This is a genomic window from Pseudoalteromonas sp. Z1A8 (assembly GCF_011378855.1).
Taxonomy (GTDB): Bacteria; Pseudomonadota; Gammaproteobacteria; order Enterobacterales; family Alteromonadaceae; genus Pseudoalteromonas.
In genome coordinates this window covers 1-54116 of record NZ_WTLB01000031.1, presented here as the reverse complement: position 1 = coordinate 54116, position 54116 = coordinate 1, and the positions used below count along the sequence as shown (strand labels likewise).

Annotated in this window: 48 protein-coding genes; 31 read left to right on the top strand and 17 right to left on the bottom strand. The window is 39.8% G+C overall.

Annotated elements, in window-relative coordinates:
• Positions 1–194: 194 nt before the first annotated feature.
• The 4 genes from lpdA to pdhR form a co-directional block, all read right to left on the bottom strand.
• The gene (gene lpdA / locus GQR55_RS13050; RefSeq protein ID WP_166420949.1) at positions 195–1619 is read right to left on the bottom strand and encodes a dihydrolipoyl dehydrogenase; all 1425 of its coding nucleotides are present in this window, start codon (positions 1617–1619) and stop codon (positions 195–197) included.
• A 184-nt stretch (positions 1620–1803) separates the two neighbouring features.
• Complete coding sequence (aceF, locus tag GQR55_RS13045) at positions 1804–3723, bottom strand: pyruvate dehydrogenase complex dihydrolipoyllysine-residue acetyltransferase (RefSeq protein ID WP_166420948.1); 1920 nt, start codon at positions 3721–3723, stop codon at positions 1804–1806.
• 10 nt (positions 3724–3733) lie between these two features.
• Positions 3734–6400: a pyruvate dehydrogenase (acetyl-transferring), homodimeric type gene (gene aceE / locus GQR55_RS13040; protein WP_166420947.1), complete on the bottom strand. Its 2667-nt coding sequence runs from the start codon at positions 6398–6400 to the stop codon at positions 3734–3736.
• Between the two features lie 90 nt (positions 6401–6490).
• Positions 6491–7240, bottom strand: a complete 750-nt coding sequence (gene pdhR, locus GQR55_RS13035) for a pyruvate dehydrogenase complex transcriptional repressor PdhR (protein ID WP_007586129.1) — start codon at positions 7238–7240, stop codon at positions 6491–6493.
• 686 nt (positions 7241–7926) lie between these two features.
• Between pdhR and GQR55_RS13030 the strand changes: the two genes are divergently transcribed.
• Positions 7927–8196 carry a transposase gene (locus GQR55_RS13030; RefSeq protein WP_206012093.1) on the top strand — a complete coding sequence of 90 codons (270 nt, stop codon included), beginning with the start codon at positions 7927–7929 and terminating at the stop codon, positions 8194–8196.
• 827 nt (positions 8197–9023) lie between these two features.
• Here GQR55_RS13030 and ampE read toward each other — a convergent pair.
• Together ampE and ampD are read right to left on the bottom strand one after the other, a co-directional pair.
• Positions 9024–9875, bottom strand: a complete 852-nt coding sequence (gene ampE / locus GQR55_RS13025) for a beta-lactamase regulator AmpE (protein WP_165740943.1) — start codon at positions 9873–9875, stop codon at positions 9024–9026.
• Between the two features lie 13 nt (positions 9876–9888).
• Positions 9889–10443 carry a 1,6-anhydro-N-acetylmuramyl-L-alanine amidase AmpD gene (gene ampD, locus GQR55_RS13020; protein ID WP_166420945.1) on the bottom strand — a complete coding sequence of 185 codons (555 nt, stop codon included), beginning with the start codon at positions 10441–10443 and terminating at the stop codon, positions 9889–9891.
• Positions 10444–10685: 242 nt separating this feature from the next.
• On the opposite strand from ampD, the gene nadC reads away from it, so the two are divergent.
• From nadC to yacG, 8 genes are all read left to right on the top strand, one after another.
• Positions 10686–11537: a carboxylating nicotinate-nucleotide diphosphorylase gene (nadC, locus tag GQR55_RS13015; protein ID WP_166420944.1), complete on the top strand. Its 852-nt coding sequence runs from the start codon at positions 10686–10688 to the stop codon at positions 11535–11537.
• Between the two features lie 492 nt (positions 11538–12029).
• The gene (locus tag GQR55_RS13010) at positions 12030–12464 is read left to right on the top strand and encodes a pilin (protein WP_206012092.1); all 435 of its coding nucleotides are present in this window, start codon (positions 12030–12032) and stop codon (positions 12462–12464) included.
• 414 nt (positions 12465–12878) lie between these two features.
• The gene (locus GQR55_RS13005) at positions 12879–13814 is read left to right on the top strand and encodes an O-antigen ligase family protein (RefSeq protein ID WP_166420943.1); all 936 of its coding nucleotides are present in this window, start codon (positions 12879–12881) and stop codon (positions 13812–13814) included.
• Positions 13798–15027 carry a type II secretion system F family protein gene (locus GQR55_RS13000; protein ID WP_166420942.1) on the top strand — a complete coding sequence of 410 codons (1230 nt, stop codon included), beginning with the start codon at positions 13798–13800 and terminating at the stop codon, positions 15025–15027. The genes GQR55_RS13005 and GQR55_RS13000 overlap by 17 nt, the downstream gene beginning before the upstream one ends.
• Before the next feature lie 294 nt (positions 15028–15321).
• Positions 15322–16215, top strand: a complete 894-nt coding sequence (locus tag GQR55_RS12995) for an A24 family peptidase (protein WP_166420941.1) — start codon at positions 15322–15324, stop codon at positions 16213–16215.
• Between the two features lies 1 nt (position 16216).
• Positions 16217–16858, top strand: a complete 642-nt coding sequence (coaE, locus tag GQR55_RS12990) for a dephospho-CoA kinase (protein ID WP_166420940.1) — start codon at positions 16217–16219, stop codon at positions 16856–16858.
• A 126-nt stretch (positions 16859–16984) separates the two neighbouring features.
• Positions 16985–18661, top strand: a complete 1677-nt coding sequence (pilB, locus tag GQR55_RS12985; protein ID WP_166420939.1) for a type IV-A pilus assembly ATPase PilB — start codon at positions 16985–16987, stop codon at positions 18659–18661.
• Positions 18662–18720: 59 nt separating this feature from the next.
• Positions 18721–18951 carry a DNA gyrase inhibitor YacG gene (yacG, locus tag GQR55_RS12980; protein ID WP_076925028.1) on the top strand — a complete coding sequence of 77 codons (231 nt, stop codon included), beginning with the start codon at positions 18721–18723 and terminating at the stop codon, positions 18949–18951.
• Positions 18952–19026: 75 nt separating this feature from the next.
• On the opposite strand, the gene GQR55_RS12975 is transcribed toward yacG, so the two are convergent.
• Positions 19027–19518, bottom strand: a complete 492-nt coding sequence (locus GQR55_RS12975) for a Spy/CpxP family protein refolding chaperone (protein ID WP_166420938.1) — start codon at positions 19516–19518, stop codon at positions 19027–19029.
• Between the two features lie 177 nt (positions 19519–19695).
• On the opposite strand from GQR55_RS12975, the gene GQR55_RS12970 reads away from it, so the two are divergent.
• Genes GQR55_RS12970 through GQR55_RS12960 form a run of 3 tightly spaced genes read left to right on the top strand, consistent with a single transcriptional unit; the run spans position 19696 to position 22729 of the window.
• Positions 19696–20385 carry a response regulator gene (locus GQR55_RS12970; RefSeq protein WP_166420937.1) on the top strand — a complete coding sequence of 230 codons (690 nt, stop codon included), beginning with the start codon at positions 19696–19698 and terminating at the stop codon, positions 20383–20385.
• A complete protein-coding gene (locus tag GQR55_RS12965) occupies positions 20363–21778 on the top strand; it encodes an ATP-binding protein (RefSeq protein ID WP_166420936.1) in 1416 nt (471 codons plus the stop codon). The genes GQR55_RS12970 and GQR55_RS12965 overlap by 23 nt, the downstream gene beginning before the upstream one ends.
• 3 nt (positions 21779–21781) lie before the next feature.
• Positions 21782–22729 carry an alpha/beta fold hydrolase gene (locus GQR55_RS12960; protein ID WP_166420935.1) on the top strand — a complete coding sequence of 316 codons (948 nt, stop codon included), beginning with the start codon at positions 21782–21784 and terminating at the stop codon, positions 22727–22729.
• Here GQR55_RS12960 and GQR55_RS12955 read toward each other — a convergent pair.
• Positions 22689–23555 carry a cation diffusion facilitator family transporter gene (locus GQR55_RS12955; protein ID WP_166376526.1) on the bottom strand — a complete coding sequence of 289 codons (867 nt, stop codon included), beginning with the start codon at positions 23553–23555 and terminating at the stop codon, positions 22689–22691. The two genes, GQR55_RS12960 and GQR55_RS12955, sit on opposite strands and share 41 nt — an antisense overlap.
• Before the next feature lie 160 nt (positions 23556–23715).
• Between GQR55_RS12955 and trmL the strand changes: the two genes are divergently transcribed.
• The gene (trmL, locus tag GQR55_RS12950; RefSeq protein WP_007582820.1) at positions 23716–24180 is read left to right on the top strand and encodes a tRNA (uridine(34)/cytosine(34)/5-carboxymethylaminomethyluridine(34)-2'-O)-methyltransferase TrmL; all 465 of its coding nucleotides are present in this window, start codon (positions 23716–23718) and stop codon (positions 24178–24180) included.
• A 70-nt stretch (positions 24181–24250) separates the two neighbouring features.
• Here trmL and gpsA read toward each other — a convergent pair whose 3' ends face one another.
• From gpsA to GQR55_RS12930, 4 genes are read right to left on the bottom strand one after another with little or no spacing between them, the layout of a single operon-like run.
• Positions 24251–25258: an NAD(P)H-dependent glycerol-3-phosphate dehydrogenase gene (gene gpsA / locus GQR55_RS12945; protein WP_166420934.1), complete on the bottom strand. Its 1008-nt coding sequence runs from the start codon at positions 25256–25258 to the stop codon at positions 24251–24253.
• Between the two features lie 3 nt (positions 25259–25261).
• Positions 25262–25747, bottom strand: a complete 486-nt coding sequence (secB, locus tag GQR55_RS12940; protein ID WP_166420933.1) for a protein-export chaperone SecB — start codon at positions 25745–25747, stop codon at positions 25262–25264.
• A gap of 34 nt (positions 25748–25781) precedes the next feature.
• Positions 25782–26039, bottom strand: coding sequence for a glutaredoxin 3 (grxC, locus tag GQR55_RS12935; protein WP_165740928.1), 258 nt, complete (start codon positions 26037–26039; stop codon positions 25782–25784).
• A gap of 31 nt (positions 26040–26070) precedes the next feature.
• Positions 26071–26502: a rhodanese-like domain-containing protein gene (locus GQR55_RS12930; RefSeq protein WP_007376037.1), complete on the bottom strand. Its 432-nt coding sequence runs from the start codon at positions 26500–26502 to the stop codon at positions 26071–26073.
• A 280-nt stretch (positions 26503–26782) separates the two neighbouring features.
• Between GQR55_RS12930 and gpmM the strand changes: the two genes are divergently transcribed.
• From gpmM to GQR55_RS12910, 4 genes are read left to right on the top strand one after another with little or no spacing between them, the layout of a single operon-like run.
• Positions 26783–28327, top strand: a complete 1545-nt coding sequence (gene gpmM, locus GQR55_RS12925) for a 2,3-bisphosphoglycerate-independent phosphoglycerate mutase (RefSeq protein ID WP_166420932.1) — start codon at positions 26783–26785, stop codon at positions 28325–28327.
• 3 nt (positions 28328–28330) lie between these two features.
• The gene (locus GQR55_RS12920) at positions 28331–29470 is read left to right on the top strand and encodes a peptidoglycan DD-metalloendopeptidase family protein (protein ID WP_166420931.1); all 1140 of its coding nucleotides are present in this window, start codon (positions 28331–28333) and stop codon (positions 29468–29470) included.
• Positions 29471–29505: 35 nt separating this feature from the next.
• A complete protein-coding gene (locus GQR55_RS12915) occupies positions 29506–30771 on the top strand; it encodes a S41 family peptidase (RefSeq protein ID WP_166420930.1) in 1266 nt (421 codons plus the stop codon).
• Positions 30772–30821: 50 nt separating this feature from the next.
• Positions 30822–31583, top strand: a complete 762-nt coding sequence (locus GQR55_RS12910; protein ID WP_166420929.1) for a divergent polysaccharide deacetylase family protein — start codon at positions 30822–30824, stop codon at positions 31581–31583.
• 181 nt (positions 31584–31764) lie between these two features.
• Here the strand turns inward: GQR55_RS12910 and rpoH are convergent, their stop codons facing one another.
• From rpoH to ftsY, 4 genes are all read right to left on the bottom strand, one after another.
• Positions 31765–32628, bottom strand: a complete 864-nt coding sequence (gene rpoH / locus GQR55_RS12905; protein ID WP_149593817.1) for an RNA polymerase sigma factor RpoH — start codon at positions 32626–32628, stop codon at positions 31765–31767.
• Positions 32629–32924: 296 nt separating this feature from the next.
• On the bottom strand, positions 32925–33911 hold the full coding sequence (gene ftsX / locus GQR55_RS12900; RefSeq protein WP_166420928.1) for a permease-like cell division protein FtsX: 987 nt from the start codon (positions 33909–33911) through the stop codon (positions 32925–32927).
• Positions 33908–34585, bottom strand: coding sequence for a cell division ATP-binding protein FtsE (gene ftsE / locus GQR55_RS12895; RefSeq protein WP_166420927.1), 678 nt, complete (start codon positions 34583–34585; stop codon positions 33908–33910). Before ftsE ends, ftsX begins: the two co-directional genes overlap by 4 nt.
• 87 nt (positions 34586–34672) lie before the next feature.
• A complete protein-coding gene (ftsY, locus tag GQR55_RS12890; protein WP_166420926.1) occupies positions 34673–36742 on the bottom strand; it encodes a signal recognition particle-docking protein FtsY in 2070 nt (689 codons plus the stop codon).
• A gap of 207 nt (positions 36743–36949) precedes the next feature.
• Between ftsY and rsmD the strand changes: the two genes are divergently transcribed.
• The 14 genes from rsmD (at position 36950) to GQR55_RS12820 (ending at position 53056) form a co-directional block, all read left to right on the top strand.
• Positions 36950–37555, top strand: a complete 606-nt coding sequence (gene rsmD / locus GQR55_RS12885) for a 16S rRNA (guanine(966)-N(2))-methyltransferase RsmD (protein WP_166420925.1) — start codon at positions 36950–36952, stop codon at positions 37553–37555.
• A 145-nt stretch (positions 37556–37700) separates the two neighbouring features.
• A complete protein-coding gene (rpsU, locus tag GQR55_RS12880) occupies positions 37701–37916 on the top strand; it encodes a 30S ribosomal protein S21 (RefSeq protein ID WP_002957797.1) in 216 nt (71 codons plus the stop codon).
• Positions 37917–37935: 19 nt separating this feature from the next.
• Positions 37936–38382 carry a GatB/YqeY domain-containing protein gene (locus GQR55_RS12875; protein ID WP_165741272.1) on the top strand — a complete coding sequence of 149 codons (447 nt, stop codon included), beginning with the start codon at positions 37936–37938 and terminating at the stop codon, positions 38380–38382.
• A gap of 243 nt (positions 38383–38625) precedes the next feature.
• Positions 38626–40377 (top strand): DNA primase, encoded by a 1752-nt coding sequence (gene dnaG, locus GQR55_RS12870; protein WP_166420924.1) that lies wholly within the window; start codon positions 38626–38628, stop codon positions 40375–40377.
• A gap of 390 nt (positions 40378–40767) precedes the next feature.
• Entirely contained in the window at positions 40768–42618 is a 1851-nt protein-coding gene (gene rpoD, locus GQR55_RS12865) for an RNA polymerase sigma factor RpoD (protein ID WP_166420923.1), read from the top strand.
• Between the two features lie 67 nt (positions 42619–42685).
• Positions 42686–43567, top strand: a complete 882-nt coding sequence (prmA, locus tag GQR55_RS12860) for a 50S ribosomal protein L11 methyltransferase (protein ID WP_024600157.1) — start codon at positions 42686–42688, stop codon at positions 43565–43567.
• Between the two features lie 282 nt (positions 43568–43849).
• Positions 43850–44821, top strand: a complete 972-nt coding sequence (dusB, locus tag GQR55_RS12855) for a tRNA dihydrouridine synthase DusB (RefSeq protein WP_024603689.1) — start codon at positions 43850–43852, stop codon at positions 44819–44821.
• Between the two features lie 19 nt (positions 44822–44840).
• The gene (gene fis / locus GQR55_RS12850; protein ID WP_002957804.1) at positions 44841–45131 is read left to right on the top strand and encodes a DNA-binding transcriptional regulator Fis; all 291 of its coding nucleotides are present in this window, start codon (positions 44841–44843) and stop codon (positions 45129–45131) included.
• 325 nt (positions 45132–45456) lie between these two features.
• Positions 45457–47043 (top strand): bifunctional phosphoribosylaminoimidazolecarboxamide formyltransferase/IMP cyclohydrolase, encoded by a 1587-nt coding sequence (gene purH, locus GQR55_RS12845; protein ID WP_166420922.1) that lies wholly within the window; start codon positions 45457–45459, stop codon positions 47041–47043.
• A 106-nt stretch (positions 47044–47149) separates the two neighbouring features.
• Positions 47150–47971 (top strand): class I SAM-dependent methyltransferase, encoded by an 822-nt coding sequence (locus tag GQR55_RS12840; RefSeq protein WP_007586523.1) that lies wholly within the window; start codon positions 47150–47152, stop codon positions 47969–47971.
• A gap of 15 nt (positions 47972–47986) precedes the next feature.
• Positions 47987–49270, top strand: a complete 1284-nt coding sequence (purD, locus tag GQR55_RS12835; protein ID WP_166420921.1) for a phosphoribosylamine--glycine ligase — start codon at positions 47987–47989, stop codon at positions 49268–49270.
• 112 nt (positions 49271–49382) lie between these two features.
• On the top strand, positions 49383–51923 hold the full coding sequence (locus GQR55_RS12830; protein WP_166420920.1) for an EAL domain-containing protein: 2541 nt from the start codon (positions 49383–49385) through the stop codon (positions 51921–51923).
• A gap of 22 nt (positions 51924–51945) precedes the next feature.
• Complete coding sequence (locus GQR55_RS12825; protein WP_166420919.1) at positions 51946–52755, top strand: DUF2797 domain-containing protein; 810 nt, start codon at positions 51946–51948, stop codon at positions 52753–52755.
• Positions 52756–52762: 7 nt separating this feature from the next.
• A complete protein-coding gene (locus tag GQR55_RS12820; RefSeq protein ID WP_166420918.1) occupies positions 52763–53056 on the top strand; it encodes a hypothetical protein in 294 nt (97 codons plus the stop codon).
• 8 nt (positions 53057–53064) lie between these two features.
• On the opposite strand, the gene GQR55_RS12815 is transcribed toward GQR55_RS12820, so the two are convergent.
• Entirely contained in the window at positions 53065–53982 is a 918-nt protein-coding gene (locus GQR55_RS12815; RefSeq protein ID WP_166420917.1) for a histone deacetylase family protein, read from the bottom strand.
• Between the last annotated feature and the right edge of the window lie 134 nt (positions 53983–54116).

Sequence of the window (54116 nt, the reverse complement as noted above, 5' to 3'; positions counted from 1 at the left end):
TGTTTCAACTTCATTAGGTTTGATGTTGTTGATAATATCGAGAGCATTAGAAAGTTGCATAAAAAAATCCGAATTCTACAAAATAATTCGGATTCTTACATACCTAGAAGATCGTTCAAGTGCTATTAACTATTTCTTAAATGATCGGCATTACAGCCAAAGCTGGGTTTTCAAACAAATGCTAAAAAGTTAAATTACTTCTTTTTAACTGCTTTTTTGTTTGGTAAGTCAGTGATTGAACCTTCAAAAATTTCAGCTGCAAGGCCGATTGATTCGTTCAATGTAGGGTGAGCATGAATAGTAAGCGCTAAGTCTTCACCATCTGCACCCATTTCAATACCTAAACCGATTTCGCCAAGCATTTCGCCCGCGTTAATACCGATCATAGCACCACCGATTATACGACCACTTTCTTTATCAAAAATAAGTTTTGTAGAACCTTCAGTACGAGCAGATGCAATAGCACGGCCAGATGCTGCCCACGGGAATACCGCAGTTTCAATTTTTAAGCCTTGCTCTTTTGCTTCTTTCTCAGTAACACCTACCCAAGCGATTTCTGGGTCAGTGTACGCAATCGAAGGAATACATTTAGGGTCGAAGAAATGCTTCTGACCAGAAATAACTTCTGCAGCAACATGACCTTCATGAACCGCTTTATGCGCAAGCATAGGTTGGCCAACTAAGTCACCAATTGCAAAAATATGGCTTACGTTAGTACGTAATTGCTTATCAACATTAATAAAGCCACGCTCATCAACGTTTACGCCTGCTTTATCAGCATCAAGTAAGTTACCGTTTGGAGTACGGCCAACTGCAACAAGCACTTTGTCGTAACGTACAGGTTCTGCTGGTGCGTTTTTACCTTCAAACGTTACGTATAAGCCGTCTTTTTTAGCTTCAACGCCAACAACTTTAGTTGAAAGCATTACGTTGAATTTTTTGCTTACGTATTTTTGGTAAATTTTGATAATGTCTTTATCAGCTGCTGGCACTAATTGGTCAGCAAATTCTACAACATCAATTGCAGAACCAAGAGCACGGTAAACAGTACCCATTTCAAGACCGATAATACCACCACCAAGTACAAGTAGTTTTTCTGGTACATCTTTAAGCTCTAGCGCGCCAGTTGAATCAATTACACGGTCATCTTGTGGGATAAAAGGTAAGTTAACTGGTTTAGAACCTGCTGCAATAATCGCGTTATCAAACGTGATAGTTGTTGCGCCATCTGCGCCTTCAACTACTAAAGTATTACTGCCAGTGAATTTGCCGTAACCAGATACAACTTTCACTTTACGCATTTTAGCCATGCCCTCTAGTCCACCAGTTAACTGGCCAACTACAGAATCTTTCCAAGTACGAACTTGGTCAAGATCGATCTTTGGTGCGCCAAAAGTAACACCATGAGATGACATTTCAGCTGCATCATCAATCACTTTAGCTACGTGTAAAAGTGCTTTTGAAGGAATACAACCAACATTAAGACATACGCCGCCTAATGTTTCACGAGATTCTACCAATGTAACTTCTAAGCCCAAGTCAGCAGCACGGAAAGCCGCAGAATAACCACCAGGACCACCGCCTAGTATAACAACTTGAGTTTTTAATTCGTTGCTCATGCTTTTACCTTAATTGTTTGAACGGGACACTGCCCTAAAATTTAACTGCCATGTTTCTGCAAGGCAGAAAGAGTAAGCAGCGCACAAAGTGATGCAATTCGTACAAAGATTGTATCATTGCAAATGGTAAAAATCCCAGCTAAAAACAACTGGCTGGGATTTGATTCTATTTATTATCTAACGATTACATCACCAATTGGCGAATATCGCTCATGTAACTTGCAAGAGTCACAGTAAAGCGTGCAGCTAAGGCTCCGTCAATAACCCTATGGTCGTATGACATAGACAGCGGAACCATTAACTTAGGTTCAAATTCTTTGCCATTCCATTTAGGTTTCATTTCAGATTTAGAGACACCTAAAATAGCCACTTCTGGTGCATTAACAATCGGCGTAAATGCCGTACCGCCAATACCGCCAAGGCTAGAAATAGTAAAACAACCACCTTGCATATCAGACGATGTAAGCTTCCCGTCACGTGCTTTAACAGATACTTCCATTAATTCGCGTGATAGTTCAATAATGCCTTTTTTATCAACATCTTTAAACACTGGTACAACTAAACCGTTTGGCGTATCAACCGCAACACCAATGTTAATATACTTCTTAAGAATTAAGCTTTCGCCATCTTCAGAAAGCGACGAGTTGAATTTTGGAAATTCAGCAAGTGCTTTCGCAGCTGCTTTCATTACAAACACAAGTGGCGTAATTTTAACACCCAGCTTTTTCTTCTCGCTAAGCACATTTTGCTCTTTACGGAATACTTCAAGGCTTGTGATATCAGCTTCGTCAAACTGTGTAACATGTGGAATTTGTACCCAGTTACGGTGTAAGTTTTTACCCGACAGTTTTTGAATACGAGAAAGCTTTTGCTCTTCAATTTCACCAAACTTAGCAAAATCTACTTTAGGCCATGGAATAAGACCCAGCTCACCGCCACCAGTATTACCTTTGCTAGCCGATAACTGACCAGACTCAACTTGCTTAACTAAGTTTTTAACATAGTTTTGCACGTCTTCTTTAACTATACGGGCTTTGCGACCAGTGCCTTTAACGTTAGCTAGGTTAATACCAAACTCACGCGCTAAGCGGCGAACAACTGGCGATGCATGAGCATACGCGCTGTTTTCTGTGAAGCTTTCGTTACTTGCTTTTCCAGGTGCTGCTTGAGCCGGTTTAGACTCTGCTTTTGGTGCCGCTGCAGGTGCTGATTTTTCAGCGGGTGCAGATGCTGCTGGCGCACTGCCTGCAACTTCAAATACAAAAATTAATGAGCCTGTCGATACTTTATCGCCAGCGGCTACTTTAATTTCTTTAACTGTACCTGCAAATGGAGCTGGTACTTCCATTGCAGCTTTGTCGCCTTCAACGTTTAAGATTGATTGATCTTCTTCAACCGTATCGCCAACTGCAACCATAATTTCAGTTACTTCAACTTCATCGCCACCAATATCAGGTACATTCACTTCTTTAGTACTTGGAGCTGCGTTTTCAGTTGAACTAGCTGCTGGCGCTTCTACAGGAGCCGACTTTTTGGCCGGTGCTGCAGATTCGCTGCCTGCTACTTCAAAAACAAACACTAATGAGCCTGTTTTAACGGTATCGCCAGCGGCTACTTTAATTTCTTTAACTGTACCGGCAAATGGAGCAGGTACTTCCATTGCCGCTTTGTCGCCTTCAACGTTTAAGATAGATTGCTCTTCTTCAACGGTGTCGCCAACAGCAACCATAATTTCAGTTACTTCAACTTCATCATCGCCAATATCTGGAACTGTTACTTCTTTAGTCGAAGAACCTGTAGAAGCAGCGGGTGCTGCCTCTTCAGATTTAGCAGGAGCAGCGGCTGATGTATTTTCCTCACCAGTGCTTTCACTCTCGCCTTCAAACAAAAATACTAAAGAGCCCGTTGTAACGGTATCGCCAACGTTTACTTTAATTTCTTTCACTGTACCCGCTTGCGAAGCCGGTATTTCCATTGATGCTTTGTCGCCTTCAACATTCAGTAAGGATTGGTCAACATCTACTTTGTCGCCAACGCTTACTAATATTTCGGTTACTTCTACTTCATCGTCACCAATATCTGGTACTTTAATTTCAATACTCATTGCAAACCTCTTATGCGTACAGTGGGTTAAGTTTGTTAGTGTCGATGTTGAACTTTTTAAGAGCTTCAACAACTACTGACTTCTCAACTTCACCGCGTTTAGCAAGTTCAGATAATGTAGCAACTACAACGTAGCCCGCGTTAACTTCAAAGTGACGACGTAGGTTTTCACGGCTATCAGAGCGACCGTAACCATCTGTACCTAGCACTTTGTAGTTGCTGCTTGGAATGAATGAACGCGCTTGTTCTGCGTAGTTTTTCATGTAATCCGTTGCTGCAACAGTCACAGAGTCGTTTAATACGCTTGTGATATATGCTGTTTTTTGCTCGCCTTCAGGATTAAGCATGTTGAAACGTTCAACATCTTGACCTTCACGCGTTAATTCGTTGAAAGACGTTACAGAGAACACGTCAGACGCAATGCCATACTCTTCGCTTAGAATCGTAGCGGCTTTACGTACTTCAGTCATAATAGTACCTGAGCTTAATAACTGTACGTTGGCTTTTTTACCTTCGTAACTTTCAAGCTTGTAAATACCCTTACGAATACCTTCTTCAGCGCCTTCTGGCATAGCTGGCTGATGGTAGTTTTCGTTCATAAGCGTTAGGTAATAGTAAATATTTTCTTGGTCATCACCGTACATACGACGAATACCGTCTTGTACAATAACAGCTACTTCAAACGCGTAAGTTGGGTCATAAGAAATACAGTTAGGAACCGTATTAGCAAGAATATGACTGTGACCATCTTCGTGTTGCAAGCCTTCACCATTTAACGTTGTACGACCCGCAGTAGCACCTAATAAGAAACCACGTGCTTGTTGATCGCCCGCCATCCATGCCATGTCACCAACGCGTTGGAAACCAAACATAGAGTAGTAAATGTAGAATGGGATCATTGGTAAATCGTTAGTGCTGTATGATGTTGCAGCAGCAACCCATGACGACATTGCACCTAACTCATTAATACCTTCTTGAAGTACTTGACCAGATGTTGCTTCTTTATAGTAAGAAACAATATCACGATCCTGTGGCGTATAGTTTTGGCCATGTGGATTGTAAATACCGATTTGACGGAATAAACCTTCCATACCAAATGTACGTGCTTCATCGGCAATAATTGGTACGATGTTTTTACCAATGCCTTTATCTTTTAATAAGATATTAAGTGCACGAACAAAGCCCATAGTCGTAGAGATATCACGTTTTTGCTCCTCAAGTAGCGGCTTAAATGCATCTACTTCTGGCAACGCTAATTTTTCACTAAAACGTGGGATACGCTTAGGTGTATAACCTTTAAGTGCATCACGACGAGCATGTAGGTATTTATACTCAGGAGAACCTTCTTCAAGCTCTAAGTATGGTAATTCTTTTAATTGATCTTCAGATACTAAGTCATCAAGACCAAGTCGTGAACGTAAATGTGCAACATGCGACATGTCCATTTTTTTCACTTGGTGCGCAATGTTTTTACCTTCAGCTGCTTCACCCATGCCGTAACCTTTTACAGTTTTAGCAAGAATTACAGTTGGACGGCCTTTCGTGTCTTCTGCTTTTTTAAATGCAGCAAATAATTTTGATGACTCATGACCACCACGCTTAAGCGCGAAAATTTCGTCATCTGTCATGTCAGCAACAAGTGCTGCTGTTTCTGGGTAACGACCAAAGAAGTTTTCACGTACGTACGCGCCATCTTTAGCTTTATATGTTTGGTAATCGCCATCAACAGTTTCGTTCATTAACTGTAGTAATTTACCCGTTGTGTCTTTAGCTAGAAGAATATCCCAACCGCTGCCCCATACTAGTTTAATTACGTTCCAGCCAGCGCCTTTAAACAAGCCTTCTAGCTCTTGAATAATTTTACCATTACCCATAACTGGGCCGTCTAAACGCTGTAAGTTACAGTTAACTAAGTAACAAAGGTTATCTAGTTTTTCACGTGCAGCAAAAGAGATAGCGCCACGTGATTCTGGCTCATCCATTTCACCGTCACCTAAAAACGCGTATACACGTTGGTTTTTAGTATCTTTTAAGCCACGACCATCTAAGTATTTTAAGAAGCGCGCTTGGTAAATAGACGAAATAGGACCTAAGCCCATTGATACCGTAGGGAACTGCCAAAATTCAGGCATTAACTTAGGGTGTGGGTACGATGGTAAGCCTTCGCCATCAACTTCTTGGCGGAAGTTATCTAATTGTGCAGCCGATAAACGACCTTCAACAAACGCACGTGCATATATACCCGGAGAAATATGACCTTGGTAATAAACTAAGTCACCACCGTCTACGTCATTTGGCGCTTTAAAGAAATGGTTAAAACACACTTCATAAAATGCAGCAGATGATTGGTAAGACGCCATATGGCCGCCTAAGTCGAGATCTTTTTTCGATGCACGTAGAACGATCATAATCGCGTTCCAACGTATGATCGAACGAATACGGCGCTCAAGGTTTACATCACCTGGGTAAGCCGGTTCTTGATCTACAGGAATAGTATTAACGTAGTTCGTGGTAATACCCGTTGGCATATCAACGCCGTCTAAACGGGCTTGCTCTAACACTTGCTCAAGTAAAAACTGAGCTCGTTCAACACCTTCTTCGCGCACAACTGATTCAAGAGCTTGTAACCACTCTTGTGTTTCTAGCGCGTCTACGTCAATTTTATTGACTTCAGACATATGGAGGTTTCCTTATGTTTAAAATACGAATGTTTTAATTTAATATCACTGTTACTTAATTTTGTGTGTTCAAAGTAGCAATGTACTAGCTTAATTTTGTTTGGTGCGTCTTAAACTACGTTCAATTCGCGAATGTTCCTTGCCTGCTTCAAGTAGTGCTTCTTCTATAAATGCTAAGTGCGCATTACTTGCTAAACGGGCTTGTTCTGGATTACCGTCAATAACGGCATCCATTAATAAACGCCTATGCTGGGCTAACTGACTGCTAATATCTGACTTTTTTAATAGAACAGTTAAATTTTGCAATACATTTTGCTCAAGCAGCGCTTTCATACCTCTAACTAAATGCAGTAAAACCACATTATGCGAGGCTTCTGCCACGCTAAAGTGAAATGCATTAATTGCTTTTGCTTTTTGCTGTAAATCATCATTAACTAGGGCAATTTTATCAAAGCTTTCTTTCACTTTGCTAAAATCGTTGCTGGTCCCGCGCAGTGCCGCGTAGTAAGCAGCAATCCCTTCTAATGCATGACGAAATTCAAGTAAATCAAACTGCGATTCAGGGTGTTTACTAATCAAATCAAAAAGTGGATCAGTAAGCCCTTCTTCGAGCTGATTTTTTACAAACGTGCCGCCACCTTGGCGACGCGTAACTAAACCTTTTGCTTCTAATTTTTGAATTGCCTCGCGCAGTGACGGGCGAGACACTTCAAATTGCTTTGCTAGTTCACGCTCTGGTGGCAACTTTTCACCTGGTGCTAACGAGCCTTCAAGAATCATGTTCTCAAGTTGCTGTAAAATAACATCAGATAACTTTGCCGCTTTAATCTTTAAAGACATGAATCAACGTCCGCGTTGTATAAATACCAAGAGCCCATAAAACAGGGCTTTAAGCAGTATGATTTACCCAAAAGGTAAATTGGTCATACCAAAAATTTTCAATAAGGTATCAAAAACCCTAATAGCTGTCAATTTACAGTCTACTTATACGGGTAACGTAGCGTAACGCATTTTGAACGAAGATTAAACAAAGCACAATTTGCAAAAATAATTACAAAGTTAATGAGATGAAAATAAATGGTCTGACCAGAAAAATAGAGTGTTAACTCTAGTTGAATTTATTAAAGAAATTAACAACAGGATAAAAGTAAACCACAATGCGCGATGTAAACTCGCGACTACGCAATATCGTAGCAGCGGGTTTACCCCCGCGACCATTAGCCGAGCAATAATCCAACCAACCATAAACACATGCGCGATATAAAATCGCGACTACGCAAATTTATAGAAATTGCATATGCTTTAAATTCGTGGGTCTGTGATTGCTAAAATACGGGTATGTTATGCATCGTTCATATTTATTACGAAAGGGAAGAGTATCAAAAGCAAACCACTATTATGCTATTACACTGGTTTGTCATGAGCGAAACAATCTATTCACAAGCTTAATAATTAATAGAGCTATTATCAATGAAATGAGGGGATTAGAAAGAGAGCAACTGATTAAATAAAATACTTTCGTGATAATGCCAAACCATATTCATTGGTTATTACAATTATCCGATAGCGCAACATTAAGCGAGGTAATTAGAAGCTTCAAAGGACGCTCAGCCTCGGTGTATAGACAATTTGGCAAACAAAAGCTTTGGCAGAAAGGGTTTTATGATCACTTAATAAGAAATACCGAAGATTTAAATAGCTGTGCTAGGTACATAGTAGCGAACCCTTTACGTGCAAATTTAATAGAAAACATTGCAGACTACCCATATTGGGACAGTATTTACCTAAACTCGTAGCAGCGGGTTTACCCCGCGACCATTAGCCGAGCAATTACCTACCCATCAAACATATTGCGCGATATAAAATCGCGACTACGCAAATATCGTAGCAGCGGGTTTACCCCGCGACCATTAGCCGAGCAATCAACTAAACATAAAACACAATGCGCGATATAAAATAGCGATTACGCAAATATCGTAGCAGCGGGTTTACCCCGCGACCATTAGCCAAACAATTACCTACGCATCAAGCACAATGCGCGATATAAAATCGCGACTACGCAATATCGTAGCAGCGGGTTTACCCGCGACATTTGGCAACTAACCTCCCAACCGAAAAACACAATGCGCGATATAAAACCGCGACTACGCAAATATCGTAGCAGCGGGTTTACCCCGCGACATCGTAGCAGCTACATTGGGCAACATTAACCCAATCACAATGCGCGATGTAAAATCGCAATTACGCAATATCGTAGCAGCGGGTTTACCCCGCGACCATTAACCGAGCAATTACCTAAACATAAAACACAATGCGCGATGTAAAATCGCAATTACGCAAATATCGTAGCAGCGGGTTTACCCCGCGATATTTGGCAACTAATCTCCCAACCGAAAAACACAATGCGCGATGTAAAATCGCGACTACGCAAATATCGTAGCAGCGGATTTACCCCGCGACATTTGACAACTAACCTCCCAACCACAAACCACAAACCACAATGCGCGATATAAAATCGCGACTACGCAAATATCGTAGCAGCGGGTTTACCCCGCGACATTATAGCGATATTAACCGACCAATGACCCAACCACAAACCACAATGCGCGATGTAAAATCGCGACTACGATAGCCCGCCAAATAATGTAAGTAGCGCTATAAGTACTAAGTAAAAAAGCACATTACGCTTAACCAGCTTAATCATACAAGTGGCTTCGTAGGTACAGCCGTAATAACGCTTTTCAACTTGCTCTGCAGCCAGTGCAGTACACGTAACTACTTCGCGATTTGGAGATTTAAAGTTAAGTACGTAACGTAGCCAACAGCTAGTGCCTTTATTAAAGTTACCTATTACTAAATAACCAAAGCTGGTAATACGTGCAGGTAACCAGTCGAGCCAAAATAAAAGTTTGTGTATAAGCTTAAACCGCTTAGCAAATATTACTTTATGATCTTCTCGTACTAAATCGGCTAAGGTACGCACTAACGCATATAAAACCGCACCTGGCGCCCCTAAAACAACAAACCAAAAAATAACCGCACAGTAAAATCTAAAGTTTACCCACGCCAATGTTTGGCCAAAGGTTTCACCGTTTTCTTCGCCTTCAGTACGCTTTTGCCCTATTTGCAACGCATATAAAGATGCAGCAGTACCATCATCTCGTGTTAACGCATTTAAGTAAGACTTGTATAAAGCACGCTGCTTAGCACAACCAAAGCACACTAAAAGCACTGCGATATTAATGCCCAACTGCCACAAAACAAAATCAGATAAACAATAAATTAGTGCCATCGCAATCACTGGAAGTAAAAGCCAAATTAAAAAGCCCGGTGCTGAGCTAAATAAGCCCTTATCACCAAGTAATTTATTAGAGCGATTTAAATAACCATTTGCGTAATAACTTATCTGCCAGTAATTAGACCGAGCCCCTAAGCGCTCTAGTATTAATGCAATTATTATAGAAACTAAAATCATGGGAATAACTCTCTTAACTTAGTTGTTCAAGCATATTAAAAAACAATGGCCAATTAAAGCTACTGCCAGGATCAGTTTTACGCCCTGGGGCAATATCGCAATGCCCAACAATACGCGAAGGGGTGATTTTTGGATAGCGTTGCATTATAGATTTACTAAGTGTAGTTAATGTTTTGTACTGCGCTAAAGAATATGGCGTGGTGTCGGTACCTTCAAGCTCAATGCCAATACTAAAGTTATTACAAGCAGGCACGTCCTCAAACTCAGATTGCCCAGCATGCCAAGCACGCTTCTCAAAGGGCACGTATTGTATAGCCTCACCAGTGCGTTTTATAAAGCAATGGGCCGATACACGTAAATTCTTTAAGTCACTAAAACTCGGATGAGCATTGCAGTCAATATTTCCCATAAATAAATCGTCTACAAATGGCGTACCAAACTGCCCTGCTGGCAACGATATATTATGAATAACCAATAAAGAAATATCATCCTCATCAGGGCGCTCATCAAAATGCGAGCAAGCCCGCTGCGCTACCGTACTTAAAACACCGTTTAAATCTATTTTCATGATACGTTTATTATATAAATATCAAGATATACATATCGCTGATGCTAATGGATTTATTAAAAAAATGATAGTAACAAGCGAGGTATAAAACCTCACCTACAAATATCTCAAAGCTACCTTGTGAGCGCAAATTCACTATTCACTTCACGCTATTATCTTTCAGTAGCTAGAGGCTAGCCGCTTCTCTTTCTTTTATAAACATAGTAAAATTTGTTTAATTTATTAACGCTTATGAGCATTTTATGTCTATTTCGCACACCCTTATCACTCAGCTTGTTACTCTAGCACTTGACGAAGATTTAAATTATCAAACAGCACAAGAAGGCGATATAACCGCGCAATTGATCCCACAAAACGAGCAAGCGAGCGCCAAAGTAATCACCCGCGAAGACTGCATTTTTTGCGGAAAAGACATCATCCTTGAAGTATTTAAACAAGTAGACCCAAGTGTTGAAGTTAATGTACTTATAAATGATGGCGACGCAGTTAAAGCAAACAGCACATTATTTACCGCTATTGGCTCGGCTCGTTCAATATTAACCGCCGAACGTACTGCACTTAACTTTGTACAAACTCTGTCAGGCACTGCAACTACTACAGCGCATTATGTAAAAGAGCTGAGCGGTACAACTACGCAGCTACTTGATACACGTAAAACCATACCCGGTCTGCGAGCACTTCAAAAATACGCAGTAAAATGTGGCGGCGGTGCAAACCATCGCATTGGTTTATTTGATGCCTTTTTAATTAAAGAAAATCATATAGCGGCTTGTGGCACAATAAACAAAGCTGTAGCTCAGGCTAAACAAAACCACCCAAACAAACCTGTTGAAGTGGAAGTAGAATCACTCCCAGAGCTTAAGCAAGCTATTGATGCTGGCGCCGACATAATTATGCTAGACAACTTTAGCGTAGAGCAGATTAAACAAGCCGTAATTTTAACCAATAAGCGAGCAAAATTAGAGGTTTCAGGCAATATGACCCTAGAAACGCTCAAAACTTACTCACAAGCAGGTGTTGATTTTATATCAAGCGGGGCATTAACAAAAAACTTACAATCAATCGATTTATCGATGCGTTTTGAACAACTTTAGAGCTATTTCAGGTAATTAATACGGCTAATCAATTGACAAGTTAAGTAAAAAAGCATTAAATAACCCAAAAGGCTTACTTTGTAACAAATTGTTAAATAAAATCGCTTTTTTATGAGAAGATACGTGCTAAATACTAAAATAAAATGATAGACTAATACTGTTGTATTACTTTGCTTTAAAAGTTAATCATAAACAACTAGAACCTTTAGTTGTTCTTTATTTTTAAAAATAAAATTAAAAACTAAAGCAACTAAACTACTTACTTTATGCCTATACTATTTGTTGCTACAACGTGTAGTGCTCTTAGTAAACTTTTATAATTAGTACTAAACATAATGAATTCACGCCTAGCTTTTGTGTTTCATACTCTAAAGCTAAAGTGTAATAAAATTAATTTTAAGTAAAACTGTAAAGTAAATCAGTTAAATTAAGTAAGGCATTTGCCGCTTAAGTGATTTAAGTTACAAAAATCTATCCTTTAGGAGAGGAAACATGAAAACAATGACTCAAAAACAACAGGGGTTCACCCTAATTGAATTAATGATTGTAGTAGCAATCATCGGTATTCTTGCAGCAGTAGCATTACCTGCTTATCAAGACTATACAAAACGTGCACATGTGAGCGAAGGCATTACCCTAGGTGCATCAGCTAAAGCTGCAGTTACAGAATACTACGTTTCTGAAGCAGGCTGGCCTACAGATAATACTGCGGCCGGTTTACCAGCTAGCACATCTATAACTGGTAATGCAGTAACTGGTGTGGCAGTAAATGATGGTGTAATAACTATAACTTACAATAATAAAGTTGAAAGCGGTAAAACTATAGTTATAACTCCAAGCGTTGCTGGTGGCGGCTCTATCAAATGGACTTGTACTGGCGGTAATGTAGATGACAAATATCGCCCTTCTAACTGCCGCGGCACTTAGTCCAAACTAATAAGAGGGGCCTGCCCCTCTCCACTCATTATGAAAAGAATTATTTTTTATTTTCCAGCAATCTTTTTAATAACTATTTTTATTACGAGCGTTTTTACTGCAAATTTATTTGATACAAAGAGGCTCGCTCAATCTTTATTGTTAACAGTTATTGTTTTATCAATCAAAACCATTCCATTAATTTCGAAAAAAAACAAAGTAATTCTTAGTATACTTTTGCTTATTGGCTTTTATTCATCCATCCTTAGCAATAGTCAACTAACTTCTTTTTTACACTTTCTCCATTACATACTTTTACTTAGTTTAGTGATTTTAGGGATTAAAATATCAACGAAACTAAGCCCACTATTTTTTTCTTTGTTTTTATTCAATATAATTATAGTCAGCTGCTCAATCCTTAATTGTATGTTTTATATTTTAAATTCAGAGAGCCCGAATATATACGATGTTACTTTTGGCTTTAACAACATTCGTTTTTTTAACCAGATGCAAGTTATATGTATCCCTATTTTAATTTATTATCTCAAAAAAGATTCAGTAAAAAACATTGCGGCCTTATTTATTATTTTTAATATATTCTTTATATTATTAACTGGGGGTAGAGGAGCCTTAATCTCTCTTCTTATGATGCTATTGATTGGTTATATTTTGAAAATAGTAAAAGTAGAAACTCTAAAGAAGTTATTTTTTTATTCTGTAATCGCTTTCTCTCTCTTTTTATTTTATACATACAGCTACCCTGATGAACACTCATTAAATTACATATCAAGGACAACAAGTTCAGGAAGGCTTGATATTTGGCAGCACTTAGTATCTAATTTGAAAATTAAAAACTTGATTTTAGGCAATGGCCTTGGTAGCTACCTAAATATAGAACAAAGAGTAAGACACCCCCACAACAGTATTTTACAAGTGTTGAATGATTGGGGATTAGCGGCAGCAGCATTTTTCTTTTTTTTATTTTTAAAAATAACAAAGCATCTAAGATTACAACTTAAAAATAAAAGCATTGAGTATGAAACTTGCACTTTAGTTTTTATCGTTTTAGCATTTTACTCATTATTAACAGGTATAATCATCACACCTATACCGCAGACATTTTTATTTGTTTTTATTGGTATAATATTAGGCTATAAAAATAAAGACATTATCTTTGTTAAAGTTAGACTAAATTATTACATATTGATAATTCTAACTCTTGTTTTATATTTATTCACAGTCCTACTTAGTTATAAGTGTAAAGATAGTAGTTTTTTAGGACCTAACTTTTGGGGTAGTGGTGAATTTTCATTAACCGAATGCCACCTGTTAAAAGAGAACCATAATGGCAAAAAAGACTGAACATAAAAGCCTAGATACCTTTCAGTGGGTTGGTGTTAGTGCTCGCGGTAAAAAACTTGAAGGGGAATTAACAGGTCATAGCATAGCCTTGGTGAAAGCACAATTAAGAAAACAAGGTATAACGCCCTCTAAAGTCAAACGTAAACCAAAACCTTTATTTGGCTTACAGAGCGTACAAAAAATAACCCCTAAAGATATTTCTTTAGTGACACGTCAAATTGCGACAATGCTATTAGCAGGAGTTCCATTGATACAATCTATTGAAATGATTGGTTCGGGGTCTACGAATAAAAGTATTGGCAAACTCATGGGAACAATTGGCGATGAAGTCAAAGCTGGGCAAACCCTTAATTCTGCACTAAGAAAACACCCTCGCTACTTTGATGATTTATATTGTGACTTAGTTGCATCAGGTGAACAATCAGGATCTCTTGATAAAATATTCGACCGCGTAGCTTTATACAAAGAAAAGTCTGAAGCACTCAAATCAAAAATTAAAAAAGCAATGTTTTATCCAATTGCTGTTTTAGTAGTAGCACTAATAGTTACATCCATCCTTTTAATATTTGTTGTGCCTCAATTTCAAGATATATTTAATGGCTTTGGTGCAGAGCTCCCTGCATTTACATTGTTTGTAATTGGTATATCAGAATTTATGCAAGAATATTGGTGGATGATACTAATCGCTATTGTGGCTTTCGGTTACGCATTTAAAGAAGCAAAACTACGAAGTTTAAAACTCCGGGATGCTACCGACAGAACTATACTTAAACTCCCTGTTATTGGCATGATTTTAAATAAGGCTGCTGTTGCTCGCTATGCACGTACTCTTTCGACCACGTTTGCTGCGGGTGTGCCGCTTGTTGATGCACTTGATTCTGCTGCAGGCGCTTCAGGTAATGCTGTTTATCGTTACGCTATTTTAGATATAAAAGCAGAGGTTAGCTCTGGTAATCAGATGAACTGGGCAATGCGTAACTCAAAAATATTCCCTGATATGGTAATACAAATGGTCGCTATTGGTGAGGAGTCTGGCTCACTAGATGGCATGCTCGCAAAAGTAGCCACTATTTACGAGCAAGAAGTTGATGATGCTGTAGATGGTCTTTCAAGCTTGCTTGAGCCACTTATTATGGCTGTATTAGGTGTACTTGTTGGTGGCTTGATTGTTGCCATGTACTTACCTATTTTCCAATTGGGCTCAGTTATTTAATACCTTTAAAAATATAAACACCTATTTAAAAACACACGTAGTCGCGATTTTACATCGCGCAATAATTGTAACAATCGCGGGGTAAACCCGCTGCTACGGTGCCGTGGCATAAACCGCGTAGTCGCGATTTTATATCGCGCAATAATTGTAACAATCGCGGGGAAATAGTAACAGTTGCGGGGTAAACCCGCTGCTACGGTGCCGTGCATAAACCGCGTAGTCGCGTTTTTAATTACGATTTTACATCGCGCTGTTAATTGGTATTATTAAAAAATTTTAGTTTTAGGTAAACAAATGCAAAGTATTATAGAAGTAATGCAAAGCCAATTGTGGTTTTACTTAACCACAATTGGCTTAATTAGTTTATGTATCGGTAGCTTTTTGAATGTCGTTATTTATCGCTTACCGTTAATGATGCAACGTGAGTGGCAAAGCGAATGCAGACTACTGCTAGAAGATGAACTTACAGCTAATAAATCTAAACAAGCTAATATCAACGAGCCTTTTAACTTAGTAAAACCCAATTCTACCTGCCCTAAATGTAAAACTGCCATTAAGCCTTGGCAGAATATTCCTATAATTAGTTGGTTAATACTTAAAGGTAAATGCGCAAGTTGCAGTAACCCTATTTCTGCTCGCTACCCTGCTGTAGAGCTAATTACTGCCCTATTAAGTTTAATTGTTGCCTATAGCTTTGGTGCGACCGAGCAAGCCCTTTTATATATTTTTGTAACGTGGATTTTAGTAGTACTGACCTTTATTGATATTGATCACATGTTACTGCCAGACCAGCTTACATTACCACTTGTATGGCTTGCACTTATTGCCTCGGTAATGGGTTACACAATTACGCCTACTGATGCCATTATTGGTGCTGCTTGCGGTTATTTAAGCTTATGGAGCGTGTTTTGGCTATTTAAGTTATTAACCGGTAAAGAAGGCATGGGTTATGGCGATTTTAAACTACTCGCTGTATTTGGTGCTTTGCTTGGCTGGCAGTCATTACTTACTATTATTCTACTTTCGAGCGTAGTAGGTGCCATTATAGGTATTGCACTGTTGAGCATTCAAGGTAAAGACAAAGCGACCCCTATCCCTTTTGGGCCTTATTTAGCGATAGCGGGCTGGATTGCAATGCTTTGGGGTAACCAAATTCAAGGCGCTTATTTTAATTTAATTGGTTATTAAAATGAGTGAGCAAATTACTAAAGTAAACAGCTGGGTATTAGGTTTAACTGGCGGTATTGGCTGTGGAAAAACTGCCGTTAGTAATATGTTTGAAGAGCTTGGTATTACAATAGTTGATGCCGATATAATTGCGCGTCAAGTAGTAGAGCCAAACAGCAAAAGCCTAAAAGTGATTACCCAACACTTTGGTGAGCATATTTTATTGCCAGATGGCACATTAAATAGGGCAGAGCTGCGTGCAAAAATATTTACTAACAACAATGAAAAAGAATGGCTTAATGCGTTACTGCACCCTCTGATTCGCGCAAAAATACTAAACGATTTAAATAATGCAACTAGCCCTTATGCTGTTTTAGTCGCACCATTATTGTTTGAGAATAATCTTGATAAGTATTGCGACCATACCTTACTTATTGACGTGCCAACCTCTGTACAAATAGCACGTACAGCAAAACGTGATAACACAAGTATTGAGCAAGTTAAAAGTATTATTGCCTCACAAATGTCACGAGCCAATAAACAGCAAAAAGCGGATGATATTTTAAATAATGACCGCAGTTTAAACCTAGTGCATATAGAACTTGTTGATCTGCATAAAAAGTATCTACAATATGCATTACACAACAAAACAAACTCACATTAACACTGTCCTAACTCACACAAACTCGTATTTTAGTTAGTAAAATCACAACAAAGAATGAAAGGTGATGTAATCCCCTTCTTTTTTCTGATAAATTGCTTACTATTGAAGGAATAAAACAGGTGCGCAATGAATATTAACTCACCGTTATTGAGAAAATTTATAACCCTTGGCCGCATTGATGCCGACACGGTTAAAAACAAACAAAATGAATTTGCCTCAACAGCTGAGCTTATTTCTAAATGTGGAAAAATCGATAGTAATGATTTAGCTGAACAATGTATCGATTTGTTTCGCGTACCCTATTTTGATTTAAAAGATTTTGATCCTACAAAAATCCCGGCCGATCTCGTAAAAGAAAAGCTGATCCGCAAGCACCATATTTTACCGCTTGTTCAAAAAGATCGAAAAGTTTATATAGCAGCATCAGACCCAACAGATTACGGCGCATTTGAAAACTTTGAGTTTAGTACTGGCCTCTCATGCGAAGTTGTTGTTGTTGATTATATTCAACTCGATGCCAAAATTGAGCAATTACTAGATGCCGCTGGCAGTTTAAATTTAACAGATGACGAGTTTCAGGAATTTGCTGACTTAGATTCAGAAAGCCAAAAAGATACATCTCAGCAAGATGACGATAAAGACGATGCGCCTATCATCGTATACATCAACAAAATTTTAATGGATGCCATTAAAAAAGGCGCTTCTGATTTACACTTTGAACCTTACGAGCACAAGTACCGTATTCGCTTTCGTATTGATGGCATTTTGCATGAAGTGGCAAGCCCACCTAATACATTAGCGACCAAGCTTTCTGCGCGAATTAAGGTTATGTCACGACTCGATATTGCAGAAAAACGCAAACCACAAGATGGTCGTATAAAACTAAAAATCACTGAACGCAAAAGTATCGACTTTCGTGTAAGTACTATGCCTACCTTGTGGGGCGAAAAAATAGTAATGCGTATCCTTGATTCATCAAGCGCCATGTTAGGTATTGATGTATTAGGTTACGAGCCCGAGCAGAAAAAGCTCTATATGGATGCGCTTGCCCAGCCTCAAGGGATGATATTGGTAACCGGGCCAACAGGCTCTGGTAAAACGGTATCGCTATACACAGGTTTAAATATACTAAATCAGCCAGAGCGTAATATTAGTACTGCGGAAGATCCGGTTGAAATTAATCTTGAAGGTGTAAACCAAGTACAAATTAATATTAAAGCCGATATGACTTTTGCCAACGCACTGCGTGCATTTTTACGTCAAGATCCTGATGTAGTTATGGTAGGTGAAATACGTGATCTAGAAACCGCAGAAATATCAATAAAAGCAGCGCAAACAGGTCACTTGGTTTTATCAACATTGCATACAAACTCAGCGCCGGAAACAATCACCCGTTTATTAAATATGGGTGTACCCGCTTATAACGTAGCAAGCTCAATCAGCTTAATTATAGCTCAGCGTTTAGCGCGACGACTATGCCCTAAGTGTAAAACGCCAGAACAACTGCCGAGCGAGGAACTAACTCGCCAAGGGTTCAGTACAAAGCAAATTGAAGAAATGACGTTATATACGCCTAAAGGGTGTGATAGCTGTACCGATGGTTACAAAGGGCGTGTGGGTATTTACGAAGTAATGCAAATTACCCCTGAAATTGCTCAAATTATTATGCGCGGTGGTAACTCGCTTGAAATAGCAGACGTATCTCTTAAAGCGGGATTTAATAATTTACGCCTATCGGGTTTACGCAAAGCCGCCGATGGTTTAACGTCACTCGCTGAAATAAACCGCGTCACTAATATGTAAGTATATGGCTCTGAGCTATTGTTCTTGGAGCTATAAAGAAAAATTGTAGAGAGTAAATTATGCCTACTGTTGTAAACTGCCCGACCTGCAAAACTAAAGTTGAATGGTCAGAGCAAAGCCCATTTCGCCCTTTTTGCTCAAAGCGCTGTCAGCTAATTGATTTAGGTGAATGGTCGTTTGAAAATAATAAAATTTCTGCGCCAATCACCTCAGCTGAAGAGTTTAGCCAAGACATGATTGAAGATATTGAAGCTATGCTGGCTAAAAATGAAGATGACTTTTTTAAGTAATTTATCTTCATTATGCCCTAAAAGCAAAAACCAGCATGTAGCTGGTTTTTTAGTGTTTAACCTATAATTAAACGATTAGTCTTTTTGCTTACGCTGTTTCTTTTTGCCCATGCGTTTTTGCATTTTAGAAAATTTCTCTTGTTGCTCTGCATTAAGTACTTGCATTACTTGGTGCTGAGTTTTAAGTTTAATTAAACCGAATTGCTCACCTTTTTCATGGCGTTCGTTTAACAATTCTTTTGCTGCATTTTCGTCAAATGTTGCCGCCGAAAGTAATGCATCCATTTTTGCTTTATGCGCTTCACGCATCGCTTTACGGGCTTCTTTATTGTCGCCACGTAATGCTTTCATTTGTGTTTTTTGCGCTTCAAAAATAGCCTTTAGCTTAGTTTGCTGCTCATCTGTTAGGTTTAATTTTTCAACGCCGCGATCAGAAAGTAAAAAACGAGCTTGAGAATGGCCTTGCTTATGCCCGTCGCCTTTAGCTAATACGCTACCAGCACCAAGCGTTGCTGTTGCTAAGCCACAGATAAGTACTAATTTTGAAAGTGTGTTTAATTTAGTCATAATCATTACCTTAATATTGAATTGGTTGGTTGAGCGATTGTGGCTGCTAAGCCAGTGAGTTAACTATACCTAACTCAACGCAAAGTAACGCAAAGCAGTGTAAAGGTTGTGTAAAGATTCACCTTTGCACTATTTAGCGGGTAAAATAACGCTATAAACAACTCTAAGGGTTTGTAAATGAAACTATTAATGATTGATGACGATACGGGCCTTTGTGAGCTATTAAGTGAATATTTAACTGCTCAAGGCTTTGAAATACAAAGCGTACACGACGGTGAGCAAGGCCTTAAACTAGCACAAGCTAACGATTACGCACTTATACTGCTAGATGTAATGCTACCCACGCTAGATGGCTTTGAAGTACTTAAACAGCTTAGGCAAACAAAACTCACCCCTGTAATAATGCTTACAGCAAAAGGGGAAGACTTTGACCGTATTTTTGGTTTAGAGCTCGGCGCTGACGATTATATTCCAAAGCCTTTTAATCATCGTGAATTACTGGCCCGCGTTAAAGCGATAACACGCCGTATAGAACACATTAATAGTTTAAATGCTGCTGCAACGAGTAAGTTACTCGTGAATGGTATTACCGTTAACCTAGCAGCGCGAGAGGCCTCAATAGACGGCTCTACATTAACCCTTACTGGTACAGAGTACGAAATACTCACGCTATTGTGTAAAAATGCAGGTGAAGTGGTTAGTAAAGAGCAAATTAGTGAAGAAGTACTAGGTAGGCGTTTAGCTTCTTTTGATCGCTCTATCGATATGCATGTAAGTAATATCCGCAAAAAAATAGCAGAGCACATTCCAGGTGAGCGAATTAAAACAATGAGAGGTACGGGCTATGTCTTTATCCAAGGCGAATAAAAGCAATTATTTTACTTGGTTAAAACACCCTGGGCACTACCTGTTTTTTAAAATATTTATTTGGTTTTGGTTAACTATAATCGGCACCGTTGCAGCGCTTATCTTTTTAAGTAACATTACCGCTATTAACGCGGTAACTAACGAGCCGCTTTATGGCCCAATGAAAAAAAACCTAATATATACCGCCAAAAGTATTGAGCGAACTGCTATTAAACATAAGCGCAGCCTAAGTAATGTATTAGTACACCCCCGTCTATCAAAGCGTAAACTTTTATATTTAAGCGCAGATCAAAGCGAAGACTCTCTTAGTAGTAAAGAGGTGCCAGAGAGCATTGACTTAAGTTTATTAAATTTCACGCAAAATATGTCACCGCAAATTATTTTCACTGAAAAATACCAAGCCTTTGGCCCTGTTAATATAAACGTGCCTGAAGGGAGTTTTTATCTTTACGAAATAGATATTACCCATCAACCGCCACTAATAATGCGCTTTAAGCTTATGCCTAATTGGATGAAAATCGTCATCGCAATTGTTGCATCTCTCATTTTAAGCTTTTTATTTAGTCGTAACTTAATAGCCCCTATAAATAGCCTTAAAAAAGCGGCAATTAAACTATCAGCGGGTAACCTAAGCGCAAGAGCCGACATTTCTGTAAACCGAAAAGATGAGCTAGGAATACTAGGGCGAGATTTTAACAGCATGGCTAATCAGTTAGAGCTTTTAATTAGCTCGCAAAAGCGCTTATTAGCCGATATATCGCATGAGTTACGCTCGCCTCTTACACGTTTAAAAATGGCTACCGGCCTTGCACAAATGCAAGCTAACGATGCCAGCCAATCGTATTTATTACGCATAGAAAAAGAAGCAAACCAACTCGATAAAATGATTGCCGACGTGCTGCAAGTGTCTCGCTTAGAGGCCAAAAGCCAAGCGCTTTCACTACAAAAACAATCATTACAAATAATTGTTGATCATGTACTTAACGATGCGCAGTTTGAAGCAAAACAAAATAATAAGCAGCTAAATATAATGGGCGCTGTAGACATCAATATTAATTGCGATGAAAGCCTTATTGCCAGTGCACTCGAAAACCTCCTTCGCAACGCCATTAAATATGCAAATAATACGATTAGCATTACTCTAAAGCACACAGATGCCATTTATATAGAAATATGTGATGATGGCTGTGGTGTACCAAATGAGCAACTAAGCAAGCTTTGCGAGCCCTTTTTTAGGCAGTCTGATGCGCGCGACCGCGTAAGTGGTGGCACGGGTTTAGGGCTCGCGATTGCTAAAAATGCTATTACTGCGCATGGCGGTGAATTAGTGTTATCTAATAAAACAGAGGGTGGACTTTGTGCTAATATCACGCTGCCATTAATAAAAGAGTAAACCATGTTTTATAGTAGTGAGCGTGAGCTTAAAAGTAATCAAATAACAATTAATAACTTTTATAAAAACACGCTAATTAAAGCTTATTTAGATACGCCTAACGGGCAATTATTTTATGCTTATGCCATACCTGAAAAAGCTCAAACTGCCATTGTTATCAGTTCGGGGCGCCTTGAAGGGTTAGATAAATATAAAGAATTGTTGTGGGAGCTTTACAACAATAATTTTGCCATATTCATAGCCGATCACCAAGGACAAGGCCGCTCTTATCGCCACTTAATAAATAAGCATAAAGGCCACGTTAACCAATTTAACGATTATAGTGCCGATCTAAACTTATTTAATAAACAAGTTGTGGATACTTATTGGCAGGGCAAAAAAGTGTTAGTGAGCCATTCAATGGGCGGTGCTATTGCTTTTGATTACCTTGCGCATTTTGAACACAATTTTAGTGGCGCGTTTTTATCAGCGCCTATGCTTGATATTTATACAAAAAACACACCAAAACCTTTAGCTAAATTAATAGCAGGTACCGCTACTCTTTTGGGTCAAAAAGACAACTACGCGCTAGGGCAAACCGATTATATACCTGATGAGTTTGCTACAAATGTATTAACCAGCAGTCCAGTGCGTTACGAGTTATTTAGGCAAACATATCAAGAAGAGCCATTACTACAGCTCGGTGGTGTTACTTACGGCTGGCTAAATGCGACGTTTGCATTTATAACTTCGATGGATAGCTTAAGCGTGACTATTCCACTTTATATTGCCAGCGCGCAAAACGACGAAGTAGTCGATAACAATGCCCAATATAAATTAGCAAACAGACACGCAAATACAATACTTAAAAGCTTTGAAGGCGCTAAACACGAACTATTTTTTGAATGTGATGAAATACGCCAGCCATTGCTTAAAAGTTTGTATCAGTTTTGTGAGTCGGTGACGGCTTAGCAAGTACCGATAAAGGGTCGAGGTGGATCAGTATATCTACCTCAGACTCAAAACGTTCTTTAAGCATTGACTCCACTTCATCAGCCACATTGTGCGCGCGAATCAAACTTAAATGATCATCAAGCTCTAAGTGCATTTGGATAAACTTAACTTTTCCGCCTTGACGAGTACGAATGTCATGTACACCGTGTACATCTGCATGGGCTCTGGCTATATCAAATATGCTTTGCTTTTCATCATCTGGCAGCTCTTTATCCATTAAATGATCGGCGCTATCTCGTGCTATATCCCAGCTGTTATAAAGTAAATAACCCGCTACACCTATCGCAAAAACCGGATCGGCATACAACACACCATAATAAGCTAACAAGATAGCTAATAGCACAGCGGCATTTAATATTAAGTCGCCTTTGTAATGTACTGAGTCGGCTTTAATAGCAATTGAATCGGTGTATTTAACTACTTTATTTTGCACAAATACAATTACCAGCGTACACGCAATAGCAAAAATACTTACCCACACACCCAATAAAGAATGGCTTAACTGGATAGGATTAAATAAACGCTCAATACCATGAAAAGCAAGTAGGCAACCTGAGCCTGCAATAAACGCAGCTTGCCCTAATCCGGCAAGCGCCTCAGCTTTACCATGTCCAAACCGGTGATCGTCATCGGCTGGGCGCAGTGCGTAACCTAAAACTAAAAAGCTCATAGCAGTGGCTGTTATATCCATTAACGAATCAGTTAACGAGCCAAGCATTGAGGCCGAACCCGAAGCAAGCCACGCCCATGTTTTAGCGCCAATCATTAAACTAACCATTACCATGGTAACAATGCTGGAAGTTTTAACCCAAAATTCGTAGCTACGGTTATGCACGTTTTAATCCGATAATTAGGAGTACTCAATAGTGTGAGTATATCATTTTTTTGAAGGGTTTCGTGTATACTGAAAATCGTTAAACTACAGATTATTTAAAAGGCTCACTATGCTGGATATTGTTTTATATCAACCTGAAATTCCACCTAATACAGGCAATATTATTCGTCTGTGCGCAAATACGGGCTATGCACTGCATTTAATTGAGCCGTTAGGTTTTGAATGGGACGACAAACGAGTAAAGCGTGCTGGCCTTGATTACCATGAATTTAGCCATGTTCAACGCCATGCCTCATTTGAAGATTATCTTGAGAAGTGTAAGCCTAAAAAAATATATGCATGTACAACCAAAGGTAGCCAATTTCACCACGAAGCTAGCTACGAAGCCGGCGATTGCCTAGTTTTTGGACCTGAAACCCGCGGCCTGCCTGATGATATGATCCAAGCACTGCCAAAAGAGCAGCGTGTACGTATTCCTATGCAAGCCAATAGCCGCAGCATGAACTTATCAAACGCAGTAGCCGTGTTTGTTTACGAGTCGTGGCGCCAGTTGGGCTTTCCTAACGCGCAATAAGCACCTTATACCAAGCAACAAAAAACCGACATAACGTCGGTTTTTTAGTTTTAGTATACTTTGTATAAATTTATTCAGAACGCTGCTCTCGGCCTAGTAGCGCCATTGCTGCTTCTTTCATGTCTTTATTTTCATAAAGCACTTTATAAATTTGCTCAGTAATCGGCATTTCAACACCGGTACGTTGCGCTAATAAATACACTTCTTTGGTATTTCTAAAGCCTTCCACTACTTGGCCAATAGACTCAATAGCAGCATCTACACTTTCGCCTTTACCTAGTGCTAAACCAAAACGACGATTACGAGATTGATTGTCGGTACAAGTGAGTATTAAATCACCAAGACCCGCCATTCCCATAAAAGTTTCTGGTTTTGCGCCCAGAGCACAACCTAACCGCGTTAATTCAGCAAGACCACGAGTGATCAGCGCTGTACGCGCATTAGCACCAAAACCAACACCGTCCGAAATACCGGCACCAATGGCAATTACATTCTTAACCGCACCACCAAGCTGTATACCAATAAAATCATCATTGTTATACACGCGGAATGAGCGGCCACAATGAAGTAAATCAGCTAGCTGCTGAGCAAATTCAGGCGACGTAGAAGACACCGAAATAGCTGTAGGTGAACCCATCGCCATTTCTTTTGCAAATGTAGGGCCCGAAAGTACGGCAAGCGGAATATCGTCACCTAACTCTTGTAAAGCCACTTCTTGCAACAAACGTCCAGTATTTGGCTCAAGACCTTTAGTAGCCCACGCAACTTTAGCGCTCTTTGGCAATGCTGGTTTAATTTGCGCAAGCGTATCGCCAAAAGCATGGCTTGGCACAACAACAAGTACAATAGCGCTGCTAGCAACGGCATGTTGTAAGTTAGCTTCAAGAGTAAGAGTGTCTGGGAAAGGAGCATCAGGTAAGTAACGTTGATTTTTCCGCTCAGCTGCAAGCGTGGCAACGTCGTCGCTATTTCTTCCCCAAAGTGTCACGTGGTGACCATTTCGGGCTAAACAAATAGCAAGGGCGGTGCCATAAGACCCCGCCCCTAATACAGTAACAGCTGTAGTTGCTGTACTCATAGGTTATGCGTCTGCTGTAACCTGGTCAGCTTGCGCAGTACGTTGTTGCATGTATTGTGCAAACAGTGCGTCAAAGTTAACTGGCGCAAGGTTAAGCTGTGGAAAAGTACCACGGTTAACAAGATTTGAAACAGCTTCACGTGCATATGGGAACAACACGTTAGGACAAAATGCACCAAGCATGTGTGCAAGTTGCACTTCTTCAACTTCAGCAATAGTAAAAATACCTGCTTGTTGAATTTCACATAAGAACGCAGTTTCTTCACCAAGAGAAGCAGTTACAGTTAGTGCTAAAACAACTTCAAATACACCTTCGTCTAGTTTGTTAGAGCGTGTATCTAAGTCTAGCTTAACTTCTGGCGTCCATTCTTTTTGAAAAATGGCCGGAGAGTTTGGCGTTTCAAACGATACATCTTTAGTGTAAATACGTTGAATAGTAAATTGTGCACCGGCTTCTGCAGCTGCTACGTTTTGATTTTCTTCGTTCATTGTTATTCCTAACTTGTTCGTTATTATAATTAAATTAAGCGTTTAACTTAGCGTCAAGTTTACCTTGCGCTTCAATAGCCATCATGTCGTCGCAGCCACCGATATGTTCATCATTAATAAAAATTTGCGGTACTGTGCTTGCGCCACCAGCTTTAGTAATCATTTCAGCACGTAGCTCTGGTTGTACACCAATATCATAATTAGTGTATTCAACGCCTTTGCTATTTAAAAGCGAAAGAGCACGCTGACAAAATGGACAATACGCCTTGGTGTATAAAACAACATTACTCATAATAAATCCTCTATCGGCCTAGCTAAACTGATTAGCGACCTGTTGTAGTTGGTAAGCTGGCAGATTGCCACGCACCCATGCCACCTGCTAATAAGTAAACTCGTTCAAAACCAGCTTTACTCATAGCGGCTGCAGTACCTTGGGCAGTCATACCTGTAGTACATACAACTATAATGGGTTTAGTCTTGTACTTTTCAAGGCTTGAAAAGTCAGATTTTTTCGCATTCTCTGGGCTTAAGTGCTCAGCGCCAGAAATACGCCCTGCATTAAACTCTTTTTGCGCACGTATATCGATTACTTGGCCGTCATCACGGTTAATAAGTAACGTAAGCTGCTGAGGATTTATTTGACGAACAGCTGAAAACTTACTTTTTATCCAGCCACTAACAATAAGGAAAACAATACCAACCCAAGCAAGGCTTAAAATGGGATGATTTGTAATAAATTCAATATATTGATCCATTCTACTTCCACTATGAAATTATGTTTTAAAACGTGATGTTTTAAGGATTTTGTACTTTAGCCACGCAAGTATACCCAAACCAACCTAAAATGCGAGTTTAGGAGCACTTAGAAACGTTTAAAAAACGATAAAGCCCCCCATATATAAAGTAAGTGAAAAAAATTAATATCTTGTTTTCAATGCTGATCCTAGCTTAAAAACACGGTATGCTAAAACTACGCTAATAAACCTTTTTAGGTGCACAGTATCCATCAACAGATACTAATTTTCAGGAGCTATTATGACAGAGCATAAAAAACCACTGGTATTAATGATTTTAGACGGTTGGGGATACCGCGAAGATACGCAGAGCAATGCTATTCTTGCAGCTAACACACCGGTATTAGACAATTTATGGGCAACACGCCCTCACACATTAATATCAGCTTCGGGTTTAGATGTGGGTCTTCCTGATGGCCAAATGGGTAACTCTGAAGTTGGCCATGTAAACTTAGGTGCTGGGCGCATCGTTTATCAAGATTTTACTCGTATCACCAAAGCAATTAACGATGGCGAATTTGATTCAACACCAGCCTTAGTTGAAAACATAGATAAAGCCGTAAAAGCAGACAAAGCCGTTCACATAATGGGACTTTTAAGCCCAGGTGGCGTACATAGTCACGAAGATCACATTGTTGCTAGTATAAAACTGGCTGCAAAACGTGGCGCTAAAGAAGTTTACTTTCATGGCTTTTTAGATGGCCGCGACACACCTCCACGTAGCGCTAAAGCATCAATCGAACGTATTGAAGCATTGTTTAGCGAACTTAAATGCGGTCGTTTAGCGTCACTTATTGGCCGTTATTACGCAATGGACAGAGACAACCGCTGGAACCGAGTAGAAAAAGCTTACAATGTAATAGCGCTAGCCGAAGGCGACTTTAATTTTGATAACGGCGTAGAGGCACTTAATGCAGCATACGAGCGCGACGAAAACGATGAGTTCCTAGCTGCTACAACTATTACACCAACAGGTGCAGAGCCAGCCGTAATTAACGATGGCGACACTCTAATTTTTGCCAACTTTAGAGCAGATAGAGCCCGCGAAATTACTCGCGCTTTTGTTGAGCCTGACTTTGATGGATTCGCAAGAAAAAGAACACCAAAGCTTAGCGCATTTGTAATGATGACAGAATACGCAGCTGATATAGATGCTCCTGTCGCCTTTGGTTCAACACCGTTAGTAAATGTACTTGGTGAGTGGTTTGAAAAAAATAACAAAACACAGCTTCGTATTTCAGAAACCGAAAAATACGCACACGTTACGTTTTTCTTTAGTGGCGGGCGCGAAAGCGAATTTGAAGGTGAAACACGCGAACTAATTCCTTCGCCGCAAGTTGCAACTTACGACTTACAACCTGAAATGAACTCAGAAATGTTAACCGACAAGTTAGTAGCAGCAATTAAAAGCGGTAAATACGATGCTATTATTTGTAACTACCCTAACGGCGATATGGTTGGTCACTCAGGTGTATTTGAAGCCGCTGTTAAAGCCTGTGAAGCGGTAGATAGCTGTATTGGCCGCGTTGTTGATGCACTTGAAGAGTTTGGTGGTGAAGCACTAATAACAGCTGATCATGGTAATGCAGAGCAAATGGCAGACCTTAAAACAGGCCAAGCCCATACAGCTCACACTAGCGAACCTGTACATTTTATTTATGTGGGTCGCGATGCAGAACCAATGCAAGGTAAAGCATTAAGCGATGTAGCCCCTACAATGCTTCACTTAATGGGCATGGAGCAACCAAATGAAATGACTGGCACGCCTATCATGATGTTGAAATAACGCATGAATAGACGTATTAGCCGGTTAATTAAGTGCGGTTTAATACTCACTTCATTAGTGACTGCATCTGCAGTTGCTAATGAAGATCGTACTAAAAAAGACTTATCAGAAGTTCAAAATGCACTTGAGCAAAGCCAAGCTGAATATAACGCACAAAGAAAAAAAATAGCTAAACTCCAAAAAAACCTTAAAAGTCATGAACTCGATATAGCTAAAAATGCCAAAGCACTTAACATGGCAGAGCAATCAGTAAAAGAAACTAAAACACAGCAAAAAGAGCTACAAAATAAAGCCGACGAGCTCGATAAAAAGCATACTCAGTTTCAAAAAGTCTTAGCCGCGCAACTTAAAAGTGCCTACATGGCGGGTGGCGACGACTATTCTAAAATGCTGTTAAACCAAGAAGACACCGCAAAGTTTGAGCGCACACTAAGTTATTACAACTACTTAAATAAAGCCCGTATTGAACAAATTGAAGATCTAAAAAACCTTCAACAACAAATAGCACAAAACCAAGAAGAGCTTGTTAAAATACAAGAAAAACTAGCGCTTTTATATAATGAGCAAAAAAGGCGCCAAACTGCATTGCTTAATGCACAAAGTGAACGCCAAGCTAATCTTAAAAACTTACAAGCTCAGCTCAACAGCACCAAAAGTTCAATAAACTATTTAAAAGAAAACCAACAAACGTTAGTAACAACGATTGAAGAACTCGAAAAAGAAAAAACACAAAAAATTGAATTACTCGGCCTAAATAAAAGCAAAGGCAAATTAGACTGGCCGAGCAAAGGCAAGTTAGAGCACACATTCGGCCAACGTAAACATGGTGGTATTGATTGGAAAGGCGTATTAATTGGTGCAAAAGAAGGCACTAATATTAATAGCGTCCATAACGGTCAAGTTGTATTCGCCGATTGGCTAAAGGGCTATGGTTGGGTAATTGTTGTAGATCATGGTGAAGGTTTTATGAGCCTATATGGCCACGCTCAAACACTATTAAGAGATGTAGGCGATATGGTACGTGAAGGTGAAACATTAGCCCTAGTTGGCCAAAGCGGCGGACAAGCTACTTCTGGTCTATACTTTGAAATACGCCACAAAGGACGCGCAGTAAATCCTGTAAAATGGTGCAGACGCATTTAATTGAATAAACCGCTGCACCGCATTAGGAGCAGCTGATGACAACTAAAAAAAACGTAATAAATACCATCGATCAAAAAAATACAGGCTTATATATAAGCCTGTATTTACTTGTATTACTAATCTTAATCACCTTTACTAGCAGTGTATTAGCAAGCTCGATTAAAGATCTTAAAAGACAACAAATCGACGAAATACTCTTTAATATTCACGCCTACTACGTTGAAGATCTCACCTTACAAAATAGCCACCACATTAAATATAATAACCAACAGTTTGAGCGCTTATATTCAAAGCTCGATTCTTACTCTAAGTACTTAAATGAACACGAACTAACCTCATTATTTGATAACACAAACGGGCGCTATACAGGCATTGGTATTGAGGTTAAAAATATCGATAAATGTATGACTATTGTTAATGTAGTTGATAATTCCCCCGCAAAAGCAGCAGGTATTCTGCCAGGCGATATTATTGTAAGTGTAAACAACCACACAGCTCAAAACCGTACAATCGATGAAGTAGCAACATTAATACGAGAAAGTAAATTTGCAAATATAGATCTAATTATAAATCGCGGTAACAATAAAAATGCAATTACGTTTCATGTTGCCCGCCGCCAAATAAACCTCGAAAGCGTAACAAGCAAACTGTTAGATTTTGGTACGGGTTATATAGCTATTAATAGTTTTTCTAACCACACTTTACATGAAGTTGCTCTGCAAGTGGCCGCCCTACAAAGTCATTTTGGTTATCCACTTAAAGGCTTAGTCATTGATTTACGCGACAACCCTGGCGGTACATTGCAAAGCGCAGTGGCGGTATCAGATCTATTTTTACAAAGCGGTACTATTGTGACGACCAAAGGACGCTTTTACGATGCAAACCAAGCTTTTTACGCTAAACGTGGCGACATTCTAAAAAATGCCCCCATTGTTGTGCTTATAAATGAAAACTCTGCCTCAGCAGCAGAAATACTAGCCGCAGCCCTTAAAGATAATAAACGGGCAACCGTTGTTGGCAGCCAATCTTTTGGGAAGGGATCGGTGCAATCGCTAATCCCACTCGGTGATGGCAACACTGCATTAAAGCTCACTACTGCTAAATACTTTACGCCGCTAGGAAAGTCGATTGATGGGATAGGAATAACTCCAGATGTGGCTGTTAATCAAACAACCCTTTCACAAAGTAATAAAGCCGTTATAATAAAAAGTGAGCAAATTAACAGTAACGCGCAATTACTCACGAGTAACTTAGCCGATTTACAGTTAGTTAAAGCAAAACAATTACTCAGCATGCAATAGCTTGTATAAGCTGTATAAATAAAGCTAAAAAGATAATAAAAACTATAAACGTGAAAATAATAAAATGGCTAATATTAGCTATTTGTTTTAGCTCAGCAACAATTAGCGCCAAACAAATAGCAATAGTGATAGACGACATAGGCTATCATCAACGGGACTTAGAGTTCCTTTCCTTACCAGGGCAATTGTCGTATTCAATTTTGCCCCACACCCCTTATTCGCAAATTTTTGCAACGCTTGCTAGTCAATCAAATAAAGAACTATTACTCCATGTACCTATGCAGGCTCTTAACGGTAAAGAATTAGGACCAGGCGCGCTTACTTTAAATATGAATAAAGAGCAGCTTCAGCAAACTCTAGGAACAGCTCTCGCTAGTTTGCCGCAAGTTAAAGGCGTTAATAACCACATGGGCTCAGCACTTACGCAGCAAAGCCAAGCTATGAAGTGGACAATGGAAGTGCTTAAAAAGCGCCATTTGTATTTTTTAGATAGCCGTACAACCGATTTAAGCCAAGCACAAAACGCCGCGAACTTTTTAGGTGTTGCTAATATTGGCCGCCAAGTGTTTTTAGACAATATAACTACACCAGAACAACTGCAGCTAAGGCTTGAAGAATTAAAACAACTAGCCACCATCCATAATTCTGCTATTGCAATTGCTCACCCCTACCCAGAAACAATCGAATTTTTACGTCATGCTTTACCCGAGCTAACTAAGCAAGGTTTTGAACTCGTACCGGTTTCGCAGCTGGTTGAACGTAAATATATTCAGTTGGCGCAAGCTGAGGGAAAAGAGGTTAGTGCTCGGTGATATAAGCTTTAAATAATACTATATCAGAATGATAAACTAACCATTCGATAATGCAGAGTATCGGTATGATTTGATAGAATATTTTATCGTTGGGTTTCGCTTCGCTCAAACCAACCTACGTAAAAACAAAAAAGCCCCGCATTTTCATGCAGGGTTTTTTAAATTTGCTGCTTGAGCAATCTTAGCTCATAGCGCTTTGTAACTTTTTCATCGCTGTTTTTTCAAGCTGGCGAACACGTTCAGCAGATACACTATATTTTTGTGCAAGCTCTTGAAGAGTCGCTTTATCATCAGACAACCAACGTGCGCTAACAATATCTTGTGAACGTTCGTCTAGTGTTTTAAGTGCGCTAAATAAACGAGTATGCGCTTGCTCTTTCCACTGTTCTTGTTCAACGTCGTCAGCTAAATCAGCTGCGCCATCTGTTAAGTACTGTACTGGAGAGTACGTGCTTGTTGGTGCGTCGTCGTTATCGTCGCCCGTTAGGTCAAAGCCCATGTCTTGGCCGCTCATGCGCGATTCCATTTCACGAACTTCTTTCTCACTCACACCTAGCTCACTAGCAACAGTGCTAACCTCAGCTTGATTAAACCAACCTAAACGCTTTTTGTTTTTACGAAGATTAAAAAACAATTTACGTTGCGCTTTAGTGGTTGCAACTTTAACTATGCGCCAGTTTTTAAGCACAAACTCGTGAATTTCGGCTTTAATCCAATGCACTGCAAACGATACTAAACGTACACCCACTGAAGGGTCAAAACGTTTAACCGCTTTCATCAGGCCTATATTACCTTCTTGAATAAGGTCAGCTTGTGGCAAGCCGTATCCCGAGTAGCCTTTAGCAATATGTGCTACAAAGCGTAAATGCGACATAATGAGTTGCTTGGCAGCACTAAGATCGCCTTCTTCCTGAAGCTTTTTAGCAAGTTCTTGCTCTTGTTCAACTTTAAGCATAGGGATAGTGCTTACCGCTTGAAGGTAACCGTCCATGCTTGCGCTTTGTTGTCCGACTGTAAGTGCCATTGCGTATAAATCTTTACTCATTTTTCACCTCGGTGATAAACATTTGAAACTATCTTAGCACTCTTTCTTTAAGAGTGCTAACCCCAATTTAAAACTTTTTTAAAGTATAAATCAAGTAGTTTTTTGGTATGTATTTAGTCTACTACAAGCGACTGAATAAGTGATGAATTAAGGGGTTGCAGCAGGTTAACCTCATAGCATCACCTTATTTACAACTCATTACTTCATTGGAGGATAGTACACAAATATGACAGTTTTAATAACAGGAGGTACAACCCAGATTGATATATTACGTATATTAAGCTGGGTTGGTTCACTTATACTTTATCGGGTTCTATTTCTTTAATATAACGATTTACAGAAAGATAAGAACCTACAAACCCTAAGCTTGTTGCAAGTAAAACTAAAAAGCCGAATTCTTTCAATGTTAAGCCAATTAAAGAAAAGCTTGCTTGGTAAACCCCTGCCACACTGCTAACCGCAGAAGATAACCACCACATCATTAAAGCAACAGATATAAAAGCAAATAGCCCGCCTATTACACCATACCAAATACCTGTCCATAAAAATGGTGCGTGTATAAAGGTGTTAGTAGCTCCTACAAGTTTCATTACTTGTATTTCTTCTTTTTTATCCATGATCGACAAGCGAATTGTGTTACCAATAATAAGCGTCACAGAGGTAAGCAATAGTAAGGCAATGGTTATTACACTTTCTTTAAGTAAATCTAGCAAAGCATTTAAACGCTCTAACCACGCTATATCAAGCTTACCAAAATCAACTTCACGTTCACTCTCAAGTTTAGTTAGAAGCGCCTTAGCGGCGTTTGGCTGCCTATTACGCTTTGTTGGCGTAACAAGTACTACATCAGGTAATGGATTTTTATCCAAATACTCTAAAGCCTGCCCAAAACCAGAAACATCTTTAAACTCGGTGAGTGCTTTTTGCTTTGAAATAAACTCAACACTCTCCACTTCTGGGTAAAGTGCTAAACGCTTTACTAAGGTTTGCGTTTCTTGCTCGTTCATACTTTCTTTTACGAATAACGATATTTCACTCGCTTCTTCAAAACCACTGCTTACCTGCTGTACATTTTTAACAACTAAATAAAGTGTTGCAGGAAGCGTTAAGCTCAAGCCAAGTACTGCAATAGTCATTAATGAGGCCAGCGGGGTGCGCCACATTTCACCTAAACTATGCACACCTTGGCGAAATATATTAATAATAAAAAAATAACCGCTAGCTAACACTGATTTTTTTTGCTTGTCGTTACTATTTTGACGACCCTTAAAAAGTAAACTCATAGTGCGCCCTCAGCAAGCGGATCTTGAAGCATTCTGCCATCTTTTAAGGTTAAGCTGCGATACTTCATACGTGCTACCAAACCAAGATCGTGCGTTGCTATCAATACAGTTGTACCGTGTTTATTAAAGTCTTCAAACAGTTTTAGTATTTCCATTGAAAGCTCAGGGTCGAGGTTACCTGTAGGTTCATCGGCTAATAATATTGGCGGAGAGTTCACTATTGCTCTGGCAATACCTACACGTTGCTGTTCACCACCTGAGAGCATAGACGGATGACATTTTATTTTATCTATCAGGCCTACTTTATCGAGCGCACCATGAACCCGTTTAGCAATATGCTTATGGTGAGTACCTTCGATAATTAGTGGTAATGCCACATTATCAAAAATAGTATAACGCTCTAATAAACGGTGATTTTGAAAAATAATACCAATATCACGACGAGCATAGGGAATTTGACGCGAGTTAACTTTGTTTAAATCAACTCCATTGATAGACACACTACCCGCCGATGGACGTTCCATTAAGCTAATTAGCTTAAGCAGTGTACTTTTACCGGCGCCACTATGGCCCGTTAAAAAAGCGAGTTCGCCAGGCTTAATATGAAAATTCACTTTTTCGAGGGCACGGTGCCCACCTGGGTAGGTTTTACTTACTTGCTGAAAATTTATCATCTTTTTATTATGCCAACGCCATTAGTTTATTAGTAACGCTGGTAATCCTCGCAATTAAAAAGGGAGCAAGCTCCCTCTTTTGGTAAATTAAACGTCGTCCTCATCTTGGCTAAATAACGCATCAATAAAGTCATCGCTCTTGAAAGCGCGTAAATCATCAATACCTTCACCAACACCAATGTAACGAATTGGAATATTAAACTTATCTGCGACCGCAAAAATAACACCACCTTTTGCAGTTCCATCAAGTTTTGAAAGCGTAATACCCGTTAAACCAACACACTGATTAAACAAGTTTACTTGGCTAATTGCATTTTGACCTGTACCAGCATCGATGGTTAACATCACCTCATGCGGCGCATCAGGGTCGATCTTTTTCATTACGCGAGCTATCTTTTCAAGCTCTTGCATTAAATTATCTTTATTTTGCAAGCGTCCAGCTGTATCAGCAATTAACACATCTACATTACGTGCTTTTGCAGCTTGAAATGCATCAAAAACAACCGATGCACTATCCGCACCTGTATGCTGGGCAATAACAGGGATGCTGTTACGCTCTCCCCAAACCTGTAATTGCTCTACAGCTGCGGCTCTAAATGTATCACCAGCAGCAAGCATTACAGACTTACCTTCATTTTGAAATTGCTTTGCCATTTTACCAATAGTCGTTGTTTTACCAACACCGTTAACGCCAACCATTAAAATAACAAACGGCTTTTTATCTTCGCTTATAACTAAAGGCTGTTCAGCCGTTTTAAGCATAGCCGCCATTTCTTGTTTCATTAACTCATAAAGCGCATCACCATCTTTTAGCTGTTTACGGTTTGCAGCATCAGTTAGGCTATCAATCAACTTCATGGTGGTATCAACGCCTAAATCGGCGGTGAGCAATTGTGTTTCAAGATCTTCAAATAATTCGTCATCTATTTTTTTACCACTAAAAATAGATGAAAAACCCGAGCCTATATTTACACGAGTTTTTAATAAGCCTTTTTTAAGACGCGAGAAAAAACCTTCTTTTTTCGGCTTCTCTGCTTTTTTAGCTTCATCTTTTGCAAGCTCAGCAGTAAGTCGCTCTTGCTCTAAGCGCTCGTTTTCTGCTTTTTCAGCCGCAATACGTTCTTGCTCTAAACGTTCATTCTCTGCTTGTTCCGCAGCAATGCGTTCTTGCTCTAGGCGCTCGCTTTCAGCTTGTTCCGCTGCGATACGCTCTTGCTCTAGGCGCTCGTTTTCTGCTTTTTCAGCTGCAATACGCTCTTGCTCTAAACGTTCATTTTCTGCTTTTTCAGCAGCAATGCGCTCTTGCTCTAAACGTTCATTTTCTGCTTTTTCTAAAGCAATGCGCTCTTGCTCTAAACGCTCGTTCTGTGCTTTTTCAGCAGCAATGCGTTCTTGATCTAAACGCATTTGCGCTTCTTGTTCTGCTAAACGTTTTGCTTGCTCTTGTCTTTGTGCTTCAGCGTCCGCTTGTTCTTTTACTAATAGCTCAGCATTAGCTTGCTCTATTGCAAGCTTTTCAGCCTTTATTGCCTCATTCTTTTCTTCAAGGCGAATTAGCTCTAGTCGTTCAGCCTCTACTTTTTCTGCAGCCAATCGCTCTTGCTCTAAGAGCATCTGTGATTCTTGTTCAGCTAAACGTTGTGCATGTTCTTGTCTTTGTGCTTCTGCATCAATTTGTTGTTTTGCAAGTAATTCAGCATTGCCTTGCTCAATTGCAATCTTTTCTGCGTTTTCAGCACGCTCTTGTTCTACACGCTCTATTTCAGCCTCAGCGTGTAGACGTTTGGCCTCAGCTTGCTCTGCTGCAATACGCTCTTGTTCTAAACGCTTTGTTTCAGCCTCAGCGTGTAAACGTTCGGCCTCAGCTTGCTCTGCTGCAATACGCTCTTGTTCTAAACGCTTTGTTTCAGCCTCTGCTTGTAAACGTTCGGCCTCGGCTTGCTCTGCTGCAATACGCTCTTGTTCTAAACGCTTTGTTTCAGCCTCAGCATGTAAACGTTCTGCTTCAGCCTGCTGCGCAAGCTTTTCTTGCTCTAGCTTCTGCGCTTCTTCTTGCGCTAATGCTTGTTGTTTATCAGCGGCTGCTTTTTGCTCTGCTTCTTTTTTATCTGACTTGCCAAAACCGAGCCACGACATGAATTTACTTTTTTTTGTCATACTTGCTAATAACCACTTATAAAAATCTGATAAACTAAAATTTGAAATAGCTTGGCAATGCCCAGCAATAGTTGCAAATAAATACAACCATTCAAAACGTAAGTGTTCAATAGTAACACTTTTAATACGGTTGAAAAATGAAGCTACACGTAATCGCCGATAATATTATCTGAGCTAGATACCATATACCATTTTTTAGTGAGCTAAATGAGAAAAAAAACAACGCAAAATAAAGCTACTAACAAGCCCATTGATGGCTTTATTAGAGTAATTAGCGGACAATTTCGAGGCCGAAAACTTCCCGTTAAAAATGTAGATGGCTTAAGGCCTACTACCGACCGAATTAAAGAAACTGTATTTAATTGGTTAATGCAAGATACGCGTGACGCAAATGTACTTGATTGTTTTGCAGGTTCTGGTGGATTAGGGTTTGAAGCGCTATCTCGTTTTGCTAAAAGCGCTATATTTATCGAGCTCGACTCATCAGCAGCTAAGCAATTAGAGCAAAACATCAGCACTTTAAAGCTCGACAACGCACACGTTAAACATACTAATTCGATCTCCTTTTTAGAGCAAAAAAACACAAGTGAAGCGTTTAATCTTGTATTTGTTGACCCACCATTTCGTAAAGATTTAGCACAAACAACCTGCGATTTATTAGAAAAAAACCAATGGTTAAGCGACAATGCATTAATTTATGTTGAAGTAGAAACCGAATTAACCACCTTTAACAACCCAAGCAACTGGTTGTTAATTAAAGAAAAAAAGGCAGGGCAAGTGTTTTGTAAGCTCTACCAGCGCCAAGCAAATTAATACTGTTTTACATGATGCGTTTCTGTTAATATTGTCCTTTACATGTGGTGTTGCTTCGGATTACAATACCGCACCATTTTTGAACCACTTGATCAATGTTTGATCAACTTGAGCAACGCTCATAATTTAGGTAGGTGAATTTTTAATGCCAGTAATTAAAGTAAGAGAGAACGAACCGTTTGACGTAGCACTTCGTCGCTTCAAGCGTTCATGTGAAAAAGCAGGAATCCTTTCAGAAGTTCGTCGTCGCGAGCACTATGAAAAACCAACAGCTGAGCGTAAGCGTAAAAAAGCTGCTGCAGTAAAACGTCACATGAAAAAACTTTCTCGTGATAACGCACGTCGCGTTAAATTATACTAATATATTAGGTCTTGTATAAATGAGCCTTTTAATAACGCTAAAAGATGCGCAAAAAGATGCGATGAGAGCTAAAGACAAACAACGTCTTAACCCTATTCGTATGGTACTTGCTGCAATCAAGCAACGTGAAATTGACGAGCGCATAGAACTAGACGACGCAGGTATTACCTCCGTTATAGTGAAGCTTGTTAAACAACGTCGTGACTCTTACACTCAGTACAAAGATGCTGGGCGTGATGATTTAGCTGATATTGAAGCCAATGAAATAGTAGCACTTGAAACTTTTTTACCTCAACAATTGAGTGAAGAAGAAATTATTGCTCTCATTGATGCGGCTATTGCTGATACTAACGCAGCTGGTATGCAAGACATGGGTAAAGTAATGGGTATAATCAAAAGCAAAGCCGAAGGTCGTGCCGATATGGGCAAGATTTCTGGTTTAATTAAGCAACGATTAACTGCCTAATACTCCCACATACATTAAAGTATGATTGAAGTGAACCGAGCCTTGCGCTCGGTTTCTTTGTTTTTAACTTTAATAAAAAGTACACCTACTAGGTTACTTTAAAATGAAATTTTTTATAGCTTCCCTATTTATTTTGCTATCATTTTGGTAAGTTAAAGCACGCTATACTTTGCACCAAGCAAGTATAAAAAGTAAATTTCATATTCGTTATTCTTCTTATTATTTCAGGACTGTATTTTACTAATGGCTGGAAAGATCCCACGTAACTTTATAGATGATTTACTTGCCAGAACCGATATTGTCGACCTGATAGACTCAAAAGTAGGTCTAAAAAAAGCAGGTAAAGATTATCAAGCTTGCTGCCCTTTCCATAACGAAAAATCGCCTTCATTTACCGTATCGCAAGACAAACAGTTTTACCACTGCTTTGGTTGTGGCGCTAACGGCAATGCTATTTCGTTTGTAATGGAGTACGAAAAGCTTGAATTTGTAGACGCTATTGAAGAGCTTGCGAGCATACTTAATTTAGATGTTCCTCGCGAACAAGGTACAAGCTCTGGACCTGAACGTACTGCAGCGCAAAAACGTTCTGATTACGACTTAATGCTTCATACTGCACGTTTTTATCAGCATCAATTAAAACATCACAGTAATTCTGCCGCCGTTATTGAATATGTAAAAGGCCGTGGTTTAAGTGGCGAAACAGTTAAAAAGTTTATGATTGGCTATGCTCCCAGCGAGTGGGATGGTTTATGCCTACAGCTAGGTCGTAATAAAGAGCAAAAAGAGCAATTGGTTGAATTAAAACTTGCCTCAGAAAAAACACCTGGTAGGCAGTTTGATTTTTTCCGCGATCGTTTAATGTTCCCTATTCGCGATAAGCGCGGGCGCGTTATTGCCTTTGGTGGGCGTGTAATGCAAGCCGACCAAGGACCTAAATATCTAAACTCGCCAGAGACCCGAATTTTCCATAAAGGCTTTGAACTTTATGGACTTTATGAAGCAAAGCAAGCCCATAAAAAACTTGAGCATGTAATGGTTGTGGAAGGTTACATGGATGTTGTTGCCTTAGCCGAGCAAGGGATTGAATATGCCGTTGCATCACTAGGTACCGCAACAACAAGCGAGCACATGCATACGCTGTTTAGAACAACAGATAAAGTAATCTGTTGTTACGATGGCGACAGAGCTGGCCGTGATGCAGCTTGGAGAGCGCTTGAAAACGCACTTCCTTACTTAAATGATGGTAAAGCACTGCAATTTGCATTTTTACCCGATGGTGAAGATCCAGATACGTTAGTACAAAAAGAAGGTAAAGAACAATTTGAACTGCGCCTAGGCCAAGCAGATGACTTTACCAAAGTATTGTTTAATAAATTAAGCCAAGAAGTTGATTTAACACTCGACTCAGGAAAAGCTAAATTGCTTAGTGCAGCGCTACCACTAATTGAAAAAATTCCAAGTGAATTTTACCAAGAAAACATTCTTGAACAATTAGGTCGTTTAATCGGAAGAACACGAGAGCAACTTAATAATCGTTTAAAAACACCTAAGCAGCAGCATTCAATTGAACGTAAATTTAAAATAACACCGATGCGCCAAGCGATTGGTATTTTAATTCAGCACCCTAATTTAGCTAAAAGTGTGCCGTACTTACCAGAACTCGCGCAAATGAATATTGCTGGCATAGGCCTGTTATTACGCTTACAAGAACAAGCCCTAGAAAAAGAAAATGTTACCACCGCGCAATTGCTCGAATTTTTCAGAGGAACTGAAGATTATGAGCCATTAATAAAGCTTGCAACGTGGCAACACGAAATAAATGAAGAACGTTTAGAGACGGTTTTTAAAAATACTTTCAAGTTTATTGAAGATCAGTGTTTAAATTATCGACTCGAGACCCTATTAATAAAGGACAAGACTCAAGGCCTTAGTAGCGACGAAAGACTTGAGTGTCATTTGTTAATGACAGCGTTAAAAGCCACTAACAGTTAGGGTCTGTTTATCTTTTGAGGTTAAGTTTACAGCAGTGTGTTTGGTATTTAGACAAGGCAGAGCCTATGTAGTGTGGTTATTCCACATAAATAGGCGATAACGCAGCATAAATGCCGAACACGCGCTGCCCTTTGGGTTCGTCCCAAGGGAGGTTTACTCTTTGTTGCCAGGTTTTTACTTAGCCCACTAGGTTACAAACCTGGCGCCGCGATTAAACCACCCTTGGATAGAACAAACTTTAATCCTGAAAGGCCAACAGACCCTAGTCAAAATTGATTTAAACTGTTATACTGTGCTATTCACTGCGTCACATTATTCTAGTTGGCTTTAATGCAAACTACATGATGGCGCCTGTTGTATCAACTTATCAGAGTGGAAGAAACAATCTCTATGGATCCAACTCCTCAGTCACAATTAAAACTTCTGATTCAAAAAGGTAAAGAGCAAGGCTACTTAACTTTTGCAGAAGTAAATGATCACCTTCCACAAGACATTATAGACTCAGATCAAGTAGAAGATATCATAAGCATGATTAATGATATGGGTATCAAGGTTAGCGAAAACGCGCCTGATGCTGATGAATTAATGATGCAAGAAACAACGACAGACGAAGACGCAGCTGAAGCTGCCGCTGCAGCACTTGCAACTGTAGAAAAAGAAATCGGCCGTACAACGGATCCGGTTCGCATGTACATGCGCGAAATGGGTACTGTTGAACTTCTTACACGTGAAGGCGAAATTGTAATCGCTAAACGTATTGAAGAAGGCATTAACCAGGTACAGATTTCTGTTGCAGAGTACCCTGAAGCAATTACTTACCTACTCGAGCAGTGGGACAAGTTTGAAGCTGAAGAAATGCGTTTAAGCGATATCATCGTTGGATTTATCGATCCGAATGAAGATACAGCGCCAATTTCAGCAACAAACATCGGTTCAGAATTAAGTGCTAAGCAACTTGATGATGACGATAAAGATGACAAAGATGATGCTGATAGCGATGACGAAGATGAAGAAGAAGTAGACACAGGTCCAGATCCTGAAGAAGCTCGTATTCACTTTGAAAACTTACGTGATTTATACAACAAAGCACGTGATACGTTTGAAGCTAAAGGTCGTTCGCATCCTGAATCACAAGCCGCCATTTTTGAAATCGGTGAGCTTTTCAGAACCTTTAAATTAATACCTAAACAGTTTGACCGCATGGTAAATAACATGCGTGAAATGATGGATCGTGTTCGCGTTCAAGAACGTCTAATCATGAAACAAGCTGTACAAATTGCTAAATTACCGAAGAAAACATTCGTTAAGCACTTTGCTAATAACGAAACTGACGCATCTTGGGTTGATTTAGAAATTTCAGGTAACGAAAAGTATTCAGCTAAACTTGAAGAAGTTAAGCCAGAAATCATTCGTAGCATTAATAAATTATCTGTTATTGAACAAACAACAGGTTTAAGCATTGAGCGTATTAAAGACATTAACCGTCGAATGAGCATTGGTGAAGCGAAAGCACGCCGTGCGAAAAAAGAAATGGTTGAAGCTAACTTACGTCTTGTAATCTCAATTGCTAAAAAATACACAAACCGTGGCTTACAATTCTTGGATTTAATTCAAGAAGGTAACATTGGTCTGATGAAAGCGGTTGATAAGTTTGAATATCGCCGTGGTTATAAGTTCTCTACTTATGCTACGTGGTGGATACGTCAAGCAATCACTCGCTCTATTGCTGACCAAGCAAGAACAATCCGTATTCCGGTACATATGATTGAAACGATTAATAAACTTAACCGTATTTCTCGTCAAATGTTACAAGAAATGGGTCGTGAGCCAAATCCAGAAGAATTAGCAGAACGCATGATGATGCCTGAGGATAAAATCCGTAAGGTACTTAAGATTGCTAAAGAGCCAATTTCAATGGAAACACCAATCGGTGATGATGAAGATTCTCACTTGGGTGACTTTATCGAAGATACAACTATTGATTCGCCAATCGATTCGGCAACAATGGAGTCTCTTCGTGGCGCAACTAACGATGTACTAGCAGGCCTAACAGCCCGTGAAGCTAAAGTACTACGTATGCGTTTTGGTATTGATATGAATACCGACCACACCTTAGAAGAAGTAGGTAAACAGTTTGACGTAACACGTGAACGTATTCGTCAAATAGAAGCGAAAGCGCTGCGTAAATTACGCCACCCTTCTCGCTCAGATTTACTGAAAAGCTTTTTAGACGCTAAATAATTTAGCGCTACTATATAAACTAAAAAGGCCGCTATAGCGGCCTTTTTTCTATTTGAAGGAAATAATCATGGCTTGGATCCAAATTCGTATTAACGCCAATGCTGCAACAGCAGATGCAGTAAGTGACCTATTAATGGAAGCGGGTAGTGCTTCAGTAACCTTTATTGACGCAAAAGACACCCCTATTTACGAACCCAAAATTGGCACCGTTGTATTCTGGGCTGATACAACAGTAATTGGCTTGTTTGAAGCTAATCACGATATGAATGCAGTCGTTGCGTTATTGAAACGCCATGATGAGCTAAAAGACAATTTAGTATACAAAATAGAGCAACTTGAGGATAAAGACTGGGAACGTGAATGGATGGATAACTTCCACCCGATTCAATTTGGTGAAAGGCTATGGATTTGTCCAAGCTGGCGCGATATTCCAGACCCTACTGCGGTAAATGTACTACTTGACCCTGGCCTTGCTTTTGGCACCGGCACACATGCAACAACGGCCTTATGTCTTAAGTGGTTAGAAAGCCAAGACCTAACAGGTAAAACAGTTGTTGATTTTGGTTGTGGTTCAGGGATTTTAGGTATCGCAGCGATAAAATTAGGTGCAGAGCGCATGATTGGGATTGATATTGACCCTCAAGCACTCGAAGCAAGCCTAGATAACGCTAACCGAAATGGTGTTGCAGACAAACTTGAAGTGTACCTGCCAGAAAACCAACCTGAGTTTACTGCTGATATAGTAGTGGCAAATATTTTAGCCCAGCCACTTCGCGAATTGCATAGTGTAATTTTAGGCTTATTAAAGCCTGGCGGCAAAATTGCCATGTCGGGTATTTTAGAAGAACAAGCGCAATCAGTTGCTGATATTTATGCACCCTTTATTGAGCTAGATGATATTGCCGTTGAAGGTGATTGGACTCGAGTAAGTGGCACCAAAAAAGCCTAATAAATCGCATAATCAAATTTAGAGCATTAACTCAAAACATCTGCGTAAAGCCTGTATTTAACAGGCTTTACTATTTTTTTACATATCAAAATATTTTCTGATTATTGTATAAAAAATAAAGACTGTACGAATTTCAAACAAATAAACCCAATTGTCATATGGTTATCAAAAGTCAATACGAAAAGGGCAAAAAAAAGTTACTTTTGTTCAATTTATAGCCTTTGATTTTTGCTAAAAAAACCGTAAACTTAGCGCCCCTTGAAAAGAGGCCTATTGAATATAGTGCGTATCGGTAAATACCAACTTGAGAATAATGTAATTGTCGCGCCAATGGCTGGCATTACAGACAGACCATTTAGACAACTTTGCCGTCGTTTAGGCGCAGGGCTAGCTGTTTCTGAAATGCTATCGTCTAATCCTAAGGTTTGGAAAACGGAAAAGTCGATGAATCGTATGGATCACAGCGGTGAGTCGGGTATACGCGCGGTGCAAATTGCAGGAGCAGACCCTGAGCTTATGGCGCAGGCCGCACAATTCAATGTTGCTAACGGTGCACAGATCATAGATATCAATATGGGGTGCCCAGCAAAAAAAGTGAACAAGAAACTCGCAGGCTCTGCCTTATTACAGTTTCCTGAACTTGTGGAAGAGATTATTGATGCAGTCGTTAATGCTGTTGATATACCTGTGACACTTAAAATTCGTACAGGATGGGATCCGGATAACCGTAATGGTGTAGAGATTGCGAGAATAGCTGAACGTTATGGCATTGCATCACTTGCTGTACATGGGCGTACGCGCGCATGTATGTACAAAGGTGATGCTGAGTACGCCACGATTAGGGATATAAAACGTTCAGTGTCGATTCCTGTTGTTGCCAATGGTGATATTACATCACCAGAAAAAGCAAAGCAGGTTTTAGACTATACGGGTGCAGATGCCATTATGATTGGCCGAGCCGCCCAAGGTCGCCCTTGGATATTTAGGGAGATAGACCACTATTTGCGAACTGGGGAACATTTACAGCCACCTGCTATTGCAGAGGTACGCAGTATTTTAATGGAGCATTTAACAAACCTCCATATGTTTTACGGTGAGCCGATGGGAGCGCGAATTGCTCGCAAACATGTATCTTGGTATTTGCAAACCCATGACAGTGATGGTCAGTTTAGGCGAGTATTTAATGCGCTCGACAACCCACAAGCACAGGTCGTCGCATTAGAGCAATACTTTAAAACACTAGCAGCTAACTAAGAAAGAAAGAGACTTAATAATGTTCGAACAAAACGTGACTTCTCCATTTATCACTAACCCTCATGTTCAGTCACACGAGAAACCGCAGCCATTGCGTGATGCAGTAAAAAAAGCTGTTCACCACTATTTAAAACAGCTTAACGGTCAAGATGTGCAAGACGTTTACGACCTTGTTCTTTCAGAGCTAGAAGCGCCATTACTTGAAGAAGTAATGACATATACACGTGGTAACCAAACTCGTGCAGCTATTTTACTAGGTATCAACCGTGGTACTTTACGTAAAAAGCTTAAAAAATACGGCATGAACTAATACCAATTATATTGAAAGCGTAAGTATTCTAACGAGCTAAACAAGCCCATAACTTCGTTAAAAATTTCTTATGTAGAATAACTACACAGCAAAATTTTTGCCTTGTTATAGACTTGTTTTTCTATCGTTATAACTACTTACTAATCCAATACAACTGGTATTATGCAAAAAAAGCACCCTCGGGTGCTTTTTTTATGCCTACAACTTATTAACCAAATTGCAGAATGCTCACGCTTATTAAGCCTTTATAAGTCGTTTTTTGAGTAGTAATCAGTTAAAATGCCCGCTTCTAAGCTAGCTCATTAACTGAGGAAATCAAACTACAATGGATACTCATCGTCCCATTCGTCGCGCACTATTAAGTGTGTCTGATAAAACCGGTATTGTTGAATTTGCCCGCGCACTAGAAGCGCAAGGTGTTGATATATTATCAACTGGCGGCACATGTAAACTTCTTGCTGAAAACAACATAAAAGTGACTGAAGTGTCAGATCACACAGGTCATCCAGAAATTATGGATGGTCGTGTAAAAACACTTCACCCAAAAATTCACGGCGGTATCTTAGCCCGTCGCGGACAAGATGAAAACGTAATGGCAGATAACAACATTTCTGCTATCGACATAGTTGTAGTTAACTTATACCCCTTTGCGAATACTGTCGCTCAAGAAAACTGCAGCCTTGAAGATGCCATTGAAAATATTGATATTGGCGGCCCTACAATGGTTCGTGCAGCAGCTAAAAACCACAAAGACGTAACTATTGTGGTAAACGCGAGCGACTACGACCGTGTTATTAGTGAAATGCAAAGCAACAATGGCTCAACAACATACAAAACACGTTTTGATTTAGCTATTGCTGCTTACGAGCATACAGCCGCATACGATGGCATGATTGCGAACTACTTTGGTAAAATGGTTCCTGATTACACAGAGGAAGCGGCTGAAGAGACTAAATTCCCACGTACTATTAATATGCAGTTTACTAAAAAGCAAGATATGCGTTACGGTGAAAACTCACACCAAGATGCTGCTTTTTATGTTGAAAGTGACATTGCTGAAGCATCAGTTGCCACAGCAACTCAACTGCAAGGTAAGGCCCTTTCGTTTAATAACATTGCAGATACCGACGCAGCACTTGAGTGTGTTAAAGAATTTGACGTACCAGCGTGCGTAATTGTAAAGCACGCTAACCCGTGTGGTGTTTCAATTGGGGGCAATATTCTTGAGGCATACGAGCGCGCTTTTAAAACAGACCCTACATCAGCATTTGGTGGCATTATTGCCTTTAACCGAGAGCTAGATGCCGCAACTGCACAAGCAATTGTTGACCGTCAGTTTGTTGAAGTAATTATTGCACCTAGTATTTCGAGCGACGCTGCAATAATTGTTGAAGCTAAAAAGAACGTACGCTTATTAGAATGCGGTCAGTGGACAGGTAAAGCTGCAGGACAAGATATTAAACGCGTTAATGGCGGTATTTTAGTTCAAGATCGCGACTTAGGCATGGTAACGCAAGGCGACTTAAAAGTTGTTTCTAAGCGCCAGCCTACAGAGCAAGAACTTAAAGATTTACTGTTTTGCTGGAAAGTAGCTAAGTTTGTTAAATCAAACGCGATTGTTTATGCCCGTGACGGCATGACTATTGGTGTAGGTGCAGGCCAAATGAGCCGCGTATACTCAGCTAAAATTGCAGGCATTAAAGCAGCTGACGAAAACCTTGAAGTTAAAGGTTCAGTAATGGCATCTGACGCATTCTTCCCATTCCGTGATGGAATTGACGCAGCCGCAGCCGCTGGTATTACTGCGGTAATTCAGCCTGGTGGCTCAATGCGTGATGAAGAAGTGATTGCAGCCGCTGATGAAGCCGGTATGGCAATGGTACTTACTGGTATGCGCCATTTCCGCCACTAATCACACAAAGGGTTAAACGTTGGTTTAACCCTTTTTGTTTGCTATAAATTCACGTATTCTGATTATTCAATAACCTATTTAAAATTATAATGTGAAGGAACAAACAATGAAATTTGCGCTAAAATCGCTACTTGTAGCCACACTAACGATGACATCGACTATGGCGCTTAGCCATAACCACGAATCGAGCCTTGAGCATGCACTTCAATCAAGCGAACGCAGCGCTAAAAACAGCGTTCGTGACGAATATCGTCACCCGGCTCAAACATTGGCATTTTTTGGCTTTAAACCAACTATGACAGTTGTTGAAATTGCGCCAGGCGGTGGTTGGTATAGTGAAATTTTAGCGCCAGCACTAAAAGAGCAAGGCACTTACTATGCCGCGCACTTTCCTGCTGATTCATCAGTTGGCTACTACCAACGCTCTCTTGCGGGCTTTAAACAAAAAGTAGCTGAAGATGAGCGCTTTAGTAGCGTTAAAATTACTGAGTTTGCACCTGTAACACATTTAGATATTGCGCCAGCTGGCAGTGCCGATATGGTTTTAACGTTCCGTAATGTGCATAACTGGTATATGGGCAAAGATAAAAGCGGTGCATTAAGTGCATTCCAAGCTTTTTATAAAGCCCTTAAACCAGGTGGTACATTAGGTTTAGTTGAACACCGTTTAGCTGAAGAGCGTGCTGACGAAGATCAAAAAACATCAGGTTATATGAAGCAGAGCTACGTAGTCGACCTAGCTAAACAAGCTGGGTTTGAATTAGTTGCAAGCAGTGAAATAAATGCAAATCCAAAAGATACAGCCGATCATCCTAAGGGTGTATGGACGCTACCACCAAGCTTAAGACTCGGCGAACAAGATGCCGACAAATATAAAGCCATTGGTGAAAGCGACCGCATGACGCTGAAATTTAAGAAACCGCTTTAAATAGGAATTTTCGCCATGAATGTTTTAGTCATTGGCAGCGGCGGCCGCGAACACGCTCTTGCGTTTAAAGCCGCTCAAAACACCAAAGTAAATACTGTATTTGTAGCCCCTGGTAATGCAGGTACTGCACTTGAACCAAAACTTGAAAACGTAGCAATAAACGTTGACGACTTAGAGGGTCTACTTAGTTTTGCACAGCAAAATAAGGTAGAGCTTACTATTGTAGGTCCAGAAATACCTTTAGTACTGGGTGTTGTTGATAAGTTTCGTGAACATAACATGGCTATTTTTGGCCCTACAGCGGGTGCAGCTCAGCTTGAAGGCTCTAAATCGTTTACTAAAGACTTTTTAGCACGTCATAATATTCCATCAGGCGATTACCAAACGTTTGAACAAATTGACCCTGCCCTTGCTTATTTAAAAGAAAAAGGCGCGCCAATTGTTGTAAAAGCAGATGGTTTAGCTGCTGGTAAAGGCGTAATTGTCGCCATGACCGAAGCTGATGCTGAAGAGGCTATTCGCGATATGCTTGCGGGTAATGCGTTTGGCGATGCGGGAAGTCGTGTTGTTATCGAAGAGTTTTTAGAGGGTGAAGAAGCGTCTTTCATTGTAATGGTTGATGGCAAAAACGTATTACCCTTTGCTACCAGTCAGGATCATAAACGCGCTTACAATGGCGATGCGGGTCCTAACACGGGTGGCATGGGTGCATACTCACCTGCGCCAGTTGTTACTGATGAAATCCACCAGCGTATTATGAACGAAGTGATCTACCCTACGGTAGAGGGCATGGCAAGCGAAGGCCATCCGTACACCGGCTTTTTATACGCAGGTTTGATGATTGACGAAACAGGTACCCCTAAAGTAATCGAGTACAACTGTCGTTTTGGCGACCCTGAAACTCAACCAATGATGCTACGTTTGCAATCAGACCTAGTTGAATTGATTGAGGCTGCTAACCGTGTAGAACTTGATAAAACAACGATTAAGTTTGACCCACGCGCAGCTGTGGGTGTTGTACTTGCAGCTAAAGGTTACCCTGGTGATTACCCTAAAGGTGATGCAATTTCGGGACTAAAAGTTGATTACCCTGCAGGTGAAAAAGTGTTTCATGCAGGTACTAAGCAAAGTGGCAATGACGTTGTAACCGCAGGCGGTCGCGTATTATGCGCAACAGCACTCGGTAACACTGTTACGCAAGCACAGCAGCGCGCCTATGAGCTTGTTAAAGAAATTAGCTGGAATGGTATGGAATATCGTACAGATATAGCTTACCGTGCTATTGCACGCGAGCAATAGCCTATAATGCCTATTCATTGGTATAACCAGTTAATTTAACTAAAAAAGCGCAGTTTACCTGCGCTTTTTTAGTGCTACACTAATTAAAAGGTTTTTTAAAAGTACACAAACGTTGGAACTAAGAACTTTACGCTATCATTCAATTGCTGTTGCCATACTGATATTTATATTTTTTATAATCAGTACATTGGCATCAAACTTAGTCGTGCCTACACGATATACAATTGATAAAACGGCTCCAATGTACCTCGATTACGCCTACTATATTGACGAAACCAAAACTAAAACATTCGACACTATTATTAACCAACCTGAACTACTTACCCATCAACCATTTTCAGATGTTCCATGGAGTTTTAGCCAGCAAAACTATTGGTTATTTCTTGATTTAGAAAATAAAAGCCTTAATAAGCAAAATGTTGTAGCGCACTTTGACAATCCTATGGTCGACCATCTTACGGTTTATCGCCTTGATAAAAACAATAAACTAATTGAAACATACAAGTTAGGCGATAAAGAGGAAGGCCTCTCTTTGTTTGAATATAGCGTGCCGCATATTCGTTTTTTGGTAGAGAGAAGATCTTCACAGCGTTTGGTAATGAAAATAGACACAATCGGTATAAGTAAAACACCTGTAAACTTATATCGTGATAAAGAGTTTATTGATTTAGTTCGCTCACAAACGGGGATCTGGGGAATCTTTGTAGGCGTGCTATTAATGGCTGCACTTTATAACTTGGTGCTTTACTTTGGTATAAAGGACCGTGTTTATTTAATTTATATTGGTTACATCGTTAGCGCTATAACGTTAATGGGAGCCGTACTAGGCTTTGGCTTTTATTTATGGCCTAAGCAATGGCAACTATTTATTCACGAGCAAGTCGTGTTTAGTAATTACGGGGTCGCCTTTTTTACCCTTGCCTTTTGCACCATGTTTTTACGCTATCATAAAGATAAATGCTGGCGCTATAAAATGAGCATAACCTTACTTTGGCTTATGTTTGTTCTTGCTGTATGTAGCTTGTTTATTCCTGAAAGCATAGCGGCGCCTATATTTTTTGGTGTGATGGCAGTCTTATATATTGCCTGTATTATTTTAATATATAACAAGTTACGCAGTGGTTTTAGATGGGCTAAATTTTATGTTTTTTCATGGGTACCACTAATAATTGGTGCGGTAATTCAACCTATGGAACTCACCGGTTTTTTACCGTATACCTTTACAACTCGCCATGCCTTTTTAGTCGCTATTTTGTGTGAAGTTATTTTAATGGCCATGGCATTAGCAGACCGAGTAAGGTATCAGCGCGAACGTGCGCTTTACCATGCCACGCACACACAACAAACAAAATTACTTAATAGCTCTAAACTAAAACAAGCATTTATGGCACTACAAAGCCAAAATCGCTCAACAACTTTGTGTTTAATAAAAATACGTCACTTTAATTCACTCAATACTATTATTACCTCATCTCAGGGCTACACACTTATAAAGCATGTGGCCAAAGAGCTTGAATTAGAACTAAGCCATGAACGCGAATTTACAAACCTCGAAACAGATTTAAACACCAGCCCACGCTTAGCCGATTTAAGCAGTGGCGTATTTGCCTGTATTTCTACTAAAACACAAAACCAAGAAATGCTAGAAGCACTACTGACTAAAATAATTAGCAGCCTACCAAAACAATATGAAATTAAAGGGCTAAACCTGCAGCTTAGTTACAGTATAGGTATTAGTAGTGCAGGTAAGAGTAACGACTTTGAATATTGGTTAAAGCGTGGTTATTTAGCGCTTAAAAAAGCAAAAGGTAGTGTTAATCAAGTTGGGTCATCGTCAAACGGTAATAACCTGATGATGGACGTTGCTCTAGCCGCTAAGCTGCAGCAAGCTATCAAAACAAATCAACTAGCGCTTTACTACCAACCTCAAATTAATTTATTGAGTAACAACGTCAGTGGTGCTGAGGCTTTATTACGTTGGCCAGACCCAACTTACAGTAACTTATCAATAGAGGAGTTGATAACACTTGCTGAGCACACCGGCATTATTAACGAGCTAACACTGTGGGTAATAGAGCAAGCCTGTAAAGACATAGTTGAGCTTATAAAAAATGGCTATAACGAGCATACAATTAGTGTAAATTTGAGTGCTAAAAATCTAACTATAAATAACTTAGCCGAAAAAGTAGAAAACATTTTAATTAAATACCAAGTGCCAGCTTACTTACTTAAATTTGAGCTAACCGAATCAGCCTTTGTAGACAGCCAAGATGCACTTATAAAGTTAGTTGATGAGTTAACAGCATTAGGTATTAAAGTGGTATTGGATGACTTTGGAACTGGCTATGCGTCACTTAGTTACTTAGTTAATTATCACTTTAGTGAGCTTAAAATAGATAAGTCGTTTGTTTTTGATTTACCTAATAACCCAACTCACCAAGTTATTGTACAAACAGCGATTGATATGGCGCATAACCTCAATTTATCAATAACAATTGAAGGAGTAGAAACACAAGAGATTCATCACTTACTCAAAGATATGAACGCTGATAACGCCCAAGGTTATTTATACGCAAAAGCACTGCCTTACACCGACTATTTACACTTCTTAAAAAGCCAATATAGCTTAAAAATGTTAGACTCCTCTTTTTAACATCTTTAGGGGCCAAGTAAAGATGCAAGGCACACTGCGTAAACTAAAATCGAGCTTAACCGAACCAGTACAATATCACTTACCTGTAGGTGAACACCTAGTAGACTTAAATGCATTTATAGGTAGAGAACTTACGCTTACCTTTAGCGGCACTATTTTATGCTCTAACTGCGGTAAAAAAACTAAAAAAAGCTATTCTCAAGGTCACTGTTTTGTATGTATGCGCAAGCTCGCTAGTTGCGATATGTGTATTATGAAACCAGAAACCTGTCACTACGACCAAGGCACCTGTCGAGAGCCAGAATGGGGTGAAGCGAATTGCATGATCCCACACTATGTATATCTCGCTAATACCTCAGGGTTAAAAGTGGGTATTACTCGCCACACACAAATACCGATTCGTTGGGTTGATCAGGGTGCGACTCAAGCATTGCCTATTTTTAAAGTGCAAACTCGCCTGCAATCAGGTTTAGTGGAAGTTGCATTGGCTGAATTTATTGCCGACAAAACTAATTGGCGCAATATGCTAAAAGGTCAAAACGAAGCAATTGACTTAAAAGCCGCTGCAGCCGAACTGATCCCACAAATTAGTGAAAAGCTAAACGAGTTAAGTGAGTTATTTGGCGCAACAGCAATAGAACAGCTTGATGAAGATGTGGTTGATTTAGATTTTCCGGTAACCGAGTACCCAACAAAAATCAGCTCATTTAACTTTGATAAAGACCCCGTTGTAAGCGGTGTTTTACAAGGTATTAAAGGTCAGTACTTAATCTTTGAAAAAGGCGTTATTAATATTCGTAAATTTACGTCTTACGAAGTAACCGTAGGCTAACTGGGCTATGTTAAACAGCTACCCACAGTTATTGGTTATTTATAATGAGCTTGAAATAGCCCATAACCAACAAGAGCAACAAGAGTGCTTACACAGCGTTATGCAAAGTGAGCTAGGCGATGTGCGAGTACTTAATAAGCAAGGTGACTTCCTTAATTTACAAGGCACTGTTTGCCCTGAATTGAATGGCGAGCAGCTAGCACAGCTTGTTACAGCTTACTTATTAAATGAAGGACAATGTTGCCTTGGTAAAATTAAAACCCTAAGCACAACCCAGGCGTTTGATTTACTAGAGTTATAAAACCCTCTTTAAAGCTCAGTAAGCACTTTTATATGCGCTACAGCACTTCTACCCAACGCTGATAGCGCATAGCCACCTTCTAAATACGAGATAACACCTTTGCATCCGCCCTCTTTTGTTACTTTACATAGCTGCTCGGTAAGCCAAATGTAGTCATCTTCAACAAACTTTAAGCTCGCCATATCATCTTCTAGGTGGGCATCAAACCCTGCGCTTATAAAAAGTAATTCAGGCTTAAACGCTTTTAATTTTGGTAACCATTGCTGAGTAAATACCTCTTTTAGGTCATCGCCATTGCTGGCAATTGGCAAAGGAGAATTAACTATATGGTTATTATTTTTAACCGCTGTATTTGGGTAAAACGGATACTGAAATAACGAACAAAGCAGTACGTTTTCGTCATCAATAAAAATGTCTTGTGTGCCATTACCGTGGTGTACATCAAAGTCAGCAATCGCAATCCGCTTAATCCCTTTGCTTTGTGCGTACTTAACGGCAATAGCTAAGTTATTAAACACACAAAACCCAGATGACGAATCTTTATTAGCATGATGCCCTGGCGGGCGTACTGAGCAAAACGCAGCATCGAGTTTGTCGGCAAGTATTTCATCAACCGCTAACAACCCGGCACCTACTGCACGCTCAATCGCTTTAAACGAATCGGGGCACAGCCACGTATCGCCGTCTAAATTAGCGAGCCCTTCGGTTGGTAGCGTGTTTTCTACGTGTTTAATGAGCGCTTCATCATGGGCTAATAAATAATGCTCACGCTCAGCCTTAGGCGCTTGTAGGTGTGTTAAGCCAACATCTACACCACTTGCAAGTAATCGGTCGGTAATTGCATCTAGGCGCTCTGGGCACTCGGGATGGTCATCTATCATTTTATGTTTACGGCAATGAGGATGAGAAATAACAGCGGTACGCATAAAAAGTCCCTTACAAGGTGTAAAAACTTAATATAACAAAGCCACCGACAGGTTAACACCGATCAGTTAAGGTATTTTTGATCGGTTGACCGATCTTTTGGTTGCTTCACAATACCCTTATCATCTTTTGATTA

Coding starts and splice junctions, on each gene's coding strand:
- GQR55_RS13030 (WP_206012093.1), top strand. CDS start 7,927: ATGCCAAACCATATTCATTGGTTATTACAATTATCCGATAGCGCAACA.
- GQR55_RS12915 (WP_166420930.1), top strand. CDS start 29,506: ATGACAACTAAAAAAAACGTAATAAATACCATCGATCAAAAAAATACA.
- GQR55_RS12995 (WP_166420941.1), top strand. CDS start 15,322: ATGCAAAGTATTATAGAAGTAATGCAAAGCCAATTGTGGTTTTACTTA.
- GQR55_RS12975 (WP_166420938.1), bottom strand. CDS start 19,518: ATGACTAAATTAAACACACTTTCAAAATTAGTACTTATCTGTGGCTTA.
- aceE (WP_166420947.1), bottom strand. CDS start 6,400: ATGTCTGAAGTCAATAAAATTGACGTAGACGCGCTAGAAACACAAGAG.
- GQR55_RS13010 (WP_206012092.1), top strand. CDS start 12,030: ATGAAAACAATGACTCAAAAACAACAGGGGTTCACCCTAATTGAATTA.
- trmL (WP_007582820.1), top strand. CDS start 23,716: ATGCTGGATATTGTTTTATATCAACCTGAAATTCCACCTAATACAGGC.
- coaE (WP_166420940.1), top strand. CDS start 16,217: ATGAGTGAGCAAATTACTAAAGTAAACAGCTGGGTATTAGGTTTAACT.
- ampD (WP_166420945.1), bottom strand. CDS start 10,443: ATGAAAATAGATTTAAACGGTGTTTTAAGTACGGTAGCGCAGCGGGCT.
- pdhR (WP_007586129.1), bottom strand. CDS start 7,240: ATGTCTTTAAAGATTAAAGCGGCAAAGTTATCTGATGTTATTTTACAG.
- pilB (WP_166420939.1), top strand. CDS start 16,985: ATGAATATTAACTCACCGTTATTGAGAAAATTTATAACCCTTGGCCGC.
- gpmM (WP_166420932.1), top strand. CDS start 26,783: ATGACAGAGCATAAAAAACCACTGGTATTAATGATTTTAGACGGTTGG.
- yacG (WP_076925028.1), top strand. CDS start 18,721: ATGCCTACTGTTGTAAACTGCCCGACCTGCAAAACTAAAGTTGAATGG.
- nadC (WP_166420944.1), top strand. CDS start 10,686: ATGTCTATTTCGCACACCCTTATCACTCAGCTTGTTACTCTAGCACTT.
- lpdA (WP_166420949.1), bottom strand. CDS start 1,619: ATGAGCAACGAATTAAAAACTCAAGTTGTTATACTAGGCGGTGGTCCT.
- prmA (WP_024600157.1), top strand. CDS start 42,686: ATGGCTTGGATCCAAATTCGTATTAACGCCAATGCTGCAACAGCAGAT.
- ampE (WP_165740943.1), bottom strand. CDS start 9,875: ATGATTTTAGTTTCTATAATAATTGCATTAATACTAGAGCGCTTAGGG.
- rpoH (WP_149593817.1), bottom strand. CDS start 32,628: ATGAGTAAAGATTTATACGCAATGGCACTTACAGTCGGACAACAAAGC.
- GQR55_RS12825 (WP_166420919.1), top strand. CDS start 51,946: ATGCAAGGCACACTGCGTAAACTAAAATCGAGCTTAACCGAACCAGTA.
- dnaG (WP_166420924.1), top strand. CDS start 38,626: ATGGCTGGAAAGATCCCACGTAACTTTATAGATGATTTACTTGCCAGA.
- GQR55_RS12970 (WP_166420937.1), top strand. CDS start 19,696: ATGAAACTATTAATGATTGATGACGATACGGGCCTTTGTGAGCTATTA.
- grxC (WP_165740928.1), bottom strand. CDS start 26,039: ATGAGTAATGTTGTTTTATACACCAAGGCGTATTGTCCATTTTGTCAG.
- gpsA (WP_166420934.1), bottom strand. CDS start 25,258: ATGAGTACAGCAACTACAGCTGTTACTGTATTAGGGGCGGGGTCTTAT.
- GQR55_RS12955 (WP_166376526.1), bottom strand. CDS start 23,555: ATGGTAATGGTTAGTTTAATGATTGGCGCTAAAACATGGGCGTGGCTT.
- GQR55_RS12960 (WP_166420935.1), top strand. CDS start 21,782: ATGTTTTATAGTAGTGAGCGTGAGCTTAAAAGTAATCAAATAACAATT.
- GQR55_RS12930 (WP_007376037.1), bottom strand. CDS start 26,502: ATGGATCAATATATTGAATTTATTACAAATCATCCCATTTTAAGCCTT.
- GQR55_RS13000 (WP_166420942.1), top strand. CDS start 13,798: ATGGCAAAAAAGACTGAACATAAAAGCCTAGATACCTTTCAGTGGGTT.
- rpsU (WP_002957797.1), top strand. CDS start 37,701: ATGCCAGTAATTAAAGTAAGAGAGAACGAACCGTTTGACGTAGCACTT.
- rsmD (WP_166420925.1), top strand. CDS start 36,950: ATGAGAAAAAAAACAACGCAAAATAAAGCTACTAACAAGCCCATTGAT.
- GQR55_RS12815 (WP_166420917.1), bottom strand. CDS start 53,982: ATGCGTACCGCTGTTATTTCTCATCCTCATTGCCGTAAACATAAAATG.
- fis (WP_002957804.1), top strand. CDS start 44,841: ATGTTCGAACAAAACGTGACTTCTCCATTTATCACTAACCCTCATGTT.
- purH (WP_166420922.1), top strand. CDS start 45,457: ATGGATACTCATCGTCCCATTCGTCGCGCACTATTAAGTGTGTCTGAT.
- ftsX (WP_166420928.1), bottom strand. CDS start 33,911: ATGAGTTTACTTTTTAAGGGTCGTCAAAATAGTAACGACAAGCAAAAA.
- ftsE (WP_166420927.1), bottom strand. CDS start 34,585: ATGATAAATTTTCAGCAAGTAAGTAAAACCTACCCAGGTGGGCACCGT.
- GQR55_RS12965 (WP_166420936.1), top strand. CDS start 20,363: ATGTCTTTATCCAAGGCGAATAAAAGCAATTATTTTACTTGGTTAAAA.
- secB (WP_166420933.1), bottom strand. CDS start 25,747: ATGAACGAAGAAAATCAAAACGTAGCAGCTGCAGAAGCCGGTGCACAA.
- rpoD (WP_166420923.1), top strand. CDS start 40,768: ATGGATCCAACTCCTCAGTCACAATTAAAACTTCTGATTCAAAAAGGT.
- purD (WP_166420921.1), top strand. CDS start 47,987: ATGAATGTTTTAGTCATTGGCAGCGGCGGCCGCGAACACGCTCTTGCG.
- GQR55_RS13005 (WP_166420943.1), top strand. CDS start 12,879: ATGTTTTATATTTTAAATTCAGAGAGCCCGAATATATACGATGTTACT.
- aceF (WP_166420948.1), bottom strand. CDS start 3,723: ATGAGTATTGAAATTAAAGTACCAGATATTGGTGACGATGAAGTAGAA.
- ftsY (WP_166420926.1), bottom strand. CDS start 36,742: ATGACAAAAAAAAGTAAATTCATGTCGTGGCTCGGTTTTGGCAAGTCA.
- GQR55_RS12820 (WP_166420918.1), top strand. CDS start 52,763: ATGTTAAACAGCTACCCACAGTTATTGGTTATTTATAATGAGCTTGAA.
- GQR55_RS12920 (WP_166420931.1), top strand. CDS start 28,331: ATGAATAGACGTATTAGCCGGTTAATTAAGTGCGGTTTAATACTCACT.
- GQR55_RS12875 (WP_165741272.1), top strand. CDS start 37,936: ATGAGCCTTTTAATAACGCTAAAAGATGCGCAAAAAGATGCGATGAGA.
- GQR55_RS12840 (WP_007586523.1), top strand. CDS start 47,150: ATGAAATTTGCGCTAAAATCGCTACTTGTAGCCACACTAACGATGACA.